The organism is Polaromonas sp. UBA4122, assembly GCA_002381615.1.
In the GTDB taxonomy this organism is placed as follows: Bacteria; Pseudomonadota; Gammaproteobacteria; order Burkholderiales; family Burkholderiaceae_C; genus Polaromonas.
Window position 1 is genome coordinate 1 of sequence record DFWY01000093.1, and the last position, 49,596, is coordinate 49,596.

Annotated in this window: 47 protein-coding genes and 6 pseudogenes; 36 read left to right on the plus strand and 17 right to left on the minus strand. The window is 55.9% G+C overall.

The features are described from left to right. Positions 1-387: 387 nt before the first annotated feature. The 6 genes and pseudogenes from B3F77_RS12510 to B3F77_RS12535 all read right to left on the minus strand — a co-directional run bounded on the left by B3F77_RS12510 (position 388) and on the right by B3F77_RS12535 (position 4,592). The gene (locus B3F77_RS12510; protein ID WP_293605270.1) at positions 388-696 is read right to left on the minus strand and encodes an addiction module antidote protein; all 309 of its coding nucleotides are present in this window, start codon (positions 694-696) and stop codon (positions 388-390) included. A gap of 14 nt (positions 697-710) precedes the next feature. Next, positions 711-1,004, minus strand: coding sequence for a type II toxin-antitoxin system RelE/ParE family toxin (locus B3F77_RS12515; protein WP_293605271.1), 294 nt, complete (start codon positions 1,002-1,004; stop codon positions 711-713). A 31-nt stretch (positions 1,005-1,035) separates the two neighbouring features. Continuing rightward, positions 1,036-1,324 (minus strand): annotated as a pseudogene (locus tag B3F77_RS12520) (toxin-antitoxin system HicB family antitoxin). A 128-nt stretch (positions 1,325-1,452) separates the two neighbouring features. Continuing rightward, on the minus strand, positions 1,453-1,740 hold the full coding sequence (locus B3F77_RS12525; protein ID WP_293605272.1) for a hypothetical protein: 288 nt from the start codon (positions 1,738-1,740) through the stop codon (positions 1,453-1,455). A 654-nt stretch (positions 1,741-2,394) separates the two neighbouring features. Beyond that, complete coding sequence (locus B3F77_RS12530; RefSeq protein WP_293605273.1) at positions 2,395-3,372, minus strand: ParB/RepB/Spo0J family partition protein; 978 nt, start codon at positions 3,370-3,372, stop codon at positions 2,395-2,397. 17 nt (positions 3,373-3,389) lie between these two features. Further along, complete coding sequence (locus B3F77_RS12535; RefSeq protein WP_293605274.1) at positions 3,390-4,592, minus strand: ParA family protein; 1,203 nt, start codon at positions 4,590-4,592, stop codon at positions 3,390-3,392. Positions 4,593-5,191: 599 nt separating this feature from the next. Here B3F77_RS12535 and B3F77_RS12540 point away from each other — a divergent pair. Further along, positions 5,192-6,478: a replication initiation protein gene (locus tag B3F77_RS12540; protein ID WP_293605275.1), complete on the plus strand. Its 1,287-nt coding sequence runs from the start codon at positions 5,192-5,194 to the stop codon at positions 6,476-6,478. A gap of 325 nt (positions 6,479-6,803) precedes the next feature. Here B3F77_RS12540 and mobF read toward each other — a convergent pair whose 3' ends face one another. Together mobF and B3F77_RS12550 are read right to left on the minus strand one after the other, a co-directional pair. Beyond that, positions 6,804-10,727: a MobF family relaxase gene (gene mobF / locus B3F77_RS12545; protein ID WP_293605276.1), complete on the minus strand. Its 3,924-nt coding sequence runs from the start codon at positions 10,725-10,727 to the stop codon at positions 6,804-6,806. A 9-nt stretch (positions 10,728-10,736) separates the two neighbouring features. Beyond that, complete coding sequence (locus B3F77_RS12550; protein WP_293605277.1) at positions 10,737-11,093, minus strand: hypothetical protein; 357 nt, start codon at positions 11,091-11,093, stop codon at positions 10,737-10,739. Positions 11,094-11,625: 532 nt separating this feature from the next. Between B3F77_RS12550 and B3F77_RS12555 the strand changes: the two genes are divergently transcribed. The 3 genes from B3F77_RS12555 to B3F77_RS12565 are packed head-to-tail and all read left to right on the plus strand — an operon-like array spanning position 11,626 to position 14,230. Beyond that, the gene (locus B3F77_RS12555) at positions 11,626-12,237 is read left to right on the plus strand and encodes a hypothetical protein (protein ID WP_293605278.1); all 612 of its coding nucleotides are present in this window, start codon (positions 11,626-11,628) and stop codon (positions 12,235-12,237) included. Between the two features lie 48 nt (positions 12,238-12,285). Next, complete coding sequence (locus B3F77_RS12560) at positions 12,286-13,131, plus strand: hypothetical protein (protein ID WP_293605279.1); 846 nt, start codon at positions 12,286-12,288, stop codon at positions 13,129-13,131. A gap of 34 nt (positions 13,132-13,165) precedes the next feature. After that, positions 13,166-14,230, plus strand: coding sequence for a hypothetical protein (locus B3F77_RS12565; RefSeq protein WP_293605280.1), 1,065 nt, complete (start codon positions 13,166-13,168; stop codon positions 14,228-14,230). Between the two features lie 28 nt (positions 14,231-14,258). Here B3F77_RS12565 and B3F77_RS12570 read toward each other — a convergent pair whose 3' ends face one another. Continuing rightward, complete coding sequence (locus tag B3F77_RS12570; RefSeq protein ID WP_293605281.1) at positions 14,259-14,906, minus strand: hypothetical protein; 648 nt, start codon at positions 14,904-14,906, stop codon at positions 14,259-14,261. Positions 14,907-15,022: 116 nt separating this feature from the next. Here B3F77_RS12570 and B3F77_RS12575 point away from each other — a divergent pair, with 116 nt between their 5' ends. Next, the gene (locus tag B3F77_RS12575) at positions 15,023-15,763 is read left to right on the plus strand and encodes a hypothetical protein (RefSeq protein WP_293605282.1); all 741 of its coding nucleotides are present in this window, start codon (positions 15,023-15,025) and stop codon (positions 15,761-15,763) included. Between the two features lie 33 nt (positions 15,764-15,796). Here the strand turns inward: B3F77_RS12575 and B3F77_RS12580 are convergent. The 3 genes and pseudogenes from B3F77_RS12580 to B3F77_RS12590 all read right to left on the minus strand — a co-directional run. Further along, positions 15,797-16,008: pseudogene (locus tag B3F77_RS12580) on the minus strand (transposase); the annotation flags it as partial. A gap of 289 nt (positions 16,009-16,297) precedes the next feature. Continuing rightward, positions 16,298-16,708, minus strand: coding sequence for a hypothetical protein (locus tag B3F77_RS12585; protein ID WP_293605283.1), 411 nt, complete (start codon positions 16,706-16,708; stop codon positions 16,298-16,300). Between the two features lie 68 nt (positions 16,709-16,776). Further along, positions 16,777-17,583 carry a hypothetical protein gene (locus B3F77_RS12590; RefSeq protein ID WP_293605284.1) on the minus strand — a complete coding sequence of 269 codons (807 nt, stop codon included), beginning with the start codon at positions 17,581-17,583 and terminating at the stop codon, positions 16,777-16,779. Between B3F77_RS12590 and B3F77_RS12595 the strand changes: the two genes are divergently transcribed. The 3 genes from B3F77_RS12595 (at position 17,571) to B3F77_RS12605 (ending at position 23,849) form a co-directional block, all read left to right on the plus strand. Beyond that, positions 17,571-20,555 (plus strand): TrlF family AAA-like ATPase, encoded by a 2,985-nt coding sequence (locus B3F77_RS12595; protein ID WP_293605285.1) that lies wholly within the window; start codon positions 17,571-17,573, stop codon positions 20,553-20,555. The genes B3F77_RS12590 and B3F77_RS12595 overlap by 13 nt on opposite strands. 139 nt (positions 20,556-20,694) lie before the next feature. Next, positions 20,695-21,435, plus strand: coding sequence for a hypothetical protein (locus B3F77_RS12600; protein WP_293605286.1), 741 nt, complete (start codon positions 20,695-20,697; stop codon positions 21,433-21,435). Further along, entirely contained in the window at positions 21,432-23,849 is a 2,418-nt protein-coding gene (locus B3F77_RS12605; RefSeq protein WP_293605287.1) for a type I restriction enzyme HsdR N-terminal domain-containing protein, read from the plus strand. The genes B3F77_RS12600 and B3F77_RS12605 overlap by 4 nt, the downstream gene beginning before the upstream one ends. Before the next feature lie 478 nt (positions 23,850-24,327). Here the strand turns inward: B3F77_RS12605 and B3F77_RS12610 are convergent, their stop codons facing one another. Further along, positions 24,328-24,513: a hypothetical protein gene (locus B3F77_RS12610; protein ID WP_293605288.1), complete on the minus strand. Its 186-nt coding sequence runs from the start codon at positions 24,511-24,513 to the stop codon at positions 24,328-24,330. Between the two features lie 183 nt (positions 24,514-24,696). Between B3F77_RS12610 and B3F77_RS12615 the strand changes: the two genes are divergently transcribed. Next, positions 24,697-26,034 (plus strand): IS4 family transposase, encoded by a 1,338-nt coding sequence (locus tag B3F77_RS12615; RefSeq protein ID WP_293605289.1) that lies wholly within the window; start codon positions 24,697-24,699, stop codon positions 26,032-26,034. A gap of 98 nt (positions 26,035-26,132) precedes the next feature. Here B3F77_RS12615 and B3F77_RS12620 read toward each other — a convergent pair whose 3' ends face one another. After that, positions 26,133-26,363, minus strand: a complete 231-nt coding sequence (locus B3F77_RS12620; RefSeq protein ID WP_293605290.1) for a helix-turn-helix domain-containing protein — start codon at positions 26,361-26,363, stop codon at positions 26,133-26,135. Positions 26,364-26,514: 151 nt separating this feature from the next. Here B3F77_RS12620 and B3F77_RS12625 point away from each other — a divergent pair, with 151 nt between their 5' ends. From B3F77_RS12625 to B3F77_RS12695, 16 genes are all read left to right on the plus strand, one after another. Continuing rightward, positions 26,515-27,459: a hypothetical protein gene (locus B3F77_RS12625; RefSeq protein WP_293605291.1), complete on the plus strand. Its 945-nt coding sequence runs from the start codon at positions 26,515-26,517 to the stop codon at positions 27,457-27,459. An 11-nt stretch (positions 27,460-27,470) separates the two neighbouring features. Continuing rightward, positions 27,471-28,031, plus strand: coding sequence for an LAGLIDADG family homing endonuclease (locus B3F77_RS12630; RefSeq protein ID WP_293605292.1), 561 nt, complete (start codon positions 27,471-27,473; stop codon positions 28,029-28,031). Between the two features lie 108 nt (positions 28,032-28,139). Beyond that, positions 28,140-28,700 (plus strand): hypothetical protein, encoded by a 561-nt coding sequence (locus tag B3F77_RS12635; protein ID WP_293605293.1) that lies wholly within the window; start codon positions 28,140-28,142, stop codon positions 28,698-28,700. Beyond that, positions 28,697-29,098, plus strand: coding sequence for a hypothetical protein (locus B3F77_RS12640; protein ID WP_293605294.1), 402 nt, complete (start codon positions 28,697-28,699; stop codon positions 29,096-29,098). Before B3F77_RS12635 ends, B3F77_RS12640 begins: the two co-directional genes overlap by 4 nt. Continuing rightward, positions 29,095-29,865, plus strand: a complete 771-nt coding sequence (locus B3F77_RS12645; protein WP_293605295.1) for a metallophosphoesterase family protein — start codon at positions 29,095-29,097, stop codon at positions 29,863-29,865. Before B3F77_RS12640 ends, B3F77_RS12645 begins: the two co-directional genes overlap by 4 nt. Before the next feature lie 20 nt (positions 29,866-29,885). Next, positions 29,886-30,101, plus strand: coding sequence for a hypothetical protein (locus tag B3F77_RS20780; protein ID WP_349678414.1), 216 nt, complete (start codon positions 29,886-29,888; stop codon positions 30,099-30,101). Then, the gene (locus B3F77_RS12650; protein WP_293605296.1) at positions 30,098-30,907 is read left to right on the plus strand and encodes a metallophosphoesterase; all 810 of its coding nucleotides are present in this window, start codon (positions 30,098-30,100) and stop codon (positions 30,905-30,907) included. Before B3F77_RS20780 ends, B3F77_RS12650 begins: the two co-directional genes overlap by 4 nt. Continuing rightward, positions 30,904-31,203: a hypothetical protein gene (locus tag B3F77_RS12655; RefSeq protein ID WP_293605297.1), complete on the plus strand. Its 300-nt coding sequence runs from the start codon at positions 30,904-30,906 to the stop codon at positions 31,201-31,203. Before B3F77_RS12650 ends, B3F77_RS12655 begins: the two co-directional genes overlap by 4 nt. A 150-nt stretch (positions 31,204-31,353) precedes the next feature. Next, complete coding sequence (locus B3F77_RS12660) at positions 31,354-31,845, plus strand: hypothetical protein (protein WP_293605298.1); 492 nt, start codon at positions 31,354-31,356, stop codon at positions 31,843-31,845. After that, on the plus strand, positions 31,842-32,306 hold the full coding sequence (locus B3F77_RS12665) for an HAD domain-containing protein (protein ID WP_293605299.1): 465 nt from the start codon (positions 31,842-31,844) through the stop codon (positions 32,304-32,306). Before B3F77_RS12660 ends, B3F77_RS12665 begins: the two co-directional genes overlap by 4 nt. Positions 32,307-32,308: 2 nt before the next feature. Further along, positions 32,309-32,818, plus strand: a complete 510-nt coding sequence (locus B3F77_RS12670) for a BPSL0761 family protein (RefSeq protein ID WP_293605300.1) — start codon at positions 32,309-32,311, stop codon at positions 32,816-32,818. Next, a complete protein-coding gene (locus B3F77_RS12675; protein ID WP_293605301.1) occupies positions 32,815-33,093 on the plus strand; it encodes a hypothetical protein in 279 nt (92 codons plus the stop codon). Before B3F77_RS12670 ends, B3F77_RS12675 begins: the two co-directional genes overlap by 4 nt. Positions 33,094-33,215: 122 nt before the next feature. Further along, on the plus strand, positions 33,216-33,539 hold the full coding sequence (locus B3F77_RS12680) for a hypothetical protein (RefSeq protein WP_293605302.1): 324 nt from the start codon (positions 33,216-33,218) through the stop codon (positions 33,537-33,539). A 6-nt stretch (positions 33,540-33,545) separates the two neighbouring features. After that, the gene (locus tag B3F77_RS12685) at positions 33,546-34,559 is read left to right on the plus strand and encodes a hypothetical protein (RefSeq protein ID WP_293605303.1); all 1,014 of its coding nucleotides are present in this window, start codon (positions 33,546-33,548) and stop codon (positions 34,557-34,559) included. Between the two features lie 132 nt (positions 34,560-34,691). Further along, positions 34,692-35,285, plus strand: a complete 594-nt coding sequence (locus B3F77_RS12690; RefSeq protein WP_293605304.1) for an HAD domain-containing protein — start codon at positions 34,692-34,694, stop codon at positions 35,283-35,285. A 6-nt stretch (positions 35,286-35,291) separates the two neighbouring features. Continuing rightward, positions 35,292-36,137 carry a metallophosphoesterase gene (locus B3F77_RS12695; protein WP_293605305.1) on the plus strand — a complete coding sequence of 282 codons (846 nt, stop codon included), beginning with the start codon at positions 35,292-35,294 and terminating at the stop codon, positions 36,135-36,137. A gap of 510 nt (positions 36,138-36,647) precedes the next feature. Here B3F77_RS12695 and B3F77_RS12700 read toward each other — a convergent pair. Further along, positions 36,648-36,939 (minus strand): annotated as a pseudogene (locus tag B3F77_RS12700) (type II TA system antitoxin MqsA family protein); the annotation flags it as partial. Here B3F77_RS12700 and B3F77_RS12705 point away from each other — a divergent pair. Together B3F77_RS12705 and B3F77_RS12710 are read left to right on the plus strand one after the other, a co-directional pair. Next, positions 36,874-37,137, plus strand: a pseudogene (locus B3F77_RS12705) (IS4 family transposase); the annotation flags it as partial. The pseudogenes B3F77_RS12700 and B3F77_RS12705 sit on opposite strands and share 66 nt — an antisense overlap. Next, positions 37,127-38,161 (plus strand): annotated as a pseudogene (locus B3F77_RS12710) (IS3 family transposase); the annotation flags it as partial. The pseudogenes B3F77_RS12705 and B3F77_RS12710, both read left to right, overlap by 11 nt. Before the next feature lie 501 nt (positions 38,162-38,662). Here the strand turns inward: B3F77_RS12710 and B3F77_RS12715 are convergent. Together B3F77_RS12715 and B3F77_RS12720 are read right to left on the minus strand one after the other, a co-directional pair. Continuing rightward, entirely contained in the window at positions 38,663-39,088 is a 426-nt protein-coding gene (locus B3F77_RS12715; protein WP_293605313.1) for a transposase, read from the minus strand. 716 nt (positions 39,089-39,804) lie between these two features. Continuing rightward, positions 39,805-40,560 carry a GntR family transcriptional regulator gene (locus B3F77_RS12720; protein ID WP_293605306.1) on the minus strand — a complete coding sequence of 252 codons (756 nt, stop codon included), beginning with the start codon at positions 40,558-40,560 and terminating at the stop codon, positions 39,805-39,807. 178 nt (positions 40,561-40,738) lie between these two features. Between B3F77_RS12720 and B3F77_RS12725 the strand changes: the two genes are divergently transcribed. The 9 genes and pseudogenes from B3F77_RS12725 to B3F77_RS12765 form a co-directional block, all read left to right on the plus strand. Beyond that, positions 40,739-42,004 carry an ABC transporter substrate-binding protein gene (locus B3F77_RS12725; RefSeq protein WP_293605307.1) on the plus strand — a complete coding sequence of 422 codons (1,266 nt, stop codon included), beginning with the start codon at positions 40,739-40,741 and terminating at the stop codon, positions 42,002-42,004. A 132-nt stretch (positions 42,005-42,136) separates the two neighbouring features. Continuing rightward, positions 42,137-42,982, plus strand: coding sequence for a branched-chain amino acid ABC transporter permease (locus B3F77_RS12730; protein WP_293605308.1), 846 nt, complete (start codon positions 42,137-42,139; stop codon positions 42,980-42,982). Then, positions 42,982-45,477: a branched-chain amino acid ABC transporter ATP-binding protein/permease gene (locus B3F77_RS12735; protein WP_293605309.1), complete on the plus strand. Its 2,496-nt coding sequence runs from the start codon at positions 42,982-42,984 to the stop codon at positions 45,475-45,477. The genes B3F77_RS12730 and B3F77_RS12735 overlap by 1 nt, the downstream gene beginning before the upstream one ends. A gap of 46 nt (positions 45,478-45,523) precedes the next feature. Further along, positions 45,524-45,670: an SDR family NAD(P)-dependent oxidoreductase gene (locus tag B3F77_RS12740; protein ID WP_414703008.1), complete on the plus strand. Its 147-nt coding sequence runs from the start codon at positions 45,524-45,526 to the stop codon at positions 45,668-45,670. A 14-nt stretch (positions 45,671-45,684) separates the two neighbouring features. Beyond that, entirely contained in the window at positions 45,685-46,461 is a 777-nt protein-coding gene (locus B3F77_RS12745; protein WP_293605310.1) for an SDR family oxidoreductase, read from the plus strand. A 13-nt stretch (positions 46,462-46,474) separates the two neighbouring features. Further along, positions 46,475-47,431, plus strand: coding sequence for a 3-hydroxyacyl-CoA dehydrogenase (locus tag B3F77_RS12750; RefSeq protein ID WP_349678413.1), 957 nt, complete (start codon positions 46,475-46,477; stop codon positions 47,429-47,431). Between the two features lie 29 nt (positions 47,432-47,460). Continuing rightward, entirely contained in the window at positions 47,461-48,393 is a 933-nt protein-coding gene (locus tag B3F77_RS12755; RefSeq protein WP_293605312.1) for a 3-keto-5-aminohexanoate cleavage protein, read from the plus strand. Positions 48,394-48,696: 303 nt separating this feature from the next. Continuing rightward, positions 48,697-49,159 (plus strand): annotated as a pseudogene (locus tag B3F77_RS12760) (IS6 family transposase); the annotation flags it as partial. A 162-nt stretch (positions 49,160-49,321) separates the two neighbouring features. Then, positions 49,322-49,596: histidinol dehydrogenase (locus tag B3F77_RS12765; protein ID WP_293605314.1), on the plus strand; the 275-nt coding region annotated here is incomplete at its 3' end.

The window sequence follows — 49,596 nt, forward strand, 5'->3', positions numbered from 1 at the left end:
CGGAGTCATAAGCCTTGTTATCACAGGTGTTGTTTTGACAAATCCAAGTTGCGCAATTAAGCGGACTGCAAAGTGAGCTTGGCCTGGTGCTGGCCGCCCTGGTGGAACAAGAGCAAAAGTCGGGGGCGCAGAGCAACGCGCCGATGGCGCGGAAGCCCGTCTGGCTGGAGAAACAAGCCTTAGGGATTGGAGACTCGCGTGAAAGAGCTTCAAGCTACACAAATGCAGCGTTGAGCGTGCTTATCTTTTGCTATCGTGCTCAACCAAAAAAAAGCGCAGTCCCGCGCCCCGCAGAAAGCTGCCCTTTGGGCCCATGGCTCCTGGGCTTCGCCCCCGCCGCTAGGGGCGCGGCCCAGTGTTTCCGTTTAGTCAGACATACAAGCCCTATCAGGCGGCATGTACGGGCTGGGCGACCAGGCGCACGCCGAGCGCCGCACAGACACGGCTCACGGTGTCGAAGCGCGGCGCGCTATCCGGCCGCAATGCCTTGTACAAAGCTTCGCGGGTGATCCCGGCCGACTTGGCTATATCGGTCATGCCACGAGCACGGGCAATGTCGCCGAGCGCTGCGGCCAGCAAGGCGGCATTGTTCGTTTCCAGAATGTCGGTCAGATAGGCGGCTATAGCCTCCTCGCTGTCCAGGTAAGGTGATGCGTCGAACTCGGGCAGATCATCCACCTTGATGCGTTTTTTCATGGTTGTTTCTCCTGTCAATCCAGCAATGCTGCCAGCGCCTTGGCGCGCTTAATATCGCTTTTTTGTGTGCGCTTAGAGCCTCCAGCTAGCAACACGATCAGTTGTGTGCCGCGCTGCGTGAAATACACCCGCCAGCCCGCACCCAGATGGATGCGCAGCTCAGACACGCCTTCACCCACCGGCTCCAAGTCGCCCATCAGGCCCACTCCAAGGCGTTTGATCCTGGCCGCGACAACACTACGGACCATGACATCGGTTAGTCCATCGTGCCAGGCGGTGAACTCGGGAAGAGGCTTGACCGTGAACATGTGTTAATCGTAATCGACCGATTACACAAAGTCAAGCGCTGGACAAATCCCCCGGTTTGGGATTAGGACCCCGATATACGGCTAGTTTTGCACTTGCCAGTCGATTCAAGCTAACGCATTGTTCTGCTGCTTGTGTTGCAAGGGAGCGATGGACCTCTGGCGGAATACGTACTCGAAATTCGCCAATGTAATGTTTTTTGGCCAAAGGAGTTGGGATCCTCACCGGCTTCGCGCATATCTTTCACCACGACAGCAACGGTTGCTCGAATTCCTTTTAGGGCGCCCTCTGGCGTTTTATCCAACCAGAGTTCATGACTGATGTTGCCGGGGTAACTGACTTCAACGAGGCCGCGAGAGGCCCTGCCCGGCCAAGCCCGTTGGCTCATACCGGTAACCACCCGCAATGACTTCATCGGGTTTTTGATGAAGTCATACAACCCTTACCGGCTCAGGCGGGATGGAACCCCGCCTGCTCAACGACTTCCTGGAGTCCGCGGGTAAAAATCTCCTTCTCGGACTCGGGCAATCCATGTTTATCGAAAACTTCGTTAATGATGGAAAAGCCCTCTAGGAGCCACTTCTTAAGTTTGGCCGCATCGATCTGCACGGCTCCGCCACCGGGATAGTTGGACCCGCAGACGCACGATCCCAAGATGATGATGCTGTCGTCTACGTGATTGAAGAAGAATGCCAAATACGGCCAAGCCACATGGAAGGCCCGAAAAAAAGTTCGCACCTATGGGATGTCGACCAGGGCCTTCGGATCCTCGTCGGCCGTCCATTGCCAAACTCATCTGGCCTTTGTAGAACCATGTCTCTTCGCGCGTAGCTAGCAGAATCCTGAGGCTTGATCACAGATTCGACATTCATCTTCTCGACTGCACGGCGAGAGATCATCAGTACCACCGGATCCCTGATTCCAGTTCGAAGGTCGAATCGTTGGTTTGTCATGTCTCGATTTTCCCTGAACTAGGACATCCTTTTCCCAGCCCGCCTGACCCCGTATCTGCACCCTACCCTATTCCGGCTTGACTAATGCCTGGGGCCCAACCTGAGCCCGGCACAACCCCAGGCAACTGGTTGCAAAGAACCCAATCTGCTGCACCAGGAGCCCTCGTGCATCGATGCCGATAGCGAAACCGATCATGGCAACATTGGCCGCCAGAAAGGCATACCAGCCATACCTGGAGACTCGGCTGTTCGTTGCCAAGAGGAAGGCGCCCAAGAGGCCAAGGAGGGCGCCGGTCCATTCTAAAGTCACCATATTTACGCGGTGTCAGTTTTCTCGATCGTCGTTGATGCCCACCAAATTCAAACCACCAGTGCCTGGCGTGTTTCCCCGGGAAACACTGTAAGCAAAACCAGTGTTTCCAGGGGAAACACCTGCTGATTACGCGACCAATTTAGCGACAGCATCCTTTACCCTTTCAAACAGCGCCTCGTCAATTCCAGACAAATCCAGCCGAGCCGATCGATTTCGTGAGTCGTATGAAAATTTGCCTGTTTGCCCATGTGAGCCTCTGATTTCGAAAGGTTTGGCAACAAATTTACTCTCACCAAGCAACCGTTTGAGCACCTCTGCCGCACTTGGTCTTGGCGAAAGCTTCGAAAGTTCATTAGCTCGATTTAATACACGATCAGGGTCTTTTTGAATCGCTGCCGTAAGCTCAGTTGCCCACCGGAATTGGATATCCAGGGGAGACTGAAATGCACTCAAAACGCTAACAGGAAGCCTCGCGAGTGAAACTGCTTTGCTGACTGTTCCTGGCTCGATTCCGACCGTTTCAGCAAGTTTCCTCAGCGACGCAAACAACCCATCATCAAGCGCCCTTGCATACATGAGCCCCTGCTCATACGGCCGCAAGTCTGCCCGTTGTCGGTTTTCCCTGTCCATTTGCGCAAACAGCTCCGCGTCGCTCACGGCTTCGATTAATGCAAGCACGGGAAGCCCGAGCTCCAGACACGCACGATGGCGCCGGTGGCCAAAGACAATTTCGTACTCACCCGTGCTCCCCGCAATCGGACGAACTTTGATGGCCTGGACGTTACCGCCGGCGGATTCAATTTCTGACTTCAGAGCTTCAAATTTCTTGGATTTGAATGAGTCCTCGGAACGATTGGCCCAGTGGCTCGCTTTGATGGACGTCGGGTCTAGACTTTTCGTCAACTCCGAATCCTTAAATGCTTCGAGTTCACTGCGCAATTTTTCGTTTTCTTCAGCAATCTTACGGTCGCTGTAAATGCTATCTACATGAAATCCGATTGCGGTTTTCTGTGCCTCTGGAGCATGACCATCCTTACGTCTAGCCGCGCCATCGGCAGCGATTTTCCCGACGTTAACTTTTGAAAGTTTGTCTTTTAGTGACATCGTGTGTTCTCCTGTGTTCACGCGTTCTGCGTAACTCGTTTGAAATCGGCGAGCTGCCTTCCCCATGCCATCAAAATTTGAACCTCCACAAGCTCGACAAATCTCTCGTACGCATCGAACGCGCGGCGATAGGTTTTTGAGTTGATTTCCGATGGTGCGATGTCGTAAATGGTTCCGAACGATGCACTGGCGCCCTTCGTGGCGCTGGTCTCCGGAATCTCAACCGGCAGCAGCTTGTCGCCGTAGGCCCCGCCAATCCACTCGCGGACCGCGGAGGATGAGGCGCTGTTGTAGTCAACGCGCGACAACAGGATGTTCACGAAATCGAACTCCTTTGTCTTGTTGCGTTCAGTTATCAATCCTTTGACAACGTCATTGAAAAGACTGAAAAACTGAGAACTTGAAATGAAGTCAAGATTGTTCGGCGGAACCGGAATGATGAGCCCATCAGCAGCCAACATTGCATTGATGGTCATGTAGGAGAGGGCAGGGGAGGTGTCGATGACGATAACGTCGTAGTTTTGTCGAACATCATCAAGGGCGAAGCTGAGCACATTCCAGAACTCAAAATTCGCCTCATTTTTTTGTCGGGCCGGCAGCGCAAATTCAGCGCCGTATAACGATAGGCTTGCTGGAATGACGTCGATTCCGTCCCAGTACGTTTTCCTTATCGCATAGGCTGCAGATTGGTGGGCGCCGTAGCAAAGCGGAAGCAACGTGTCGTCATCGTCCACGTTGTCAATGCCCATCAGTGTTGTCGCTGATGCTTGAGGGTCCTGGTCAATAATGAGCACGCGATGACCTCGCAGGCTCAAGCCTTGCGCAAGCGCAACCGCAGTCGTGGTTTTGCTGACGCCGCCTTTGAAATTACAAACACCGATAACGATGGCGTCGGCTCCCTCTGGGCGCATGTTCTCCTTGAATATTGAGCGAGTCCAAGCACGCAGCGCTTCCAAGCTAAACATGCGACGTTTCTTGCCGGGCTCAGGCTCCATCGACCCAGGAAGATCACCTTTTCGGATGCGCGCCAAAACCTCTTTGTCATCGAGTCCACAAAACCATCCAAGTTGGAGAGCTGTGAAGGTCGGGGCTGGCTTAACGAAGTCCGGCTCAAGAAGACTTTCCCGAACGCCATCTACGACGTCCCTGGCTTTTTCGCCCAACGTTATCAAGTCGGCGAGGTTTATACGGCTGGTAACGACTTGTGCTGGTTTTTTCATGGCGGCAATTTGCAGGTTATCTTGAATAAAATCTGATTGTACGTTCTACGGTTGAAAAATGCCAATTTTCCACAAAGATGTAGCACTACCACTTCTTTCTTGCAGCCCGTTTTGACTTCATGCCTTTTGTTGTTCCTTTTCTAAAATCGTCGTCCAACAATTGGAGTTTTCCACAGAAGCTGTGACTGGGTGGCCTTCTTCTTTTAAATATCTTTAATAGGTTTAAGACTTTACGTTACAAATTATCTTTATAAATCAAGTAGTTACGTGATTTCAGATGAGGAAAAAACCGGGATAGATGAGACTTTAACCGGGATAGATGAGAAAAAAACCGGGATAGATGAGAAAAAAACCGGGCTCCTACATAAATATCAACATGCCAGTGAAGACCTGTAAATTGATACAGTAATATCACATATGCGACCAGTTTTTAGTAGAAAAACGCCAGTCTAAAAGTCTTTCAGATGAGAAAAAAACCGGGTTGGAAGAGTTGTCAACGCACGAATTCAGCTGCTCAAATGAGAGAAAAACCGGGTTAGGTAGTAATTTCAGATGAGATGGCATATAATTTATCTCATCTAAAGAGACTCATCTTCTATATGGACCCTCATCAAAAAATCAACAAGCCCGTATCGACACTAGCCATCATTCCGAAAACAGGGTCCATTACGAGGCTTGGTCGCCAAGCGTACGCGGTTATGTTGATGTCCGCTCGGGAGCAGGCGGCGGAAGATGTCGAGACAGGTATGTTCTCGTCTCCTCTGCACGCCGTCATCGAAGGCTTTGATGGCAATAAGGAGTCGATGAAGGTGTTGAAATCGACGTTGCGCTCTATGGTTTCAAGCGTTATTGAGTGGCAGTCACCAACCGATGGTGAATCTGCGGAGTGGAATGCGTGCGGCCTGCTGTCTGGCGCCAAGATTAAAGTCATCAAAGGGGAAAATCATATTTTCTGGGCGTACGCCCCGAATCTTCGCAGCGAGCTCCTGAACCCACAGCGCTACGCACAGTTGCAGCGCTCCACGATTTCCAAAGCCAAGAGTCACGCAGGTCTCGCCCTGTATGAGAATTGCGTGCGCTACAAGGATGTGCCTTCCGGCCTGACCAGCGAACATCCATGGGAATGGTGGGTGCCCGTGTTGCGTGGCAAGCCTGTGAAGAAAGGTAAAACTCTTGAATACGGGATTTTCAATCGGGACACGCTGAGCAAGGCGATTGCAGAGGTGAACGAGATTTCAGAAATTTCAGTGGCGTTGAGAGAAAAGAAATCAGGAAAGTCCGTGACCACGATTCAGTTTGAAGTCAGAAAGAAGCCTAGGACTGCGGAGTCTGCGCAAGAAGAGTCGCAAGGTCCGGTTAGCGCGTTGTCCCTGGTGAAGGCAGAAAAGATGGGGATTCCAGCAAAGATTGCTGATGAGCACTTTGGGCGGTACGGCGACAAAGCATTTTTGGGTGCGCTGAATAAGTTCGCGTTGCGGCTTACGCAGTTTACGGCGCCTGTTGAAAATAAGCTCGCCTACCTGAAGACGATTCTGGAAAATGGTGTCGCAGAGGAGTCCGTAGAGCAGCTGACGACTTCTGTGGAAGCGGTGAAAGAGGAAAGAGAGCCGCCGGCACTTAGCTCAATCCAGCTAAAACAAGTGCAGATGGCGGAGCAGGGTACAAGCCAGCTTGAAACTGTAAAGAAGGAAATTGCGGCCTTGCCTGAAGGGGAGAAGGAGGCGCTCGTTGACGAGCTCAAGGAATACATGGCAGCACAAAGGTTCTCAGCGCGCATGCGTTTGCGTGTCGAGTCTGGCGAATTGGAGAATCCCATAATTCAAGGCATTCTTGCAAGAATCCACTGGAAGAAGACGCGCGGGGCCAGCTGGTCGGCGGAGTCGTGAGGACTTCCTGGCTGCCATCAAGTAGCTAAACCGGCTATTTCAGTCGAATTAGACGATCAAAAGTAATTTCCAAAGCTTCCCTTAGTGGACGGCGTCAACCAGCATGGCCGGTCGTTAGGATGGTTGTCGCTGCCTTTTGATGATTGACGTTTGCGATTGGCTTTGTCGTTTTCAAGTTGAATTCTCTGACGCCGAAGGGCCACTTTGCCGCGGTAGATCAAACTCGAGTTCGGCCGCTTTGGCATCAGCATTCGATTCCTGGGCCGCATCCAGGACAGCGTCCTTCCGAGGCCTAGCCGACTGGATTTGCGTTTCTGGACATTGATTACCGCGGTCTTGGTGTTTCAAATGGAGTTGGCAGATGGCGACGAGGTTCACCGAAAAATTCCTTTTCAGCCTGACTTGCCTTTTCATTTGGCATTTTCAGGAGTTTGACTGGACCGGTAGATTTGATGGGCAAACTTGCTAGCTCATTCGCAGGGGCAATACTTGATTTGTTTGTGTTAGCTTCGGCCGTTTTGCGCCCGCCATCGGTGCTCACCAGTACCTTTAAAGACAGTTGTAATTCAGCCGCAAAAGAGCGAACATCGGATTCGAATCCAACCGGGTCACGATAGACACCTGTTGCACCAGTGGTCACCAGCACCCGATGCCCAAACTTGGACTTTGCATAACATAGGCAACTCTTGATTGCTGATTTTGTGAGTTGCACTCCCGTCTTGGCAGCGAGGACCAGCGAGTTGCCGCACTCGTCGTGGTCCCGGGTATCGTCGATTCCCGACCGCACGCCTCTAAGCGTGAGATCACTGTAACGTACCCAGAGTTCATCGAAAGCCTGCCTCCACGCGGCCGGAGCCTTGGATGTATTGATTGCTTCCTGAGCTACTTTGGCAGTCTGAGCCGCCGCATCAACGGCTTTAGCGGCTTCAACGGCGGCAGATTTCTGAGCGGCAATTTTCAAAGACACGTTATAGGTCTTTTCGTCATGCCATTCAGCGTTCATTCCCAATTCGTCGGCCGTGCGCACGACGGTATCAATGTATTCCCGGCTTCCGGATACAAGAAATTTCGAGTGACCAAATTTAGCCTTAGCAATCGCCAGCTGCGCAGCAATCGTTCCACCCTCGGTGTCAAGAATGAAGTCCGCATTCTTTGCATTCCAGATTGCATTCGGTTGCGTGAATGCAAAAGGCTTCACGTCTTCTACGGCCAGGTCGACATCGCTTCCTTTTGAAATCTTGGCGCCGAGCTCCAGGAGGTCGGCAGCCTTGACGCAATCGGTAACGCACTCGACGTGCATTGTCGACCTGGTTATGGTCGTATAGAAGGCGTTGTAGTTCAACGTTGGGTCGTTCTTTTGAAGGTGAATCCAGAGCTTCCCCTCCTTGGCCATCGTTAAGCCCTGGGTGGAATGTGCAGACATCACCCAACCGTAAGTCAACGGCATTGATTCCGTAATTGGAATTTCCATTCGGGAGCCGTCATTCAGATTTCGAATGGTCATTCTATTTTTCTCGGAATCAACGAATTCAACCACCGCCCTAGTTCCGTTTTGAATCACCCAGGCATCCTTGTCAGCACGGTCGACGGAAAATTTGAATTCGGCATTGAACTTAATGACGTCGCCGCTAGCAATCGCCATTGGGTCGTTCTCGCCAATTTGAACCTTGGCGCCATCGCCCGCCGGGTCGAACTCGAATTTCTCTCCAGCACGCTCTCCACCAAGACGTTGCAGCGTTACCGTTCTCAAGATGGTATTGGCACCGACAATTCGGCAGGTTTCACCATTCTTCATCCCGGGAGCCTTAATGGTCGCGCGGACCACAGAGCCGACCTCATAGCTGCGCATCAGCTGCTTCTGGGTTGGCGTGAGTCCGTAGTCCTCGAATGCCTTGACCAGGTGGCCACCGGCCATGCCGGCTTCGCGGTCCAGGATGGAGCCTCCGATTCCGAGCTTTTCCCGAATCGCCAGATTGATTTTCTTGCGGTCAGCATTCAAGCCGGTGATTACCAGGCTCTTTTCGCGCTCGGCCTGATTAAGGAGCGCAACGGAACTGGCAATGTAGTCGATGCGCTTTTCCGGATTCCTGATGGCTGTGACCATGGAATTCTTGTAGAGATTGGCCAGAGCTAGCATCGGGTTGTCGCGTGACCCCTCGTGCGCATGCACCAGCGCAATCGTTTTCGCTCGACGCATTTCTGTCAACCGGACCGTTGTACCCAACTTCTCAGTCTCCTGGAGCACCTGGTAAAACGGCGCACCTGCGTTCACGGGGCTGAACTGCTTGTTGTCGCCGACGAGCACGAGATGCACAACAAACTCTGATGCAAGCGCCTGGATGCGAGCAAAGCCCGCGGCATCTTTTAAACCGGCTTCATCAAAGATGATGCTTGTCTTTCCCTTGACGACATTTTTCTTCCACCAATTCCTGGTGAGCATCGCCTTCTGGCTGGTAATCGCGTCAATGCCAGCCTGCAGCATGGCTGCAACGGCGGTCTTGGTCGGCGCAAATCCGAAAGTTTTGTGGGCAATGGCATCGTTGACCTGCTTGACCACTTCCATTGAAGTCGTCTTCCCTGTGCCGGCGTCGCCAATAATGACTGAAATCATATTCTTGCTAAGCGCACACTCTTCGATGGCTTCGCGCTGCCCCATAGTGAGCATGAATCCATTGATTGTCTGGAAGTCATGAATAGCACTGTGAACCAACTCGACAGTAGCGCTTGGCTTGCGAGCTCCGACCCCGGCACGAAAATTCTTGTAGATGGACTCGTCAGTCTCGATACGCACTTTGGTGGTCATGTTGTCGATGCCGGTGGTCTTCACCAACGTGCCATCGACAAGCAGTTCATCGATGGCGGTGTTGATGGCGTCGACATCAAAGTGCATGTCACCGGCATCAATCATTGCGAATTTGATTGCTGAGCTGCGGGAAAACCTCGACTTGTTGGTCGTCAAATGCTCCGCTGCCATCAGCACAGCGTCGCGGGCGGTGCGAGCCGCTTTCGGCTGCATTTGAACTTTTGTCAGCTGCTCTACGGCATCTGGGGTTTGTGCAATGTAGGCTGGAATTATCCGGCCGCCGGCCTTTTCTTTGGCATCCGTGACGCGTTGCTTGAGCTCAGCAAGGTCGAGGCCACGGGTGGCGGCCTTGTGCTCCCACCACGCTAGGCGCTCATTCCTGGGGATGTCGTAGTCTTTGGTCAGGCGCGTCTTGTAGTTTGCAACCGTATTGGCTTCGGACCCGTACTTCTCCACAAGTTCCGGGTGTTTGGTGATGTAGTCCTTGATGCTTGTCCGGCCATCTGAAAAGGCCTCAATGTCATCGCGGGTGTATCCGGCAATTTCGAAGCCATCCTTGGTAGACTGCAGCGCGTATCCGTTTTCACGCATGAGACTGGCCAGCTTTTGCAGGAAGATGGCATCGAGCTTCTTTTGCGCGCGCAAAAGAGAGCTGGGGTCGAGGGACAGCAACTTCTTGTTGCCGTGCGCGTCAAGGCCAAAATCGCCAGCGGCATGGGCGGCGCTGAAGATAATGTTGTGGAAATGCGCCTGCGGGTCGCCGCCGGTCAGGCTCACGGCGTCACGGACTGCATTGGCTTCGCATTTTGACTTCTTGTCATTTTCTTGATCACGAAGTCTTGACATGGTGTGAAAGAACGATGTCCACACCGCGCCCTCAACCGGCACCGACATTTGGCGACTCTTGGCACCGCGCTTGCCGTTAACGGTGATTCGGACTCGAAGCTCTTTTTGGGCTGCGTCCATGGCACAACGATTGGCTTCCTGAAGCAACTTCAGCAGAACCTCATCCTTCATAACAAGAATCTGAAGGCTGACGGTTTTCGGCGGGCTGGCGGTGGCGTCCATTGCGTGGACGTTTTTACGTACACCCTTTTTGCCCTTTTTCTTAACCTCTGTTTTGAACTTAGAGGGATTCGCCTGCACTTTACTCTGACCGCTGGGGTACTTGCCTCTCATGGCGTCGACGTAATGCTGGAGGTTGAAGCCACCTTTCGTAAAGCCCAATGCCTCCACGCCATCCCCATAGAAAGCCGTCTGGATTAACGGGCTCTCAGAGCCATCTTCGTAGTCCTCCGATTTGGAGTTCGCCTTTGGGGTGTAGTACTTCGTGCCAGGACTCATCAGTGCACGCCGGAGATATTGATGGCCCTCGATGTCATCATTTATCAGCTTGGCAACCATGTAGTTCGGGTTGCCATCAATCATTGTTACTTTGAAGCTCACGGCGACCTCTTAGCGAGCGGGCTTCAGAGCTGCCGAAAGGAGCGCCGTCTGGCGTTCTACAGCCAATTCGAGCTGGGAAATATGAGCCGTCGATTCCATGAGTATGGCTACCAGGCGCTCAGAATCCAGCCCTCGCGCGGGACCTTGAACGGCAAGCATTGGATAGACAAGTTCGGCAATGCTCACACCAGACGCTTCAGCCTCTTTCTCCAGCCTGTGCTTTAGTTCTGCCGGTACGCGCATAGAGAGAACTACCTTCTGTGGAGCTTTGCCCTTCACGGATTTCTCGACCATTTTCTGGACACTGGTTTTTGGTGTGGCCTTGCCAGTGGACTTGGCTGTCGAATTGACGATGTTTGCGTTCACGGATTTCCCCATTTTTGATTCGTTGAATTGAGCAATTGGTGCCGCCACCGGTGCGCATATATGCCCGATTGGCAGCTTTGAATCTCATTCGGAGCTTCTGAAGTCCGGACTTCTGAATTTGGGGTTGAGGCGCTTGTATACGCAAAAAACAGCGTTGATTTCAACCGTTCCTAGAGGAACAACACGTACAGTATATCGTATGCGGTGTAAACAATCAAGTATTTATAGCAACGAAATACCTTGCCCCTAGTTCTCTCCAGTGAAATCGCGTTGCTTCCAGCAGGAACACCGCTACCCGCCAGGGTAGCAGTCGTGTAATAAGGAGGACGAAGGACGACGCATGCCAGGAAACCAAGCTCCGCTTGGGTTTCCGAAGACTTTGTGCACTGAAAGTGCGGTATTTGTATTGGACTATTGAGCAGTAATGAGCACTACTGCGCATAAGTTAGCGTTGCTGGGCATTAACCGGCAGTCCTGAACACAGAACAAAGTTTGACTTGTAGAATCGCCACGTATGAGATATACTAACCGAATGATAAAAAAAGCAACCGGAACAACTGACGAATCCATCGACTTGGTCGCTGGTTTGAAGGGTCTGCGCTCCTCAAGAAGCACAGCAATGCTGAGCCCGTACTCTGAGCAGACTATTGCCATGTTCAAGTCCGGATGGGAAATACGTGCCATGCGGGACTTCATAAATGCCGAGCTAGAAGCTAAAGGCTTTGAGTCGGTCAAGCGCGAAACATTCAAGCGATGGGTGCTAAAGCTCATCAAAGTCCAGAAGCTGAGAGCACATGCGCTTGGAGAGCTGTGGGCCAGTGCGCCAAGCCTAGTTGACGCTCAAGTGATTAGTCCTCTGGGCGCAGATCACGCTACCGAAGCCGTCACGCAGGGTGGAAGTCAGAAGCCTGGCAGTCAATTTGCACGGACCTACGGATTGGAGGAGGGATGCGTAAGACGTCTCTCGAAGCCCGCATCTCCATCGAACACATCGGATACGAATTCGATTGGTGCGGTCGAGATCAAGAACTTCTCCGAAGACGAAATGATTGCCCGTCTTGATGATCGAATAGCTATGGCGGACGAAAAGCGCGGTAAGCATGGTGCTGACACTAGCAATCCCGTCATCGATATTGACAGATGACGTCAGCACAGCATTCGCATTTCCAACCTAACTTAAAACGGAGAAATCATGAAAACCAAGCCACAAATTGAATCCACAGCAACATTTAAAACCATTTCGAAACCAGCCCTCAAATTTCTGGTCACAAGTGGAGATACGGCCGACCAGGGAAAGACCACAATTGCCGACAACATTTTGGCTCCACGCCTGTCGAATCCAATTCGTCTTGAAATCGAAAACAACGAATCATCGAGTTCGAGAAAGCAAGACGTTCGACGGTTCACAGTGGACCAATTTTTGGATATCAAGTACGAATTCAATTCTGCCGAGGATGGACGCGGATTGATTTGTGACGTCGGAGCCTCAGAATACAAAGAGTTCATGGCCGTCTGCAAACGGAAATTTGGTGGCGTAACCAACTATTTCGAACGTGTGCTGTTTGTTATCAAGGCGGGCGCCACCAAGGAGCAGTTGGCACTTATTAAATTGCGGGACTTGCTGTCGTTTGGCCTGGATGCCAAGAAGCTAAGCGTCGTCTTCAATTGTGCTGATTTTGATGATTCGAATATCGCGGCGGCTGAGGCCAGAATTCGTACCACATTTGCGCAGGTGTACGAGACCGGGGAAGACTTCGGCTTTCACGTATGCAAGACCCCAATTTATCAGGACGACGACTTCTATCGTTCGGTATTCAAGTCGCGAAAGTTCGACGCGAGCTCGATCTGTGATGAGCAGAACTTTGCATTGAAGGTTCGCGAACTGACCAAAAGTGGTCTCTCAAAAAGCAATGAAGATGTCCAGAAATACATGCTTCTTGACGACCTGCAGAGCGCTGCATTGACTAGTGTTCGTCCAAATTTGGATTCAGTGTGGGAAGAAATCATGGCTGCCCACCATACTAGCCAATCACGATAGTCGCCATATCTGGAGTTAGACATGAAATTCATAAATGAAATCGGCGCAAACGATGATTAACTCGACCGCTGGTAAAGCGGCTGTTCCACCCTCGTCATCATCAAAATCTGCATCAACTGCATCAACTGCATCAACTGCATCAACTGCATCGGTGCAAGCCGCAGCGCGCGCCCCTTCGGTTCAAAACACTGCACTTGCAAATACGACCTCACGAAGAATGGCGATGCCGGAAGCCGGGAAAATCGTCCATCCGGCAACAAGTACAGTATGTCAGCAAGAGACGACCCGCCGTGATGACATCGAGAGGGTGCGTCAGTTCATCACTTCGCTGAACTTGAACGAAGAAGAGTCCAAGCAGCTGATGATGCCGTTGGCGTCGAGAGTGATGGATGCTGTGGCCAAGGAAATGGCCATTCAGTTTTCATCGAAAGAGGCTGTCCGTTTCCAGAGTACACCGGCTCACGTGCTCACGATGATGATGAACTACATCGAGCTATATCTGCGCGAGGCAGAGTCTTCAACACAGAGGATGCCGGTTCTTGTGGACGCTATCGTCACGAAGGCCATTGGCACTGTCAGTGGTCCAGCATTCCGCAAAGAACTATCGGCAGCGGTTGCGCATGCGGTAATGGATTCGGTGGCGGAGGTTGTTGCCGGATTAAATCAAGTAATCACAAACTCCAGGCAATTCCAAAATGACGTCAGAAAAATGCTTCTGCAGTCGTTGACAGAGTCAGCCGTAACCATCGACAAAGCTGCCAAATCAGCCTCCGACGTTGTAACGACTGCGATCAAGGCATCCACGAAACCGATTACTCAATCTGCCGCTTCGATTGCCCAATCCGTCTGCCAAATTGAGGGGCTCATTGGCAAGGACAGTGATTTCGGAAAAAACATGCGTGGTCTTCGTGGCTACTTGGTCGCGACCGCAGCATTGCAAAAGAAGGTTGATGGGTTCAATGCTCGTCCCTGGTACCAGCTAATAATCGACGGAGTCAAGAAGGCTCCATATTCTTTCGCCGGAACTTGCGCGGCAGTTCTGGTTGTAATTGGCCCGGTTTGGTGGGTTTGCGTTCGAATTTTCATTCAACACGCTTGATTGAATATCCCACAGTTGCAATCCAAGTCTAGCCTGGAGTCTGCACTTTGGTTTGGGCCGAGGATGCAGCCAACCCTTTTTTCTTGACCTTTGCTCCACTAGCACCCTGTTTAACCAGGGCTTCACGCATCTCTAAAACGCCGGCGTTGTTCCACTTACCCGTCACCATTGGACTCTTCACGGTTCCGCGGGCCAGGCCTTCGGCGGTCACACAGCGCACCCACTCATCGAGAACCGCAGAACGCTCGTACTCGGGCACCGACAGCATCAATCGCTTGAGGCCTGTCATGAGCCGGTTGACATAAGGCGAAGGAGGCCCACCTTTCTTGAGCCATCGGTATGCTGACGAGGACTCAGCGCCAAAGAGTGCACCGAACTCACGTTGACCCAGGGCACCGCGGACTGCAGATAAGAATTCAAAAAGCTCATCAGGCGCTGGCGATTTGGGAATCGGACATAGCTCAGGATGCTGGTCATAAAGGCGTACTAGGAGAGCTAACGACGAATCCTTTATTGGAAGTTCGGATTCCTGCCGAACGATGTGCATCCATCTCGTCATGCTCAACGAAAACAGGTAACAGGCCTCTCCGACGAGCAGGCCCAAATGTAGTCGCAACATGTCGAGGTCTTTTCCGTAGACCGGGCGGCCTTCCGGAATGGTTCCTTTTGTACTCATATTGCCTCTGAAGGGTGTTTTTGGCGCTAGCGATCGAGTTGCATTGTAATCGCGTTTAAGATATTAGAAACGCATGTATTGTGTACAGAATACTCTCCAAGAATCGAGCGATTTCTATGTCTACCGTCCGCCTTCAAGCTTTCGCAGTCCTCAAATCAAAAGCCCAGATAGGTTCAGAAAAAAATACCGGAGAAATGGTGCCTTTGTGTGGCGCAAGTGACACTAGAGTGAATGCTGATGACAAGTGTGTAGATGTACTGCTTGACTCAGTGCCATTCCGTCTTGACTCCATTACAGAAAGAGCAAAAAATCTCAGTCGAAATCGTTTAGGGCTATTTTTTTTATACGGTATACGTGATTCGCTGGCGGAGACATCTTTTTGGAGTAGCGAAGCAAGGAAAAACGACTCAGTTTTGACGACTGCCGAGTTTGAGTACGAGGTAGGCGCGATCTATCCGAACCTGGTCGACAGAAAGACAATTCGGGAGTTCAGAAACGAATCAGGAGCCTCCATCCGATTCGCAAATGTCTCTCGAATGAAGCGCGAGATGCTTCTGGATGTTCTCGCCAAATTCCAGCAGTTCATCAAGGAGGAGGGGGGCAAGGTCGACCAGATGGCCACCACCAGGGATATGGCGACCAGACCAGACCTTTGGGTTAAAGTATTGGAGAGTGACCAAGACCTCAAGCAAATCGATATCCTGGTGGTTCCAGTTGCGGACCTAGAAGGTCCGAAATCGCACAGTCGCCAGGTGGCATGGGTCCGACCGGGGACAAAGATTGTGTCAACGATGCAGTCGAGGACGGATATCAGGCTGTTAAATCCTTCGTGGATGCTGGAGTCGGCAACGCGGTAGTGTGTTGAGGCTACGATTTGTCTTCATATCTTGCAGTTGCTGATCGATGCGAATCACCAACTTCTCGCCCGCACGCAGTGGGTTTCGTGCAACTCCTGTGCGTTTGACATAGCTCCAAAACAATTCTCTGGGTTCAAGTCGGGCGCATAGCCTGGAAGAACGTGCATGGTCAGGCGTTCCTTGGTGCTGGCGATGTAGTTTTTCACAGCGACGGTCTTGCGTGCGGCTAAACCATCCACAACCACCATCCGTCGTCGCGATCCGTGAACGCTTTTATCAAAAAATGAAATCACTCAAATGAGTGGACGGCACCAGCGGCTGCCCTTGTGTTGCGGGCAGGCCATCTCCAGTCAGTGACATCCGTCAAAGCTGTCGAGCGCCTGAAGCCGATGGCCATCGTCCTTCCGTTGGCCTGGCAGGCTTTGCGCGCGCGGCCGAATTGGGCCTTTGCGGGTGCGGTTTTGTGTTCGTATCCGGCACCCGTGTGTGTCATGCTTTTTCTCCTGGTGGCTGCCCTTAGGGCGGGTTGAGTTTTTAAACTGCGGGTTTGATGATGGAATATTGCGCGCGCAATTCGGTGATTGCGAAGGCGTCTTGGGCTTCGGACAACCACAATTTCTGTTTGCCGGCCTCAGTGTTGATTTTGGCTTCTGAAATATCGACCAGGTACCAGTCCGACGAGCGCCGTTCGAGACGAACAGTGGTGGCCTTTCGACTGTTTTGGTACGCGCGCGCAACACTGTCGCCGCTCGTATGCACGAGCACAGCGCCCTGGGCGCGGGCCTTGGCGGCTACCAAGCAGACAACTGTTTTTTCGGCCTGTTTGGCCAGGTCAATGATGTCGACTGCGTCGTGCAAAGTGTGTGCGGTTGCGGTGCCGTTCACTGCGCGCAGGGCAATTTGGATCTCGTTAGTAGCTTGGACGGTGATCTTGATGGGTTTCATGATGTCTTCCTTGTGGCGTGTTGGTATTTCAAATGATGGGGAGAGTATATAGGATACGCCCTATTATATCAAGCAAAAAAGGAGTCCGGATGCAAATCAGGTTTAGAAAATAGTTGGATCCGTAATCCATTGTTGATACCGTTCGGCCCAACTTCTAGGAAACCCAGGAGCGAGCTCGTTGCCTTCTGGTGATATGGGTTACCGCCAAACGGTGGCCCAACCTGTAACTTCAAGTGTGACCCATTCTGAACGTCCGCTCCTGGCCGAACGCGGTTGCTCAGTTTGATGAAATCAACGCCACATTGCTGACCTTCCAAGTCATATCTGAACGGCCGGTTTGGATGAGGCATTTCGGCAAACTGGCTGACAGCAATCAGCTCTTGAACCTGTCGTTCAAGTGAAAAAGTTTGCAGCGCCCATGTGACGGTCGGCTTCGCAGCGTAAAGAGTCGGTGGCCAGTGCCCGCTTTCTGGCAACCCAATTGCATGAGTTGGGGTGCCGGTCAGCCGCCGTTCGTGGCGGTCAACTTGGTGCCCAATGCTGACCTTCGGCCCGTCACGTGATGAAAGGCGGGTACCAAGGTACAGCAGATGTTCCAGAAGGCAATTTATCGGCATGTCCTTGGCCAAAGGCGGCACTGGCCACATCCAATAGTGACGGCTGGTATTCGCCGGTTTTCGGTCATAGGCCAGAAAATCATCACGAACGGCAGCTACTAGTTCCGCTGCCGCTGCGCGTGATTCCAAGCGTTGTATGCGCGCATTCACCGGATTCCTTGAAGGAGGCGCGCTTCGCATCATTTTTGCATGACAATGGACGACATTAACGAACACGATCTGTCCAAAAGTTCGGGGAAGAAATTGTGGCGAGTTCATTTAGTGCCGAAGACAAGCGGGGTTCCCTGTGGCATCGCTGGGATCCTCACATCCACACGCCCGGCACCGCCCTGAACGACCAGTACGCCGGTCCAGATCCTTGGGGAGCGTTCCTGGACGCCATCGAGGCGTCGAATCCACCGATTCGCGCGATGGGTATCACCGACTACTTCGGCATTGAACGCTACGAGCAGGTCGTCGACGAAAAGCACCGTGGGCGTTTGTCTGGGGTGGGTTTGATATTCCCCAACGTCGAGCTTCGACTGGGCATCGAGACCGCGAAGGCATCAGCGGTCAACATCCACCTGCTCTTCTCGCCGCATGATGCCGACCACATCGACCGGATCAAGCGCTTCCTGCTGGAGTTCGAGTTCCCCTACCTGGGCGAGTCCTACCGATGCCAACGCAGCGACCTCATCCGATTGGGCCACGCCCACAAGCCAGACCTGACAGACGACGAGGCAGCTCGGTCCGAAGGTGCCAATCAGTTCAAGGTGAACTTCGACCAGCTCAAGCAGGCATGGTCAAAGAACGAGTGGATCAAGAAGAACACCCTGATCGCCGTCGCCGGCGGAGAGAAGGACGGGACCTCCGGTCTGCGCGACGCCACAGCCTCGTTCGCGGCACAGCGCAAGAACGTCGAGGGCCTTGCCCACATCATCTTCAGCGCCAATCCCAAGCAGGTCCGCTTCTGGCTGGGCAAGGAATCGGCCACCGTCGAAGAACTCGAAAGCCAGTACAACGGATGCAAGCCCTGCCTGCACGGGTCGGATGCGCATTCGCTCGCCAAGGCCGGGCAGCCAGACGGCGACCGCCGCTGCTGGATCAAGGGCGACCTGATGTTCGACTCGCTACGCCAAGCCTGCATCGAACCCGAAGAGCGTGTTTTCATCGGCATCGAGCCACCGCGCGGCGCATTGGACAGCCACACGATCAACTCGGTGTCTGTGACGAACGCGCCCTGGATCGCGAACGGTGCCGTTGGGCTGAACGCGGGACTGGTTGCCGTGATCGGCGCGCGGGGCTCGGGAAAAACAGCCTTGGCCGATCTGATTGCGGCAGGCGGTCTTGCGCTCTCCCCTCACTTGAACGAGCGCTCCTTCATCCTGCGGGCGAAACAACACCTCGGTGACAGTAGAGCCGAACTGCGATGGGCATCTGGCGAAACGACTGGCAATGAACTCGCCCAAACCGACATGGAGGACTTCCTGGACAGCCCGTATGTCCAGTACCTGTCGCAGCAGTTCGTCGACCAGCTCTGCTCGGCGGAAGGCTTGAACGATGCACTGGTCACGGAGATCGAGCGTGTGATCTTCAATGCTCACCCGCTCAACGAACGTCAAGGCGCCGACTCTTTCCAGGAGTTGCTGGGCCTTCGGCTGGAAACTTCGCGCCAGAAGCGCGAACGCCAGCAACAGGCTCTGACCAGGGCGTCCGCAGACCTCACCGACGAACGTGTCAAGAAGGACGGCCTCAAGGCGCTCGAGAAGGACCGGGACGAGAAGAAGCGTGCGATCGACAAGGACAAGACCGACCGCAAGTCGCTGGTTGCCAAGGGCAACGAAGAACGCGCGAGGCGCCATGAACAGGTTTCGCTCGCGGTCGATGCGAAGCGACAACTGGTAGACCAAGCCAAGCGCCGACACCAGGCTCTGCTTCACTTGCAAAACGACGTGCGCGACTTCCGCACCCGCCAGGCGCCATCTCTGCTCGCCGACCTGAAGCAAGAGCGTGAGCATGCCGGCCTCAGTGCCACTGACTGGGATGCCTTCAGGCTCGACTATGCCGGCCCGGTTGACACGTTGCTGACCGAGCGCATCAAACAGGCGAACCTGTCTGTGGCCGCGCTGCAAGGCCCCGCGAAAACCGATCCGGTGCCTCAGGCCAATCCCGACCCGGCCGTCGCGCTGATCCCCGTGGACGTCAACCTCGCGGATCAATCGCTCTCGCTCCTTGAGCGGGAGCTCGCTCGCCTGCGCACGCTGGTCGGTGTCGACGCGCAGAACGCCAAACGCTTCACCACCCTCTCGGACAAGATCACCAAAGCCGAGACCGCGCTGACCAAGGTGCTCCAGCAGATCGAGCGCATTCAAGGTGCAGACGAGCGCATCCGCGCGCTGGTCGATGCGCGGCGCAGCGCCTATGCCGCCATCTTCGAAGCCATCGTTGAGGAAGAGCTGGAACTTGCGGATCTCTACGCGCCCATCAAGGCGCGCATCGATGAGGCAGCGGGCTCCTTGTCGAAACTGTCGTTCTCGGTGCGTCGAAATGTGGACCTTGCGCAGTGGGCCGCCAAGGGTGAAGATCTGTTGGATCTGCGGACCAACGGCCCGTTCAAGGGGCGCGGTGAGTTGCTGCGGTCGGCGCGCGCCGGGCTGTTGGCGGCATGGGCAACCGGTGACGCCGCGCAAGCCGCCACGGCCTTGCTCAATTTCGTCAAGACCAATGAGGCGGCGCTCCGGACCCACATGCCGGAGAACGCCGAGTTCCGCGCATGGGCGCGCAACATCTCGGACTGGCTGTACAGCACCGATCACATCACTGTTGGCTACGGCTTGCAGTATGACGGCGTAGATATCGAGCAGTTGTCACCTGGCACGCGCGGCATCGTCTTGCTGCTGCTGTACTTGGCCATCGATGCGGAAGATGACCGACCACTGATCATCGATCAGCCCGAAGAGAACTTGGACCCTCAGTCCATCTATCAAGAGCTGGTGCATCGCTTCCGCGACGCCAAGAAGCGGCGCCAGATCGTGATCGTGACGCACAACGCCAACTTGGTGGTGAACACCGATGCGGATCAGGTGATCGTGGCGCAGTGCGGACCGCACAGGCCCGGCCAGTTGCCGCTCATTACGTATGAGAGCGGTAGTCTCGAAAACCCGCTCATCCGGCAGCACGTGTGCGACATCCTCGAAGGTGGAGAGCGCGCCTTCAAGGAGCGCGCCAAGCGCTTGCGGGTGACCATTTGATCAGCGATCAACGAGAAAGCGGATACCAGGTGCCCACCCTCGCCGCCGCAACATCGAGCACGTTGGCGCCGCCGTCTGGCACGCCATGAAGCGCTTACACGCCCCTGCTGTTCAGCCCCGATCACAATAGGAATTCCTCTTGGACGTTCTCTATTTCCTCAAGGAACGTACACGGCTCATCCGCCAGTACTACGAACAGGCCGCGAAGCCGTTCAGCGAAACCATACGAAAGATCGAGGCGGAAGAAGAGCCCTTCGTTCCGCCTTACAGCGAGGATCCGGAGCCAGCATTTTTTGCCGAATGGGTCGAAGCCAACGAACTGCTCGAAGTGACGGGGCGGAGTTGCGTGTCGATGCTCTCCGCCTCACTGCAGCTCTACCTGAATGCATGGGACCGAATCCTGGGGCTGCAGTGCAAGGCGCAGTTCAAGGCAGCCTTCAAAGGTGACGGGTTGATTGGCGGCTACCGACAGTGTCTTGCCGCGCGACTGGTGTTGGACTGGAAAGAATGCCCCGCCGACCTCGCCATCATCGAGCAGGTGGTGCTCGCACGAAATCGCGATCAACATCCAGACAGCATCACCACGCTCCGTGTGACGCATGCAGACCATGATCGAGCCCGGCATCCACGCCCCTTCTTTCTCAACGACAAGGAAGCAGAACTCTATGACAACGGCGATGGCGCAGGCTTGTGGATGTCACCTAGCCTGCACGTGCCTCGCGAAAAGCTGATGGAAGCCATCTCCAATGTCGAGTCACTATGCGAATGGCTCGAAGAGAAGATGTTTGACGCAAAGTACCCGGCACGTCACGACAGCGCTCTTCCGATTTCCGATTCAGCGCAAGATCTCAGAACCACGACGGGAAACGCCTCCACATGACCGCAAAGAAATTGACGACCTCACCGACGGAAGCGGACCTCGAAGCGGAAATACATCACGCGATTGCGCTGGCATTCCCTTGGCTGCCAGCCGAGTCCATTCACCATCAAACAAAGTTCTCGTTCACCTTCGGTCGCAAGAAGATCGATGTCGACGGCACCGAAGCGTCTCGGGCGGAGGCACGATCCGATATCGTTCTGTACAACGGCGATCGTCCTCTCGCAGTACTGGAGCTGAAGCGTGCCGGCGTGCCGCTGACACCAGACGACGACGCACAAGGTCTTTCCTATGCACGGGTTCTGAACCCGTCCCCGCCGCTGGTCGCCGTGACCAACGGTACCGATTTGCACTTCATCGAAACCCACAGCGGCAAACGCTGGCAACCGACACAGCGCGCGGAACAGGAATTTCAGGCTCTCGTGACCAGCGCCGCTCGGGTTGCGGCTGCAGACATGAAACAAGCCATCGAGACCTTGATGGGAACCAACGCTGCGGTGTGGATGCAGGCGGTCCGTCTTACCGCCGCGGAAACGATGGATGAACTCAGCGCCTCCTGGGATGAACCCGCGCGCCCGTTTGCTCGGGGCTTCCTGATTCCACGCAAAGCTACCGCTCAGGTGTTGCGACGCGCAACCGGAGGTGCCAAGCTCATCCTTGTCGAAGGAGCTCCCCTGGCAGGCAAGAGCAATGTCTTGCGTGAAGTAAGCCTCCGCACGACGCAGTTGGATGACATCGCTACGCTGTACGTCGAAGCCGGAGTGGCAGGAGGCATCCTGCAATCTCTCGCAGATGCGCTCGCCCGCTCACTCGCGTGGCCAGTGACGCGAGAGGAAGCGCGCAGTTGGCTGATGCGTCTATCACAGTCCAGCGACCACAGATTGCTTCTGGCGGTCGATGGCCTCGATGCCGGCGACAACGATACCCGCAGAGAGATCGAAGACCTTTCTTCGACGACATTTGGGCCGGGCCTTTTCGTCATCGTCGCTGTAGACGATGCCGTGGCCGGGAAGCTGGTGACAGCGCCCAACGGGTTGACAGAATCGGCCATAGGGCGGCGCGCACAACGGGTCCATGTCGGACCGCTGGACGATCGCGAATTCCAGATCGCGCTACGCGTGCTGCGGGGGCATCGAATTGAGCTGATGCATGGCGCCCAGGCCACCCCCGAATTCCGTCAGCCCTGGGTCCTGCGAGCAACTAGCGCGCTGGTGATCGAACGCATCGAAGACGCTGCCCCGACTCTTGCTGTCGCACTGCCGCCGTTGCTCAGCCTGGATTTGATTCGGCACGCGCGAGAGCGATTCACCGATCATGAACTGCGTCGACTTTTCAAGGCCATCGCGAAGGCCGTGCTAGCCGACACCAGGGACCAAAAGCGCGATACCTCCCTGATGCTGGAGTCCCTTGAAATCAACGTCGTTCGTCGCGAGACTCTGCGCCAGCATGTGGACGCTACGGAGTTGACTTGGCTGATCGATCGAGCTTTCGTGAAGCCTGCCATACATGCCTCAGGGGACTCGATCCTATTCATTCGGTTGCCGGAGCTTCTGGCTAGTGAGTTGGCTCGGTTGCTGGCCGATGAACTTGTTCCATTGGTTCAGGCCGATGCGCAACATGCTGCCACCTGGATCGCCGGCGCAGCGAGCAATTTGCCGATCGGCGACGTGATCGCCGCTCAGGCGATCTCCGACGCTGTGCACCGGCCAGGCAGCCTGTCGTTCGATCTCATTAGAGCCTTGCTCGAGACGCCACCGGAGCGTCAGCCGGTGTCCGCCGGCGGGCGGTTCGCCACCCATTTCCCCGGCGTGGGGCTGGTCGAGCTGGTCTTCAAGGAAGACGGAACCGCTGTGGTGGACATCGATGGACATCTGCACACCATCGATCTGGGCGACGATGGCATGTCCGACACTTACACAAACATCCACCAGTGGTTGATCCTTTCCCACCTCGCAGCAGTGCCGTTCGCGATGGAGACTCCCGAAGGCCTTCAACGCGTCGATCCAGGGATCTTGCTGATCGTAGGCACGGCCGACCTCGTTTTGCGCAAGCCTGGCGGAGATCACGAAATGCGCGCGGCACCGACCCATGAAGTACCGGGCATCGGCTCGATGGTTTGCCACGAGGCGGGGATCATCGAGCCAATCACACTCTCCATTTTCCGATATCTGATGCGCGACGGCGCGGCGGCAAGCGACTGGATCGATTCTGCGCTCGCCGAGGATTCAATGCCGTTGCTGAGCCGCATCCATATCGCTCTGTTGCAAGCATCATCTTCTGCGCATGAAGAACTGGCTACGTGGGCGGAGGAGACGCTGACCTCGAAGGTCTTGCCGGCATTCAAGCGTTTTCCGGTCTTGCAGTGCAGCAATGCATCGCCGACGTCCGGTGTTAGTTCCATAACTGACTTGCTCTGATCCATCTGCCAACGCGGGCCTTGGCCGAGTCGTGTGAATTGGCATTCCGGCAGGCTCCGAGGTACAGCAGTCGTCTGGATGGCTGCTTTCCGGAATCATTGAGCGACGGCAGTTGGTCGATGGCCGAAATTGGTTTTGGCGAAATCGGCGTCAATTTGCCGACTGTCGGCCTGTAAAGGCCAATGCCCGGTTTGGAGGAGGCAGTTCGAAAATGGCTACTTCGGCAATGTGTCTTTTGCAGACGGTCAATGCTAATCCCTTGATGGACGGGATTGCACGGAAATCAGCCGTTGACATCAGCCGCTCTAATTGGCGGAGTTGGGATTTAGCGGTGGACCTGTCAAATCACGCGAATGACGGATTATGCCGACCATATGAACTTATACGGCATAGACTGCCTTTTTCATGAGCGCAAAAACAGAGAGGAGGTTTTCCTCCGTTGGCTCATCTTTGTGCAGCCACCTGACCTCAAACCCCATTAGGTGGCCCATTCGATGCCCCGTTTGAAATCGCGCCACTTGTCGTTTTCTTCGGCCAGCTCGATGTATTGGTTGAGCAGGAGGTACTGGTTGCCACCTGCACAATACTGTGCTTTATCAAAGGCTTCCTGAATGAACGGATAGGCTTCCTCGTACCGTTCAGCGCGGTAGTGGTAGCTTGTCAATGATCGATATGAGCACCCTGCCGGCGGCTACGCCAGTTGTTCGTGCCGCTGCCGCGACCCATAGGTCACCCCGTCACTGATGAGATCCCCCTCAAAAAAAGCGGGATGGGTTTAGCGCATTTCGTTATACACAAGTCCCAAAAGGCAATGATGTAAGCTATGAATTTCATAGCAAGGAAATAAATGAGCTGGGCTGCCACGGAATTTGAGAGTCTTAATCTGGGAGACCCCAGGCGCAATCGGCGCGCGATCCGGTTGATCGAGCACTTGAGCGCCAAGCCCACGGCCAGCATCCCCCAGGCCTGTGGCGACTGGGCCGACACCATGGCTGCCTACCGCTTCTTTGGCAATGAAGAGATCGAGTGGCCCGACATCCTGGCGCCACACATTGAAAGCTCGGTGGCGCGCATGGCGGCGCACGAAGTGGTCTTGTGCATCCAGGACACCACCGAACTCGATTTCAACGGGCAAGAGGCCACGGGCTTGGGGCCCCTGAGCTACGAGGCCCAACGCGGCATGTACGCGCACCCCACTTACGCCGTCTCCACCTCGCGCGAGCCTCTGGGCGTGCTCGATGCATGGATGTGGGCACGCAAGCTGCGAGATGCGGATGGCAGCCGCCCCGGCCTCAAAGAGAGCCTGCGCTGGATCGAAGGTTATGAGCGCCTGGCCGAGATGGCCCCGCAACTGCCCACGACACGGCTGGTGTACCTGGCTGACCGCGAGGCCGACATCATGGCCTTGATGATGTGTGCGCGTGACTTGGGGGAACCGGTGGACTGGTTGCTGCGCTCCAAACACAACCGCACCTTGAGCGAAGCAGGCAAACTGTGGAGCCGAGTGACAGACGGCGAGTCTTTGGGAGAGATTCGCTTTACCCTAGCCTCGCGCCAGGGGCAGCGTGCGCGTGAGGTGGTGCAGCAAGTGTGGGCCCAATCGCTGCAATTGCCCGATGGTCAAGGCGGCTTTGTGCAGGCCACTTGCCTCGTCGCCAAAGAGACGGAGCCGCCAACCGGCGACAAGACCATCGAGTGGCGACTGCTGACGAATTTGCTGGTCGAAAACCTGGAGCAGGCGGCCCGCATGATCGACTGGTATCGCTCGCGCTGGGAGATCGAGATGTTCTTTCACGTGCTCAAGAATGGCTGCCGCATTGAGGCTTTGCAGTTGGGCTGCGTTGACAGGATCGAGCGCGCCTTGGTGCTGTACATGGTGGTGGCCTGGCGCATTGCCCGGCTGATGCGCCTGGGGCGCAGCTGCCCAGATCTGGATGCACAATTGATGTTCGAGCCAGACGAGTGGAAGGCAGCCTACATTCTGAACAAGCAGAAATTTCCCGACAAACCGCCCACACTCAACGAGGTGGTGCGCCTGGTCGCCAGGCTCGGTGGCTTTCTTGCGCGAACGGGCGATGGTGAGCCGGGGGTCAAGACCATCTGGTTGGGCATGCAGCGCATCCTTGACTTCGCCGCTGGCATCCGGTTCTCACGCGAGCTTCAGGCTCAGGGGACTTGTGTATAACGAAATGGGTTTAGCGCGGTAGCTGAGTTGATGCACTGGTTTATGAGCCAATAGCAGAACCGGCTGCCTGCTTCGGAAAGACCGGACTTAACTAAGAGTCAATCCGGCAGTGGAGTCTTTACCTGCTTGCCTGGTGAACGCACAAGTAGTTCCGGCAAGTCAATGCCAAAGTAATCACAAAGCTGGTCGAGCACTTCCAACTCGACGCGTTCCGCCGTCTCGTAGTACAGCCGAGTCAAAGTGCCGCGGTTGATGCCTGTGTCCCGCGCGACGTCACTGATTTTGAGCTTCCGCTCCCCTAAAAGTCGTGCGAAGTGGCAGCTAATCATGGCGCGAATTTGAGAAAATTAATCTTCTACAGGTTAAATTGACTTGACAATGCATAACTATGCCGTATAATGATCTGCAAGAGATCAAATTTTCTATTTTCAAATGAAGTTGATCTCCTAGTGTACCAACTTATGAACAGGAGAAGCAGTCATGAAAACCGCAATGTCTGTGGCACAGCCGCAGACCGACCTCACCACCCGTACGCTTTCGAAACAGAATGTGCACTCAGAAGCCTACATCATTGACCCCATCGCTTTATTTCGCGGAAGGTCTGTCATCACCGTTCTTGGCCGCATCGAAGACTGGAAACTGGAGTGGGCGGGCCGAATCCGCTGTACCTTGTGCCTCTCAATTGGTGACTTGCCCTTGACTGCAAACCGCGACACCTTGCCGTTGGAGATTCAAAATGGCAGCTGGGTGAGGGCGAGGGTGTTGCTGCTTCGGGGTTCTTCTGGATCTCCTACGCGTTTGCTCAGCGTCACCGTCGTGCAGCCCGAGGAGGTCGCGCCCACGTCGTGGACCCCTACAGTGCCGTTCCACCGCCACGCCCACATGCGCCGACTTCGGCTGCTGCTCTCGAAACTCGAACCCGGCCTACAAGCCATCTTCATTGCTGTGATGACTGACGCCAGGGTGGAACGCGGATTCCTCAACCGCATTTCAGCAACTGACCACCACACCTACCCGGGCGGGCTGTTTGATCACAGCGTCGAAGCCGCCGAGCTGGTTCACCGGCAGCAACACCTCGGCGGCAGGGAATGCGGCATCGCCGCGTTCACATGCCTGCTGTTCGACCTGGGCAAAGTCTCTGACGAACAATTTCGCCTCGATTGGCATCGTTGCAGCTCGAGATTGCAGCCACACCCAAATACCGCGCGCCACTTGGGGCGAGCCCTGGACAGCGTCGAGCGCTTAGAGCCTGACCTGGTCGAGTCCGTGCGCATGTTGCTTGCCAAGTGTGACTGGACGGAGTGGCTTTCTCCGCCCGGCGCCACGCCGACGCTGAAACAGTGCGTTCATCAGGCAATGCAGGAGTCCTGGCAATTCGACAAACCCAGCAAAGACCATCCATCAAAAACCGGAGCACAAAAATGAGTAGCGACAAAATGAATTTCGATTTCAACTTGGATTTGGCAGATGCTCCGTTGGGCGCATCAGTGTTTGATGCCACAGACACTGCGCACCCGGCAAGTCTCCCCGCAGCCCAAACCAAGGCAGGGCGTCGCAGGCGCGCCAATCCACCTTTCAGCCTTGAGTGGGCGGCAGGTTTTGCGGATGGCGAAGGGTGCATTTGCATTGTCAAGCAAAGGTATGACGACCCGAAGCGCAAGCTGACATACCGGCTGTCATTCTCCATTTCACAAAACGACCGCCAAGTGCTCGAGCACTTCTATGAAGGCCTGGGCATCCGGGGTGGCATCTTTGACGTCGGCCGGATTGTGCAACATAACCGGCAGGTCTACACGCTGAACTACACGGGCGTCAACGCATTAAAGGCGATTGCCATGCTGCAACCCCACCTCATCCGCAAGCGGCTTGAAGCTCAAACGGCAGTTGACTACTGGCAGCAAGGGCAGGGTGGCAAGCGCCCCGGCCGTCTGGGCTGGCCATCAGCCGTCATAGCGATCCGTGAACGCTTCTACAAGAAGATGAAATCACTTAAATAAGACGCTTGCAGTGGTGACGCTGGTGTAGCGAATATTCGAAACACCAGTAAGCGCACACATACACGCCATACCCTGTAAACATTGATAATAATGACGGAAAATGAATTTATGATTGTCTTTCTGGACTGCGAATTCACGGACCTCCTGCACCCGGAGCTGCTCTCCCTGGGCCTCGTAACGCTGGACGGGCGCGAGCACTATTGCGAACTCGACCTGGCCACCGAAATCGGCAAAGCCCGCGTCAAAGCGTCATCAGATTTTGTCCGTCATGGCGGCGTGCTCGATTTTCGGGGACTCGTTCCAGACTCCACCGTCACCGAATTGGAGATTGGGCGCCGGACTGGGGAGTGGATTCTCGGACTCGCAAGAGAGTCCGGGACTCGGATTGAGATCGCATTCGACTACATCGTGGATTACGAACTCCTGGAATACGCAATTCGGGACTCAATTCCGGACTCGGGACTCTGGGAACGAGTCCGGGAAGTTGTGAGTCCGGTGAATGTCAATGTCCTGACAGGCACCATTGACGGAGAAATTGCGGCCGAGGAATGCTTTCGAGGACTCGGAAAACGGGGCCTGCACCGGCACCACGCCCTTGCCGACGCCCTGGCGCTGCGGGCAGCGTACATCGCTGTAAAAAATAAAGCACTGCTTCACAAGTCACCATGAAAAACTCTGATTTCAGCAAACTGACCGCGTCCGCCCAAATGATCCTGGACGCCAGCGTTTGGAGCGTCCCTGCCCCCGACGACCAGCCGGAAATCGTTCTGAGAAGATGGAACGTAATGCAGTTGCCAAATGGCGATCGCCATTTTGTCGGGTGGAACGCCGGGGATCGAGAAGGCCGCGCCAGCACCAAGATCATCACGTTTGATCCGACGACGCGCCGCGGGATAACCGTGAGCGGTCGCTTGTATGAGTTGGAGGGTCCAAGCGGTCGAGATGGTGACGGCATGCACACCTGGGCCAGATGGATGAAGGTCAACGACGCCACAGAATTCATCGACGTTTCTTCTGAATACCAGGACCTCATCAACAAAGCGAATTTAAGCAAGGACGGATTTTGAGCGGTCCAATTCTTTTTTGCGGCGATCCGCACGGACACTTCCGCCACATCATCAAGTCCGCCACTGAGTTGCACGCATCCGCAGTGATCTTGCTTGGCGATTTGGAACCACTTCGCCCTTTGGACGTCGAGCTTTCAGCCATTAACACGAAGCTTTGGTTCATCCATGGCAACCATGATTCGGACTCGGATCAGAACTGGAATCATGTTTGGGGCAGCAAACTGGCCGACCGCAATATCGACGGTCGCGTTGTTGAATTGCCAAATGGGCTCAGGCTTGGCGGCCTCGGAGGTGTTTTTCGTGGCGCTGTTTGGAACCCGAATCTTGAGACGCCACCAAATTTCCGTAATCGCAAAGAGCACTTCAAGTCGACACCGAGGCAGGACCGGTGGCACGATAGTGTTCACCGCAAGCATTGGTCAACCATTTATCCAAATGAGCTGGATCACCTAGCGGATATGCGCTGCGACATCCTCATCACGCACGAGGCGCCTGGATATCACAACAATGGGTTCGAAATTCTTGACGATTTAGCAAGGAATATGGGCGCTCGGGTCACTGTGCACGGCCATCATCACGATCGCCTGGATAGCTCGGAACGCTGGGCCCAGCAAGGCTTCAAAAGTTTTGGTGTCGGCCTGCGCGGTATCACGGCGATCGACGCAGAAGGCAATAGCACTGTAATTATTCCAGGCGAACTCGATGTACAGCGTGGGTTTCGGCAAAAGTACATTGACGTCATTAAAGATGTGGACGTGGAGCCATGAAAATTGCCGCACCAAGAGGCATGCAGGTCTGGTCCGATGTCGTACGCCGGCAGCCGAGGGACTGGATTGCCGTTGACGACGATTTTTTGCACTGGCCAGCGTGGTGCCGAGACAAATACGTACGCACCCATGAGCATGAAGGCATAAGTGACCCAGCCGTCGAGTCCGAGTTAAGACAGAGATTGGCACTGATGTGCTCAGCGCCGGCGCCAGAAGTCAAAGGATTGGGATCATGAGAATCCAACTTGCTTCTGATCTTCATCTTGATTTATTGAAACCCGACTGGCCAGGCGAGCGCTTGATCGGGCCAGTGCCCGGAGCAGACGTACTTGTTCTCGCAGGCGACATCGCAAACGGCGCCGAAGTATTCAGGTTGTTTGCTGCCTGGCCTACGCCCACGCGGGTCCCAATCGTTTTTGTAGCAGGAAACCATGAGTTATACGGGCATTCCATCGAACCCATGCTCGAAAAGATGCGCGAGGGAGCCGAGATGAACAACATCCATTTTCTGGAAAATGAAAGTGTCGAAATCGGAGGGGTGCGATTCCTGGGTACCACCCTCTGGACGGACTACCGGTTGGCGCGAGACCGCACGCAGCTCCACCAAATGGAGCATGCACAGCGAGGACTCAGTGACCATTACCAAATCCGTACCGGCAGAAATATTAAGTTCACGGCGCAGGATGCTTTGAACAGGCACGAGGTTGCCCGAGCCTGGCTGAAAGAAGAGCTGGCCAAGCCGTTTGACGGCAAGACTGTTGTGGTGACTCACCATGGTCCACACCCTTTGTCAGTGCACCCTCGCTATGTCGGCGACCCCCTGAATGCAGCGTTCGTTAGCGACCTTTCAGCGCTGATGCCCAGTGTCGATCTGTGGCTGCACGGGCACACCCATGCTGGATCCGACTACCAGGTCGGCCGGTGCCGTGTCGTGGCAAATCCGGCCGGATACGTCAGAAATCGTGAGTTCGCGCACCGCGATGATTTCGTGTTCGAGAACGAAACCTTTGACCGGAACTTGATCGTGGAGTTGCCAATATGAAATTTAAATTGGCATCTGGTGTTGGAGTTGGACACATGAATTCCAGAACCCGCAAGCGGCAAATTTACGGGAGATACCGACTGCGCGGCAAGTACTGGTTGTCGGCGGAAGATCGCGCCTGGGAAAACATGGTGCCGATTGGTCGGGAGTTCGGTAGCAAGGATTACGAGAGACTTGAGGTCCTTGATGCTTTCACCCAAGGCCGAATCGGGGAGCAGAAAGCAATGGCTTTTCTTGGAATCGATCACCATGCGCTCACAGCGATGGTGGAGAGAGATGGCCTCAAGCCAGGCTAGGGGTATGAGAACTCAATTTTCACCCGGGAACAATGCCAGGCCGCTGTGTTGACCTGGCCGGATTGGCCGAACGAAAGCGACGACGAAGATTTGCCTATTTCACCTGATGTATTGCCTCCAGCCCGGGGATTTAATGAATTGGACCACCAAATGAAGAACCAACTCCAACTGCTGCAAGAGAAATTTCCGTATATGTTCAATGGCGACCATATCGGTATTGACGTTGCGCCTGGGTGGATGCCCGGCTTTCAAAAACTCTGTGAAAAAATCGACCAACTCTTGGGCGATGATAAACGTGACTTCTATTGGCGGCAGTGTAAGGAGAAGTTTGGAAGTGCACGGTGGTATTGGAAGATGAAGGGTCGCCCGACAGAAATCAGAATCGACCTAATTTCTGAGTCTGGCGTCATTGAAACAATCGCCAAAGGCAAAAGATCGGCCGAGTCTGATCTTTCCGAAAAAATCAGAGCATTGATTCAAGAGGCCGAGGCCCACACAGAGCATGCTTGTATCTATTGCGGAGAGCCTGGAACACTCAATAAGAAAGATGGATATTTGCTGGTGCTTTGTGAAGAACACTCGCGCCAGCGCAACGCCGGCACATTGCCGAGCATCTGGTCTGATGAGGATGAGGGCGAATGAGCGCCTGCATTATTTTTCTGGATTTCGATGGCGTAACCCATCCTGATCGGTGTTTCGATCTGAATTTCTTCTGTCGCCTGCCGCTGATTGAAGAAGTGCTGCGGGAGTTCCCCGCGGCAATGGTTGTGATCAGTTCCAGCTGGCGAGATCACTATTCGCTCGCCAATATGAGTGATTTCTTCTCTTCTGATATCGGGCCGCGCTTGATCGACACAACGCGAAACCAAAAAATCCTTTCCAGTACCTGGTTACCGGATCAAATAGGCCAATACGAACGGCAATTTGAGTGCGAATTGTGGATGGAAGAAAACCGCCGCTGGGATGATTGCTGGATGGCGATTGATGACCGCCCATATTGGTTTGAGCCGGAATGCGCGAATTTGCTGGTGACGGATCCGACGACGGGTTTTCAGCCCGGCGATCAGGCGACGCTCCGTCAAATGCTGAAGGAGCGGACATGACCATGGCCTACGAACGAACCAGATCCCTACGCTTCGGTTGGGAGTTCCTGATGGAACTGCGCGCTTCAGATTGCCTCACTGCTGAGCAGCGAAGAACCGTCGTCGAGATCTTGCGTCATTACCCGACAGGTGCGGAGATCAAGCAGTGGGCAAAAGACTGCGAAGAGGAATCGCCGGACACTGCGATTTACGGCTCACGGCTTTCTCCTGAAAACTTGAGGTCGACATACGTTGATCCTCAGGAGCCGGTGATTCCAGATTCCATTGAGCGCGGACCAACAACGCCGCAAGAACGAGCTTATGCACTGCGCAGTGCGTACGAGTTTTTTCGCTTTGGCTTATTGTGGTCCAAAAAAGATAATTTGCCGGAGCGGCTGCGTCGGCAGACCCCTTATGTGCTGCGACATTTCCCCGAAGGCCATGAAATCAACAACTGGGCCCTGTCGGATGCAAGAGCCAAGACACTGGATCCGAAATTCAAACAGTGGCTAACGCCGGAGGCTGCTTCATGAACTGCTCAGAATTGATTGCCCTTCTGTCCAGTTTCCCACCCCAAGCCCGAGTGATTTTGGACGGCTACGAAGGTGGATTTAACGATGCTACCAAACTAGATTTGGTAAACATAAAAGCCAATGCAAATCCAGATGTTGACTATTACGGCAGTCATCTGATCGACGACAAAGGGCCAACCGTTGAGGCGGCGGTATGGATCCATGGTGTCAACGCACACGGTGACAGTCTCTCAGTCCAGGACCTCGAGCAGCTTAAAGAAAATGGGATCTGGTGACAGCTTTCACCAGTTAAATACTCAGTCGGTGACAGCTTGTCACCGACTTACGAAGGATGAATAGTGATTTTAGATATCAACAAAAGGAGCGCGACATGACGTAACTATTCAAAGGAAAAATCATGTCACGTACATACAGACGCAAGAGCGCCCGCTACAACTTGGATTGGGTGCTGAGGGAGACCGTCCGGCTAAATGGATCCTTTTGCCATACTTATTTTGAGCCGGATAGCCGCGAGGGCAAGAAAGCAATGGCTCGCTATTTCAGCGACGCAGGGTGCGGTTCTTACGGCCATGGCACTCCGCCCCATTGGTACAGGCGTTACCTCAATCATCGATCTGATCGGCGTGAAGAGCAAAGGCTGCATCAGTGGCTGAGAAATCCAGAGTCGGACCGCGAGCTTGTGTTTTTACCCCGGATCAAAGATGCTTGTAACTTTTTTTGACGATCAATGAAACACTGGAGCCAACATTCGTATGGTTACCTGCCTGACGGCTCGCGGGTGATGGTCGCGTCTGTCGAGGCGGACTATCCAAGCCGACGAAAATTCCCAGTGGTTCTTCAGTGCCGCCCAGACGGGTTGTGGCGGCTTTGGCGCGACGGCTCAAGCCGTTTGTTGGCACCTGGCTACGTCTGGCCCAACGACTCCAAAGAGCCTCGCTACAAGGCGGAAATAAGCCTCCAACAGCATCTTCCGAAGGCATGGGGACTCCAGCATCTGAGCAGCTGCGTCATTCAACAAATTCCAAAACGAATCTTGAATGCCAAGACAGCCAATTTGGCTCGGTTGTTGATTGCCTGGTTCTTCAATGAATCAATTGCTTTTGCTTTTGGTTCTTTGTCGCGAGCAAATCTGTTATTGCGCCCTTTGGCGGTGTTGCCCCAGGCGCCTCTTTGGCGCCCGGTCGCGATCACCGTGGTGCCAAATACAGATGTTGTCGTGCGCGCACTCAATTCTGGAGTGCTACTGCAACGCCTGAAGCTCGGTCTAGAGCGCATTTACATTTCCGAAATGGCCTGTATCCGTGCGCCTCGAATTGAGTCGAGCCTGCACGCACTGGCGCGTCGATTCCCGGAACGATTGGTGCTGGTCAAGGCCGAGAACTACGGATTTTTGAAGACTGCCTTGAAGATCAGGCGTGTTCGAGCTAGTGAATACCAGTTTGTCGGCTATCAGCTTCAAGGGCGATATGAAGATGATTTTGGCTATGACAAATTTGACAATCCAACCGCCCTTGTAGGTATGCTGAGATTTCGGATTGGAGATATCCCACGCGGCTCACGAATGTGGTGGATCCACGAGGAAGATATTGGTTTTAAAAAGTGGGATGGGCTCGATGTTGATGGCATGCTGCTCATTGAGCAGCATGCAAAAGCACTGCGCGCGCTGCAAAACAAAAGATCAAACGAAGCGCTGGCAAAAATGCTATTTAAAAAGCAGGAAATACCCGATGGGTCTACCTAAATACGCAGACGAGCACCGCTGGGAGCGGTTGTTCCATTTATCGGACCAGCTTGATGCCGTACATGTGACGTTTTCCATGAACAAGGATCACTGGCTGATATTCAGGCGTCGGGATTTCGAGGATGACAGGCCATGAAATTATCTTTAATCCAGCCCGTTTTGTTTTTGGATTTTGATGATGTCCTTTGTCTGAACAAACCCTTTGGCGGTTACGACGCCATTGCTGCCATTGGTCGCGCAGAAAAAGAGCCCGGCGTCAGCCTTGATGATGCCGAATTCGAAGATTTGTGGGTGAGCCTGTTCGACGCAGGCGCCAAGGGGTATTTGCTCGCGCTGCACAATGAGTTCTCGCCCAGCTATGTGCTGTCGACCAGTTGGCGAAATTTTATGAACAGACCGGCGTTGGTTGCAATTCTTCGGAGAACTGGATTCGGTTTTGTTGCAGAGAATCTTCACCAAAATTGGGGGACACCAATTGGCCTGGGTTACCAGGATCGACCGAGAGAGATCAGCAACTGGCTTGGGAAAAACGCTGCGCATGAGGGGCGATGGGTGACTCTTGATGATGAGCGTTCTGGTGCTGGGTTTGTCGACTGGCCAATCTCCAAGCATAAACCGTTCATCGTCATATGTCGCGAGAACGTTGGGTTAACCGCGGTCGAATACGAGAAGTTGCGAGTGGCTTTTCGACTCAGGATCTGCGCAGGAAAATCAGATCATGATTGATTTCAAATGGTAAAGCTCCTGGTTCTCTCCGATCTGCACCTGGAGTGCTGCGCGTTCGAGCCGGACACAGACGCGGTGGCCGCCGCCGATGTCGTGGTGCTGGCCGGTGACATTCATCCCGGTGACAACGGCATCATCTGGGCCCGCAATACTTTCGGCGACATTCCGGTCGTGTACGTCGCCGGCAATCACGAGCTGTACAGCGAGGATTTCGATCTTGGCATTGATGCTTTGCGAAAGACCGCCAGAGCTCACGATGTCCATTTTCTGGAAAACGACACGGTAACCATTGGCAATGTGCAATTCCTGGGTTGCACGCTGTGGACCGATTTTGAGTTCTTTGGAAAAGAGCAGGCGCTAAAAATGATGGAGCACGCTCAGAACAACAATTTAGATTACAAAGCCATTTATGGCATCCGAAACGGTTTCGGCAGAAAGCTGACTGTAGAGATGACGCTGGAGCGTCACGCGGCCAGTCGCACTTGGCTGGAAGCGGAGTTGGCTAAAGCAGATCCAGCGAAGACAGTCGTCGTCACACATCATTTGCCGCATCGAAATTCCACACCGCCGAAGTATGCTGCAGATTGGATGACAGGGGCATATGGCTCGCAGCTTCCGGATGAGTTGATGTTGCATGCGGGCCTGTGGATCCATGGCCACACACACAGTTCCGCGAACTACCGCATTGAAGACGCCAAACGCTACGTTCGGGTGGTGTGCAATCCACGTGGCATTTCGCAGGGGTGGCCGGCCCGCGACGCGGAAAATCCAAGGTTTGAACCGGGCCTGTTGATCACGCAACTGCCAGGGGGAAATTGGGCGGAAGACTATGTGTCAGAGTCCTGGAACTGATGGCCAACGCCGGGTGAAAACCAAGATGAAAATATGGAATTGATCCCGTTGCAAGCAACCGTAACGCTGGGTGCAGGCGGGCTGGAAGCAGTGTTATCTGATGGACGAATGCTGCATCACCCAGACGCCGATGGCCATGGCCGAGTTGCTGTTGGCGCAAGGTGTCCACGCCGATGGAGTCCACATGCCCGATTGGCGCGCCGGTGACTGTGCACCATCGGCTGGTCAAAAGGTAGCGATCATGGGCCGGATGAGAAAACATCCGACGCCAGGCGACAACACGGATATCGCCGCGGTCCGGGTCCAACGCTGAATGACGCGGCTTCCAGCCAAGAAAGCAACTTCGAAGCTGCGATGGCACTGAAAGAAGTGACTGACATTGCGTACGCGTGCTGGGAAATTGTGAAAAATCAAAAGCTGTTGCGAAACTTTCCGCGTCATACTGGTTTTAACCAGAAGTTGTTGCCTCAAAATGCAGAAGTTAACGAGACCAGATTCCAGCGGCGCGGATTCCGTCAGGCGGTTCTCGTACCGCGAGAAGGCATTGACCCCGCCGCCAAAGATTTCGGCGGCTTGGCGTTGATCCAGGTCGAGCTTCTTGCGCACCATGGCGATGTAGTCAGGATCGACATAGGCCGCCGTTCACCTGCCGCCGAAATTAGCCAAGCAACTCGCTGTAGCGGTCGCCGTGCTCGCGGTTCAAGATCACCTCGCCGCAGGCCGGGCAAAAGTCGCCCGTCACCGCTGGAATCCGCCGACGGTTGCGCTGTCGATGTTCATGCGCCAGGCGCTGGAGGCCGATGGATCGTGCCAGAAGGCGGTCAACGGCTGGGCAGCGCAGCGCGCGGCCGATGGTCTGAGCGCGTGCAGCGTTCGCACCGGTGGGTATTGCAGGGCTCGCCAGCGGCTGCCCCTGGAGATGGTCAGTGCACTGGCGCGCCAGACAGGCCGCCTGCTCAGCCAAAAGGCGCTGGCGCCATGGCTGTGGCGCGGGCGCGCGGCTGCACCTGGCCTGCGAGGTCGCCGGCATCGACCTGCGCACCCTGCAGCGCTGGAAGGCCAGCGACGGCCTCGTGGCAGGTGATGGCAGGCCGCTGGCCGTGCGGGCCACACCATCGCATGCCTTGAGCCCGGCGGAGCGTGCGGCCGTCCTGAGCGCGGCCAATGAGCCGCGCTTTGCCGACGTGCCCCCGGCGCGCATCGTGCCGGCACTGGCCGACGAGGGCATCTACCTCGCCAGCGAGTCCACGTTCGCCCGCGTGCTGCGCGCCCATGGGCAGAACGCGCGCCGCGGTCGTGCCAAGGCGCCCAGAGCGACGCGCCCGCCGACCACGCACATTGCCCGAGCGCCACGTGAAGTTTGGTGCTGGGACATGACCTATCTGCCCGCCAACGTGCTCGGCCGGTGGTTCTACCTGTACCTGATCCTGGATCTGTACAGCCGCAAGATCGTCGGCTGGGAGGTGCACGCCAGCGACGACTCCGATCATGCTGCTCACCTGGTGCGCCGCACGGCGCTGGCCGAGGGCATCGCCACGCTCAAGACCAAGCCCGTGCTGCACGGCGACAACGGCTCCACGCTCAAGGCCACGACGGTGCTGACCATGCTCAACTGGCTGGGCGTCAAGCCCTCGTACTCACGCCCTCGCGTGAGCGACGACAACGCCTACGCCGAAGCGCTGTTTCGCACGGCCAAGTACCGCCCGGAGTTCCCGACCAAAGGCTTCGAAAAGCTCGATGACGCCCGCGCCTGGGCGGCCGGCTTCGTGCATTGGTACAACGTGGACCACCACCACAGCGGCATTCGCTACGTCAGCCCAGCCGAGCGACACGACGGTCGTGACGTCGCTATCTTGTCCGCTCGTCACGCCCTGTACCTCAAAGCCCGCAAACGCAATCCAGCACGCTGGTCAGGCAAGACACGCGACTGGTCTCACATCGAAATCGTCACGCTCAATCCCGAGCGCGACTCGGTCGTCACAGCACATTTGAGGAGCATCGATACCCAGCCTTTAGCCGCATGACAGACGCGACAACCCGCTTGACACGCGCCGACCGCGTCGACGACTCCGGCGGAAGGACGCAGTCTATGGAGCGCTTACCGAACACCTGCGCGAGCTGGCCATGGCCTTGACCGACGTGCAAGCCGCTGAGGAACTCAATGAGGCACGCGCTGCGCTGTTCAAACGCGTCCCGGCACGCACCGGCTGAGCCGAGAGCAACGGGGGGCCGTAAATCAACACGGCCGCGGGGGGGGCCGGGCGCTGCGCGCCCGGCAGGCTGTGGACATGTGGACGATGCGCTGACGCGCACCGGCACGGTCCGTGGACAACGCTGCGCGTTGCCCACCGCCCGTGCCTTCGCCCACATGCCCACAGCCTTCGACCAACGTAGAAGAACCCCAAAACCCGGGCCCCAATACACTGGCCTCGTCTACAACGGATCGACGCTCCGCGCGTCCCCGAGGTCAGGCCTCTCCAGGCTCTTAAGAAACACCATCCAAGTGATTGGTTTTGAATGGTTTTTTATCTGGGTTGAGGTTCTGTTGCGACCAATTTCATTCCCATTTTCTTAGCGCGCTGGTTCAAGTGCCACAGAACACGTTCGCGGTAGCGCTCTTCATAGTAGTCCTGACCTTTGTCGGTGTATTCCTCACCTTTGGTGAGCATCGTGTAGATCAGCCGCGCGAGCTTGTGCGCCGCAGCGGCGACCGCCTTTGATTTATCCATGCGCGAGCACATGCGTCTGAAGTACGCGCCCAGTGCAGATTGGCTCGGGCGTAGAGCCGCCGCAGCGAGCTTCAGCGCCTGAGCGGCATGGTTGGCGCATCGCTTGGTTTTGCCACTCATCACCTTGCCCCCGGTGATCTTGGTACCCGGACACAACCCCAACCAGCTTGCAAAGTGGCCAACAGTTGGAAAGCGAGACATGTCCGTTCCTGTTTCGCTGATGACAGCAACTCGCGCACAGGTTCATCGTCGCGATCCGGGGGAACGGCTACAAAGTGAGAGGCGCTTCCAATGTCGATGCCGGCAGCGTTGGGGTGAGTGATCGTCAGGGCCGCCCGGGACTTGCCCGCTTTGAGACTGACTTTTGCGTTGCGTTTGGCCATAGTCTTACTCCATCATTGAGTTGGGAATATGGAGCCGCATCGGGTACGCCGTCTTGCTCACTCTCTTAAACGGGATATCTGCACAGCGGCTGCAAACCGCCACGTCGATTCACCAATATCGATGACGTTACCCAGGACCACGCTCATACGCGGGCATTTCGCACCATTGCCTTATCGGTCTTCAGCGGCACCACGCTCCCACTCTGACACAACGAAGGCCCGCAGTGTTTCTTCGGCGCGATTTTCGGCAGTGGGCCGATTACTTCGCTCATACCTCGTTTGGAAAAGACTGCCCCCGGGGCCAAGAAACCACCCGTCTTCAACCTCCAGCGCAACCTACGCGAGCGCGTCAGATGAAATCAAGCAGCGTTGCCGGAGGGACACGAGCAAATCGCTCACACACTCGTGGTCTGCACGACCCAATGCGATCGAATTGGTCGACACGATGCCTCGGCCGGCTGAATCGCATCGGCACGGTGCGACAAAACAGACCAACTCGGCCAAGAGGACGGTTGGGCTCACGGATTCAGGGTTTACTCAAGAACGCACCCTGCACTAGCCATAGACACGCGTGAGCAGCTGTGACCTTTCGCGTGTGCCCTCCGAGTACCCCATGTGCTGCTTGATGATGTACTCGTATGCGCCCAGGATGTCCTGCCGCACGGCCTCGCAAGCGACACCTACTGCATGCGCCTCGAGGGCATCGATCAAGTTGGCGTGATGCTGTGCGGCGATCTTGTTGCGGGTGCGCTCTGACCCCGATCGAAGGTCATAGTTGAGCACCGGTCCGATGCGCAGCCACAACGATTCAATCATCTTCACCAACATCGGCATGCCCGATGCCTCATAGAGCGAGAAGTGCAGGGCTTTATTTAGCAGCACTACCTGAGCCAGCCCCTGTGGGCCTGCTTCCAAGCACCGGGACAACTCCGCATTGATCTCGCGCAGCGACGACAGCAGCGACGGCGTTACGCGCGCACCGGCCTGTGCCACCGCGTAGCTCTCAATCTCCAGTCGGATCTGCGTAATCTCGTGAAACTGCGCCGCAGTCATCATAGGTACCCGCACCGAGCGGTTAGGCGTGGCTTCTAAGGCTCGGTCGGCCACCAGTTGGTAGACCGCCTGGCGCACCGGCATCACGCTAACCCCCAGCGCCGCCGCCGTGGAGCGGAGCGACAGTGTTTCGCCGGGTACGACCTGCCCCGTGAGGAGGATCTCTTTGATCTGTTTAAGCACTTGATCGCTCAGCGTCTCGCGCGGCGCGAATGGATCAGCGGCTCGAAGCGCCGGGGGAAGGACGGAGATGAACATGTGGGTTAGGGAAAACACTGCCTCTAATTGTGATCACAGTATATTAATATCGTTTTGGTCTCGACTGTGATCACACATTGCTCGCCCGGGTCGCTGTCTGGAGAGGAAGTGCCTAGACATCGAGTGGATGTAGTGGCTGTCGGGACAAATGTGCGTGAACCACTCAGGAGAAATAACGATGACACATGAAAAAGGGGTTAATGGACGCGCTGGCATTTCCCGGCGCAACCTGGTCAAGGCCGGTGCTTCAGGTCTAGTGACGGGCGTGGCTGGCGCCATCCCGTTTGCCCGCTCGGCATTGGCAGCGGAGCCCATCAAAATCGGGGTGTTGCTGCCCAAGTCAGGGACCTATGCGGTCCAAGGCGAGCAAGGTTACAACGGAGCAGTCATTGCCGTCGAGGACGCGAAAAGCCAGGTTTTGGGGCGTCACATCGAGCTGGTCTGGCTCGACGAGAACAGCCCCCAGGGCACGCAGCAAAATATGGAGCGCCTGATCAAGCAGGAAAAGGCCGTGGCGGTGCAGGGCGGAATCTCCAGCGGCGATATCCTGGCTATCATGCCGGTGGCCGAGCGCGAGAAAAGGCTACTGATGGCATCAGGACCCAATGCGAGTGAAATTACGGGCGCCAACTGCGGTCGGTACACCTTCCGGGTGGACTTGCCCAACTACGAGACGACGCGAAGCGTTTATTCCAAGTTGGCCAAGAGCGGCAAGAACTGGTACTTCCTATATGCCTCCTATGCTTGGGGCATCGATGGCTTTGCACAGATGAGTGAACTGCTCAAGGCTGACGGTGGCAAGGTGGTCGGGGCCGACCAGACCCCGTTGGGAACTACTGATTACAGCTCCTTCATTCTGAAGATCATGGCGGCCAAGCCCGACGCGATCTTTCTGGGCGTGGGTGGTAGCGACCTGACCAATTTCCTCAAACAGTTCCATCAAATGGGCCTGACGGGAAAGATCCCTGTTTCCTCGCTCGTCTGCAACGACACCGATTTTTGGTCGGCCGGGCCCGAGGCGACCACGGGGATTTATCCAAAAATCTGGAATTACACCGGCGCGCAGAACACCGAACTCAGCAAATCCTTCGTTAAGCACTACATGGATAAGCACAAGTCTGCGCCTGAGGCCCAAGCATGGCAGGACTGGTTCGGCATGACAGCCATTATTACGGCCATCCGCGAAACCAAGTCCACCGACTCGACCAAACTGGTCGAATTCTTGGAAAGCCACAAGTTCGAAGGCTACAAGGAAAAGCCCATCTACTTCCGGTCTTGGGACCACCAACTGATTCAGCCCACGCTAGTTGTCGAGGTAAAGAAGAAGATTACCGACAAATACGATTACTTCGATGTGGTCGAATCGGTACCTGCCGACGGCCAAACATTCGATAAATTGTACGGCGGCAAGAACGGGACCCAGTGCAAGATGCCTGCGGCATAAGCGGGCACCATTTGACCCTTGAATTGGGGCGTGGCGGGCTTGGCCGGTGACGGTCGGCGAACCCGTTACGGCGTGCTGTCCCCCTGACGGAGATATTTGGTGATGGATATTACGCTTCTGACGTCGCAACTCATGAACGGACTAGTTCTGGGTTTTCTATTTGTGCTGATCGCTGTTGGCATGTCGATTATTTTCGGCATGCTCGGGTTGGTCAATTTCGCACACGGCGCGTTTTTTGCTCTGGGCGCTTATCTGGCGCTGACACTGAGGCCGTTCGTTGGCTTTGGCGGTGCCCTGATCATCGCGCCCATTTTGGTGGGGCTGATTGGCCTGCTGGTCGAGCGTACCCTTTTACGACCACTTTACGACAAAGAACCGTTACTCAGCCTAGTACTTACTTTTGGTCTTGCACTGTTCATCCAGGAACTGATCCGGGTGATTTGGGGCGCCATGGGCCATCCCTTTGACACGCCGGCCTTTCTGTCGGGATTTCTGAAATTCGGACCGGTGTTTGTCACTCAGTACCGGCTAGCCGTCTTGGTGACCACGATTGCGATTCTCCTGGCCGTCTGGCTGTTCCTCACCCGCACCCCCTACGGGCGCATCGTCCGTGCTGGCTCTCGGGATCCGGATATGGTGAGCATGCTGGGCATCAATCTCAAGCGCGTTTTCATGTTCATCTTCGGGCTTGGCTGCATGCTCGCTGGCGCGGCTGGTGTGCTAGCTGCCCCTCTCTGGAGTGTGGTGCCATCCATGGCTGAGCAGGCCATCATGCCGGCCTTCGTGGTGGTCGTGATTGGCGGCCTTGGCAGTCTGAGTGGCGCCTTGGCCGCCGGCCTGATGGTAGGAGTGTCCGTGGCACTCAGCATTCAGTTTTGGCCTGAGGCATCCAGTTCCATCATGTATGTCCTGATGATCATCGTGCTGCTGTTGCGTCCGCGGGGACTGTCCGGCGAGCGCTGGGAGCGATTCGAATGATGCAGCCAAAACGTATCCTCACTCATCCGCTGGTGGTGCTGGCTTTTGTTTTCGTAGCCCTTCCGTGGGTCATGACGTTGGCCGGCTCGACCATCAACCTGGCCACCCAAGTCGTTATTTACACCCTTTACGGCATTGCCTTCAACCTGCTGCTGGGTTACACCGGAATGGTCTCTTTTGGCTCGTCCGTGTTTTTCGGCACGGCAAGCTACGCCAGCGCGATCTTTGCACTGAGGGTCCATCAGAACGTCGCTCTATCATTGATAGTGGGGACGGTCTTCGCCGCCCTGCTGGGGCTCTGCCTGGGCCTGCTCATTTTGCGGCGCCGCGGCCTGTATTTTTCCCTGCTGACACTGGCATTCACGCAACTCTTTTTCGAGGTTAGCTTTCGCTGGACGAGCGTGACCGGCGGGGAAAACGGCCTGCAGGGCGTTCGGCGTCCCGGGCTCGAGAACACTTGGCACTACTACATATTTTGTGCGGTTATCGTCCTGATCGCCGTGGCCATGCTGTACCGCATCGTTCATTCGCCTTTCGGGCGTGTGCTGCAGGCGATTCGCGACAACGAGAAGCGCGTTCAGTACCTGGGCATTGATCCTTGGCGTTACAAGCTCGTCGCGTTTGTGATCCATGCGGCCTTCATAGGCCTGGGAGGCAGTTTGCTGTCGCTGCTCATCCATGGGGTCTATGCAGACAATCTGAACTGGCAGCATGCCGGCGACCCGGTCATGATGACTTTGCTGGGGGGTATCCACCATTTCCTCGGCCCGCTGTGGGGCGCCATCATCTATATCAACCTGGCCGATCAGCTTAGTTACTACACTGAGCATTGGGCACTCTTTTTTGGTGCACTGATCATCGGCGTGGTCCTGCTGTCGCCCGAGGGCCTGAGCGGTTTCTACGCACGGATGCGCGGGCATGGCAGTTGGGGCCTGACGCGCACCCCACTGCCGCAGATGCCAGCAAACCTGCCGGATTTCTTCGCGCAGGGTCAAGAGATGTCCAGCGGCGAGACCATCCTCGAAGTCAGCAACTTGAGCAAGCGCTTCGGTAATGTAGTGACGGCCAAGGACATCGGCTTCCAGGTCAGGGCCGGCACGATCCACAGTCTCATCGGTCCCAATGGCGCGGGCAAGACGACGCTATTTAACATGCTTACGGGACTCATCCCTCAAGACCAAGGACGCATCGTCTTCAACGGTCAAGACATCAGCTCGCTGAAGGTTCATGAGCGCACCCGCCTGGGCATGGCGCGGTCCTTTCAGGTGGTCAGCCTGCCGGCCAACCTCACGGTGCTGGAGACCGTGCGCGTGGCCGTCCAGGCAGCCTCGCCCCTGTGCGGTTCACTGTGGCGTGATGCCTACAAGCTTCAGCCGCTATTGGATGATGCCTGGGCACTGCTCAAGGCAGTAGGCTTGGAGGACAAGGCGGGTGAGATCACCCATAACCTGCCGCACGGAGAACAGCGCCTGCTGGACATTGCCGTGACCATGGCGGCCAAGGCGCAGCTTCTGCTGCTCGATGAGCCCTTGGCGGGCTTGGCTGGTCCCGAACGCGAACGTATCAGCAACCTGCTGCGTCAGCTGGCCGGTCGCTACACCATTCTGCTCATTGAGCACGACATCGACCGCGTGGTGGCCCTGTCAGACCGCATTACAGTGTTGCATCAGGGGCTGCTGATTGCCGATGGCGAGCCCCAGGCTGTGGTGGATAACCCAGCGGTGGTCGAGGCCTACCTAGGCAAGTCCGGTGAAAATCAGGCCAACATTGCCGTGCACGACGCGGCCCATGATGTAGTCGTACGCCCGCCCTTGTTGCAGCTGGACAAGGTGAGTTCGGGCTATGCAGGCAGTCGCGTGCTGGACAACCTGACGATCGAGGTGCGTGCGGGCGAGGCGGTGGCGCTGCTGGGCCGTAATGGTGTTGGCAAGACCACGACGCTATATACGATCATGGGCCAGATCTTGCCGGACGCTGGCCAGATCCGTTTCCATGACAGCGAGATCGGCGGTCTGACGTCGGATCGTATCAACCGCGAGGGGCTGGCGATCGTGCCGCAGGGCCGACGGGTTTTCCCCAACCTGTCGGTGGTCGACAACTTGCTGGTGGCGCGCCGACCAGGCGGATGGGATCTCGCCGATGTGTTTCAGCTCTTTCCCAAGCTAAAACTACTGCGTGACTCCCTGGGCGGCAATCTGAGCGGCGGCGAGCAGCAGATGCTCGCGATAGCGCGTGCCCTTATGGCTCCGGCAGATCTCATCCTGCTCGACGAGCCCTTTGAAGGCCTGGCGCCGGTGGTGGTCAAGGAAGTGTTGGAAGCTGTCATCCAGTTGCGTCGGCGCACCAGCATCCTCCTGGTAGAGCAGCATGTGGACCTTGCCTTGTCCATGGTTGATCGTGCCTACATCATGGTCAACGGTCACGTTGAATACGAAGGCACGGCGGCCGAGTTGCAGCGCGATAAGGACATCCAGGTGCGTCTGCTCGGAGTGTAGTGGTAGCGAATTCCCCAGCAATATTGGTTCACACTGAGGTTAGTCAATGTCCGAAAACATGAGTATTAAAGGCAAGAGAGTCCTGATCACGGCGGGTGCCGGCGGACTCGGGCTCGAAATGGCCAGGGTGTTTTCCGCAGCTGGCGCTCGCGTGCTGGTGTGCGACGTCTCTGGCTGTAACGTCTTCATCTGACAAAGGACAAAATCATGGACCTAGATTTAAACGGCAAACGCGTGGTGGTCACGGCGGGCGCCCAAGGCATCGGCCTGGCCATCGCCGAGGCTTTCGTCGCCGCTGGCGCGCAAGTCCACATCTGCGACGTCAACGACGATTTTCTAGCTAGTGCCAAACAGAAATTGCCCCAGGTGAGCCAGAGCCGCACCGATGTATCCAGCGAGTCCCAAGTCGACGCCATGTTCGCCGAACTCGCAGCGCGCTGGGGCGGACTCGATGTGCTGGTTAACAACGCCGGCATCGCTGGCCCCACCGACAAGGTGGAAGACACGGACCTGGCGGCGTGGGATCAGACCATCGCCGTCAATCTGACAGGGCCGTTCCTGTGTACCCGTCGTGCCGTTCCGCTGCTCAAGGCGGCCGGCGGCGGCTCTATCGTCAATTTATCTTCGACGGCGGGGCGGCTCGGATTCCCGTTACGCACGCCTTATTCGGCATCCAAGTTCGGTGTGATCGGGCTGACCGAAACCTGGGCCATGGAACTGGGGCCGTCCAATATCCGCGTCAATGCGATCCTGCCCGGCATCGTGGCGGGCGAGCGGCAGGAACGCGTGATCGCGGCCAAAGCCGCGTCCTACGGCATCGGGCATGAAGCCATGCGGCAGCGTCTGCTGGCCAAAGTGTCACTGCGCAGCATGGTCACGGCGCAGGACATCGCCAACCAGATCATTTTCATCTGCTCACCGGCCGGGGCGGCCATCAGCGGCCAAAGCCTGTCGGTGTGCGGCAACGTCGAGCATCTTGGTTGACACGGGGCACATCATGAAGAAGACACCCATGAACGAACGCATCGCCATCGTTGGCGCAGGCCTGATTGGCCGGGCTTGGGCCATCGTGTTTGCCCGCGCGGGCTGCCAGGTCCGGCTGTATGATGCTGACCCTCACGCTCTGGCGACCTGCCTGCAGTTGCTGCTGGAAAACATCAGTGACCTCGCGCATCACGGCTTGATCGACGAGACGCCGGTCGAGGTGCTGGCGCGCATCACTCCCGTGCCGACCCTGGCCGAGGCCGTGGATGGGGCGGTGCTGGTCCAGGAAAACATCCGTGAAACGGTGGAAGCCAAGCGCGCCATCTTCGCCGAACTCGACCAGATGGCAGCCCCCGGCACCATTTTGGCCAGCTCGACCTCATGGCTCATGGCCTCAGAGTTTTCTGAGGGCCTGCCGGGGCGCCACCGCATCATGGTCGGGCATCCGGTGAACCCACCTTATTTGGTCCCGCTGGTCGAGATCGCGCCCGCGTCGTGGACCTCGACCGAGGCGGTGCAACGGGCCCATGAGCTGTACAGCCGGGCCGGCCAGTCCCCGGTATTGCTGAAGAAGGAAATCACTGGGTTTCTACTCAACCGCATCCAGGGCGCGGTGCTCAACGAGGCGCTAAACCTGTACGCCGATGGCTATGCGTCTGTGCAGGACCTGGACAAGGTGCTGAAAGACGGCCTGGGCCTGCGCTGGTCGTTCATGGGGCCATTCGAGACTATCGACCTGAACGCGCCCAAGGGTGTGATCGACTACGCCCAGCGTTATGGCCCCACTTACCGTAGCGTGGCCCAAGCGCAATTGCCCAACGAGTGGGATCCCGCCTTGCTGGCGCGAGTAGAGGCCGAGCGGCGCACTGAACTGTCGGCACCGCAACTGGCCGAGCGCGCCCGCTGGCGCGATAACCGTCTGATGGCCCTGGTGGCCCACAAGCGCCAGCAAGCCGGTAACGATTCCTGATTTCCCTTCACCACCTTCCCGAGAAAACCATGCGAAAGTCCAAGAAAGTCATCATTACTTGTGCCGTGACCGGCGCCATCCATACGCCGTCCATGTCGCCCTATCTGCCCATCACTGGGCAAGAGATCGCCGACGCGGCCATCGGTGCGGCGCAGGCCGGCGCGGCCATCGTGCACCTGCACGCACGCAAGCCAGACGACGGCTTACCGTCGCAAGACCCCGAGCTGTTTAAAGCCTTTCTGCCGAAAATCAAGGCGGCTTCGGATGTCGTGATCAACATCACCACCGGCGGTGCCCCCACCATGCTGGTGGCCGAGCGACTGGTGCCGGTGCACACGTTCAAACCCGAAGTGGCCTCTCTGAACATGGGCTCGATGAACTTCGGGCTGTACGGCATGCTGAACCGTTTCAAGGAATTCAAATACGACTGGGAGCGCCCGTACCTGGCCAACAGCGATGACCGCGTGTTCAAGAACACCTTCAAGGACATCGCCCACATTCTGGAGAGCTGTGCCAACAACGGCACGCGCTTCGAGATCGAGTGTTATGACATCGGCCATCTCTACACCGCTGCCCACTTTATCGAGCGGGGGCTGATCAAGCCGCCCTTCCTGATCCAGTCCGTCTTCGGCCTTCTGGGTGGCATTGGCCCGCACCCGGAAGACGTGGCGCACATGAAGCGCACGGCCGACCGCTTGTTCGGCGATGATTACGTGTGGTCGGTGTTGGGCGCGGGCCGCAACCAGATACCGGTTGCCGCGCAATCCCTGGCCATAGGCGGAAACGTGCGCGTGGGACTGGAGGATTCGCTGTGGGACGGTCCCGGTCAACTGGCGAAAACCAATGCCGACCAAGTCAAGCGCGCCCGCGCTCTGATCGAGGCCCTGAGCCTGGAGGTGGCTACGCCGGATGAAGCGCGCCAAATTCTGGGGCTGAAAGGGCGCGACAACGTCAACTTCTAAGATGTCTATTTGCTATAAAGTTGATAGCTTTTTGCGCGGCCTGGTAAAGCGCCCAGGGTTGCCTCAATGGATCATCTTGGCGCGAGTATCGGCATCCTGATCGCGACACATAGGTCAGCTCGCCGTCGTCATTGGCGGGCTTGATCTGCCAGACCTGGGTATACTAACCATTCTCTTTTGGGTCATGCCTGTTGAATGGTCGTGACTCGCACATTTCATGTATCCATTCGCAATGGCTGAAATTGGACTCCTCGTGTATCAATTAAGGTTGTGTCGCAATAGCGATGTCGGACAATCTGAGCTATGCATGATTTCCGTAAAAGTTTGATCAATGGCGCCTTGCGAAAAGTTCTCAAACGGCTCCACTACCCACTCAACGTCATGCTCACATGCGTGCGTTGGTATGTTGCCTACCCGCTGAGCCTGCGCCACATTGAGTAGATGATTCAAGAGCGAGGGGTCTTCGTTGATCACGCCACCGTTCACCGCCGCTGGGCGATCAAGATGTTGCCGGTGCTGACTGAGGTGTTTCGACGGCGCAAGCGTCCGGCGGGCAAGAGTTGGCGCATGGATGGACCTTTATCAAGGTGGCTGGTGAATGGAATACCTGTATCGCGCTGTCGATCGTGAGGGCGACACGGTCGACTTTTTGCTCACTGCCAAGCGCGATCTGGCGGCTGCCCGGCGCTTTCTGGAGCGAGCCATCAACCTGCACGACTTGCCCGAGAAGATCACCATCGACAAGAGTGGCGCAAACACGAATGCTCATGGGCCGGCCGAACAGGTCCCAATATCAACAGACAGCATCCCTCATAACGATCACTTAGCGAGTCATGGTGCAGTAATTATTAGGGTTTTCCCTGTTTGCATACGTATGCAATACCTCAAGAATTCATGTGTATGCAACCCCAATATTCAGGAAATCACCATGATCAGATATCTCAAACATGGCAAGGACGTGCAGGTCCGGTCCGAGGACGACGTCAAGGTTCGCTCCACTGTCGAAGGCATCATCAAGGACATTGAGGCACGTGGCGATGTTGCCGTGCGCGATTACAGCCGCAAGTTCGACAACTGGGACCCGTCCGACTTCCGCCTGTCACAGGGCGAGATCGAAGCGGCCATGAAAAGCCTGTCGGCGCGCGAAATCGAGGACATCACCTTCGCGCAAAAGCAGGTACGCAACTTCGCGCAGATCCAGCG

Bases quoted from the DNA above. Each gene is read 5' to 3' on its own strand.
- B3F77_RS12560 (WP_293605279.1), top strand. From the start codon at position 12,286: ATGAAAACCAAGCCACAAATTGAATCCACAGCAACATTTAAAACCATT.
- B3F77_RS12695 (WP_293605305.1), top strand. From the start codon at position 35,292: ATGGTAAAGCTCCTGGTTCTCTCCGATCTGCACCTGGAGTGCTGCGCG.
- B3F77_RS12680 (WP_293605302.1), top strand. From the start codon at position 33,216: ATGTCACGTACATACAGACGCAAGAGCGCCCGCTACAACTTGGATTGG.
- B3F77_RS12690 (WP_293605304.1), top strand. From the start codon at position 34,692: ATGAAATTATCTTTAATCCAGCCCGTTTTGTTTTTGGATTTTGATGAT.
- B3F77_RS12720 (WP_293605306.1), bottom strand. From the start codon at position 40,560: ATGTTCATCTCCGTCCTTCCCCCGGCGCTTCGAGCCGCTGATCCATTC.
- B3F77_RS20780 (WP_349678414.1), top strand. From the start codon at position 29,886: ATGCAGGTCTGGTCCGATGTCGTACGCCGGCAGCCGAGGGACTGGATT.
- B3F77_RS12585 (WP_293605283.1), bottom strand. From the start codon at position 16,708: ATGAAACCCATCAAGATCACCGTCCAAGCTACTAACGAGATCCAAATT.
- B3F77_RS12605 (WP_293605287.1), top strand. From the start codon at position 21,432: ATGACCGCAAAGAAATTGACGACCTCACCGACGGAAGCGGACCTCGAA.
- B3F77_RS12515 (WP_293605271.1), bottom strand. From the start codon at position 1,004: ATGTTCACGGTCAAGCCTCTTCCCGAGTTCACCGCCTGGCACGATGGA.
- B3F77_RS12735 (WP_293605309.1), top strand. From the start codon at position 42,982: ATGCAGCCAAAACGTATCCTCACTCATCCGCTGGTGGTGCTGGCTTTT.
- B3F77_RS12635 (WP_293605293.1), top strand. From the start codon at position 28,140: ATGATTGTCTTTCTGGACTGCGAATTCACGGACCTCCTGCACCCGGAG.
- B3F77_RS12685 (WP_293605303.1), top strand. From the start codon at position 33,546: ATGAAACACTGGAGCCAACATTCGTATGGTTACCTGCCTGACGGCTCG.
- B3F77_RS12670 (WP_293605300.1), top strand. From the start codon at position 32,309: ATGGCCTACGAACGAACCAGATCCCTACGCTTCGGTTGGGAGTTCCTG.
- B3F77_RS12555 (WP_293605278.1), top strand. From the start codon at position 11,626: ATGATAAAAAAAGCAACCGGAACAACTGACGAATCCATCGACTTGGTC.
- B3F77_RS12755 (WP_293605312.1), top strand. From the start codon at position 47,461: ATGCGAAAGTCCAAGAAAGTCATCATTACTTGTGCCGTGACCGGCGCC.
- B3F77_RS12750 (WP_349678413.1), top strand. From the start codon at position 46,475: ATGAAGAAGACACCCATGAACGAACGCATCGCCATCGTTGGCGCAGGC.
- B3F77_RS12660 (WP_293605298.1), top strand. From the start codon at position 31,354: ATGAAGAACCAACTCCAACTGCTGCAAGAGAAATTTCCGTATATGTTC.
- B3F77_RS12625 (WP_293605291.1), top strand. From the start codon at position 26,515: ATGAAAACCGCAATGTCTGTGGCACAGCCGCAGACCGACCTCACCACC.
- B3F77_RS12675 (WP_293605301.1), top strand. From the start codon at position 32,815: ATGAACTGCTCAGAATTGATTGCCCTTCTGTCCAGTTTCCCACCCCAA.
- B3F77_RS12655 (WP_293605297.1), top strand. From the start codon at position 30,904: ATGAAATTTAAATTGGCATCTGGTGTTGGAGTTGGACACATGAATTCC.
- B3F77_RS12745 (WP_293605310.1), top strand. From the start codon at position 45,685: ATGGACCTAGATTTAAACGGCAAACGCGTGGTGGTCACGGCGGGCGCC.
- B3F77_RS12630 (WP_293605292.1), top strand. From the start codon at position 27,471: ATGAATTTCGATTTCAACTTGGATTTGGCAGATGCTCCGTTGGGCGCA.
- B3F77_RS12530 (WP_293605273.1), bottom strand. From the start codon at position 3,372: ATGTCACTAAAAGACAAACTTTCAAAAGTTAACGTCGGGAAAATCGCT.
- B3F77_RS12540 (WP_293605275.1), top strand. From the start codon at position 5,192: ATGGACCCTCATCAAAAAATCAACAAGCCCGTATCGACACTAGCCATC.
- B3F77_RS12575 (WP_293605282.1), top strand. From the start codon at position 15,023: ATGTCTACCGTCCGCCTTCAAGCTTTCGCAGTCCTCAAATCAAAAGCC.
- B3F77_RS12510 (WP_293605270.1), bottom strand. From the start codon at position 696: ATGAAAAAACGCATCAAGGTGGATGATCTGCCCGAGTTCGACGCATCA.
- B3F77_RS12570 (WP_293605281.1), bottom strand. From the start codon at position 14,906: ATGAGTACAAAAGGAACCATTCCGGAAGGCCGCCCGGTCTACGGAAAA.
- B3F77_RS12740 (WP_414703008.1), top strand. From the start codon at position 45,524: ATGTCCGAAAACATGAGTATTAAAGGCAAGAGAGTCCTGATCACGGCG.
- B3F77_RS12665 (WP_293605299.1), top strand. From the start codon at position 31,842: ATGAGCGCCTGCATTATTTTTCTGGATTTCGATGGCGTAACCCATCCT.
- B3F77_RS12730 (WP_293605308.1), top strand. From the start codon at position 42,137: ATGAACGGACTAGTTCTGGGTTTTCTATTTGTGCTGATCGCTGTTGGC.
- B3F77_RS12615 (WP_293605289.1), top strand. From the start codon at position 24,697: ATGAGCTGGGCTGCCACGGAATTTGAGAGTCTTAATCTGGGAGACCCC.
- B3F77_RS12620 (WP_293605290.1), bottom strand. From the start codon at position 26,363: ATGATTAGCTGCCACTTCGCACGACTTTTAGGGGAGCGGAAGCTCAAA.
- B3F77_RS12565 (WP_293605280.1), top strand. From the start codon at position 13,166: ATGAAATCGGCGCAAACGATGATTAACTCGACCGCTGGTAAAGCGGCT.
- B3F77_RS12650 (WP_293605296.1), top strand. From the start codon at position 30,098: ATGAGAATCCAACTTGCTTCTGATCTTCATCTTGATTTATTGAAACCC.
- B3F77_RS12535 (WP_293605274.1), bottom strand. From the start codon at position 4,592: ATGAAAAAACCAGCACAAGTCGTTACCAGCCGTATAAACCTCGCCGAC.
- B3F77_RS12725 (WP_293605307.1), top strand. From the start codon at position 40,739: ATGACACATGAAAAAGGGGTTAATGGACGCGCTGGCATTTCCCGGCGC.
- B3F77_RS12590 (WP_293605284.1), bottom strand. From the start codon at position 17,583: ATGAACTCGCCACAATTTCTTCCCCGAACTTTTGGACAGATCGTGTTC.
- B3F77_RS12640 (WP_293605294.1), top strand. From the start codon at position 28,697: ATGAAAAACTCTGATTTCAGCAAACTGACCGCGTCCGCCCAAATGATC.